Below are 50,011 nucleotides of genomic sequence, written 5' to 3'. Positions count from 1 at the left end.
CCGTGACGGTGACCTTGTTGGCGATGTAGCGGTCGTCCTCGACCGGGACGGGGACCTGGGCGAGCTGCGCCCCGGCGTAGTTCAGGGTCAGCGCCGGGTCCTGGTTGTACAGGGACGCGCGGGTGCGGTAGCCGAGCCCCAGCACCGCCGGGTTCTCGTACAGCAGACCGCCGTCGGCGAGAGCGCACTCCTGTACCAGGGTGAGCAGGTTCGACTTCCCCTGCGCGCCCATGGCCACCGTGTCGTCGAGGTCGCCGATCCAGTCGACAGCCACGCCCTGCTCGCCGCACAGCCGCTGAATCCGGCGGCCCGCGCTCTCGCCGACGGGATTGAGGCGGCCCCCGAGCGCGTCGATCGCCGTGATCTGGTTTTCGACCGTGACGTGGCCGACCGCCACCCCGGGCAGGAACGCCGTCCCGGCCGCGCCGGACACCGCGCGCGACGCCGGCCCGAACTGCACCTTCGTGACCCGGGTCAGCTGGGTGACGAACACCGTGTCGGACACGGTGTAGGTGCGGCTGGTGTTCACGTCCGTCAAGCGGAGAGTGCGGGTGATGTTCGCACCCGACTCCTGCAATTCCACGCTGACGTAGAGCAGGCGGCCGCGGACGTCGAGGCTGTGCTGCATTTCGGCGCCGAGGACGGTGCCGTCGCTCGCGCAGGTTCTGATGGTGAAGGACGTGGTGGCGGTGTCGTAGAACACCTCCCAGAACTGCGACGATCCAGCCGCATAGTCGAGCTGATCGATAGCCACCAGCACCTTGCCCAACGACAAGCCGGCCGCCGGAATGTAGGCGAGGAACCTCACCTGCGTGGCCGTCGGGTCGTCGTACTTGGGGACGCTGCCGGACAGGGCGGCGGAGGTGATGTCGGGCAGAGGATCCGAGGCGCTGAAGCCGCTGTACGAGGCGAGGGTGGGTGTGCCGGTCCAGGTCATGGCCGAGCCCGTTGTGAGCGCTGACGCGAGCCTCGTCGCGCCTGTGGTGTCCTCCATCGGCCAGTACGCCACCACCGACGAGGGCAGCGGATCGGTGACCGCGTTGTAGATGACGGACCGCTCCGGTGTTGGGGCTTGCGCGAGGCGGCGGAGGATGCCAGACGCAGACACATCGGTCCACACGTCATTGCCGGAGGTGTCCCAATTTGCCGCCCACTGCGAGACCTCACCCCACAGGCGGTAGCTCTTGCCGCCCATGCCGTCCGGGACGCTGATACGGATCGGGGTGTTACGGCCGATCGCCCCGTAGTACGGGCCGGACGGGTTCCGGGGGGAGAACCGGCCGTCGGCGTTCTTCAACTCCAGGGTGGCCGTGCCCTGCTCAGTCTGCGAGCCCTCGTCACGGATGCCGCTGGTGATGGAGATGCTGCCGCTGTCATCGCGGACCATCACGGACGAGGTGGCCGTGATGTCCACCCACGTACCGTTGATGAACATCTCCACCTGCACCGGCTGGCCGCTGCCCACCTCGCCCGTGGCCGCGACCGGGCCGGGCAGGTTGGACATGCGGCGCTGCCAGGCCGCGAGCAGAGGGGCAATCGAGGGCACTGGTCAGCCCACCTCGGTGAACACGATGTAGCAGCGCATGTCCGACGCAGTGGTCGGCGTGGTCGCCCGCACCCGGAGGAACTTGCTCACGGCAATGATCGGTCGGGCGTCCGGCATGAACTGGCGCACGTACTGAAGCCCAGACTCACCCGACACCGACGACAGGGACACCGTGTCGAACACGCGGGCCGCCGTGGTCGTGCCCTCCGCCGACGCCGTGTAGCCGGTCGCCGACGTGCCCAGCGTCAGCGATGTGGTGATCCCGTTCGGATCCAGGTTCGGCACCCCGGACGCCACGTGCGCGGTCACCGTGGCGGCGACGTCCGTCTGGAGCAGCTCGACCACGCCGTCCGCGCCGGGCGGGTCGTCCAGGGAGAACCCCCACTCCAGGATCTGGATCTGCCGGGCCGCGGGTGTGGCCAGTTGCAGCATGGTCTTGATGCTGGTGCCGGTCGTCACCGATTGCTGTGCGGCAGTCGTCGGCGCCGGGCCGTTCCATGTGATGAAGGGCAAGGTGCCTCCCCTAGTTGCGTCCGCTGAGGACGACTTGGACATTGCCGCCGCGCGTCTTGATGGCGCGGCGAAGGATCTTCAGAAGGAAGTCGTCGATCTCGTTGCCGCTGGACCGCAGCTCGATGACGACCGGCTCGCGCTGCCCGACCGGAACACTGCCCGCAGCGGCGGCCGGCGCACGGCGGGGTGTGGTGAGCATGGACGCCCACGGCGCCGCGGTGGCGGCGAGCATGCGGCGGGTGTCCGGGTTGGAGTACACGCGGGAGCCGATCGGGAGAGCGGCCAGTTCCGGGCCCTGCTCGCCCACCAGCGTCAGCCCGCCGCGGATGCCACCGGAGGCGGCGGCGCCGACGATGCCGCCCGCCGCCTTCTTCCCGAACGCCTTCTCGATGGCCTTCTCCATGGCCTTGGTCAGCTTGTCCATGGACTTCTGCAGGGCGTGCTGCTGCTTGGTGAGCTTGTCGACGACGCGCGTTTGATCCTTGATCGCCTTCTCATATACGGCGTCAGCAGTCGTCTTGCCAGCGGACCCGGCGGCCTTCTCGATCTGCGCCTGCGTCGCGTTGATCGTCGACACCTCGGACGCCGACGCCTGGAGCAGGGCGCCTGCGGTCTCCAGTCCGCCGCCATCGATGCCGGCTTCGGCGACCTGCTGGATGATGCTCCGGCTGAAGCCCTTGCTCTTGAGCTGCTTGAGCGCGGTGGCGAAGGCGGTGACCTTGTCCCTGCTGACGGTCATCCCGGCCTTGATCGAGGACAGCGTGACCGTGCCCTCACCCGAGGCGCCCTTGGTGATGTTCGCCGAGCTGATCAGGTTGCCCTTCACCGACGACGACAGTTGAGAGGCGGCGTCTTTCAGGGAGTTGAGCTTGTCCTTCGCCTTGTCCAGCGATGCCGTGACCCTGCCGAGGCTCTTCTCGTACGACAAGAGCTTCTTGCCGGTCGAGTCGAGCTGCTTGAGTAGCCTGTTCTCTGTCGCCCCGTGGGTGGCCTTCTGGATGATCGAACGCCACTGATTCAGGGAGTTCACCAGTGAGCTGATGGAGTCCGGCTTCGACAGCGCCGACCCGAACTCGGAGTGCTGGTAGCCGGCATAGTGCCCGAAGTGGGAGATCGTCAGGTCGCCCATCGCATCATGCCGGGCCTGCGCCTCCGCCTTCGACTGCGCGCGGGCCCGCTGCTGTGCCTTCGAGAGGTGCCCGCCGCGCGCGAACCCGGCCAGCTTCACACGGCCTGCGTTGATGGCGTCGAGCATCTTGACGCCGTACTTCCGGACGGCCGCGGCCTGCACCACGTACTCGGAGTCCGAGATCCGGGCCGTCGCCCCGGACGCGAACGATGCCACGATGGAGTCGCTCGTTGGGGTGCCTGGGCCTTGGACGTAGCCGCCGCTGTCGAAGTGCTGCGTGACCGGGCCGCCGGACGCCCTGCGAACGAGGCCGCCGTGTGCGTTCGCGTACTGGTGACCGCCCGCACGGCTGTACGCGACCTGCGCCGCGCCGCTCCCCGTCACCCTGTAATTCGCGGTGAACGTCACCGTCTTGTCATGCAACGCAGCAATTGCGGCAGCAATATTCCTGATGGCACCCAGGGCGCCCCCAGTCTTTGCCGTGACCTTGACGCTGCCGTCCTTCAAATGGGTGACCTTGAAGCCGAACCCCGCCAGCACCTGCTCGGCGGTCTTGGACAGCGTCTTCAGGGTCACGCTCTTAGCGCCCGGCGATTTCTTCACCGCCGCGTTGAAGGCGCTCAGGTCAGCAGTCGCCCGCTTGTCATCAACCTTGAACTGGAACTTCTTCGCATTCGGCGCCTTCAGGATCTCGTCCGCGAGCTTCTCCGCCTGCGTCTTGGTGTCGCCCATCGCCATAGCGGTGTCGATGAGGGTCTTGCGGCCCTTCTGGTAGACCTTGTCGACCTGGTCCCAGGAGGTCTTCTCCTTCATCTTCTTGTCGACGAGGTCCTCGGTCTTGGCCGCCAGCGCGGACAGGACGTCGCGGTTCTTCCGGCCAGCCTCCGAGTTGACGTTCAGGGTCCGGCCGTTTTCCTTGACCGCCTTCTGTGCGTCGCTCATGGCCTGGTAGAAGGCCGTCTCGGCGTCGAACGCCCCGCGGTGTACCGCGTTCAGCGCCATGATCGACTGTTCGAGGCCCTTCGCGGACTGCGCCTCCCCGTCGAGCTGCGCCTGCGTCGAGGCCGCCGCTTGCCCGAACAGGCCCATGCTGTCCGCGGAGGCCTTCTCCTCGTTGCCCAGATCGGCGAGCGCGTTGTGATAGTCGTCCGTGAACTTGCTCAGCCGCCCCATCTGGGCCCCCGGGGCAGCACCCCAGGCTTTCTTGAGGATCTCGTACTGGGCTGCAGCTTCCTTCACATGGCCAGACCGCACGTTCTCGGCCATGACCTTGTCCCACGCGTCCAGGTTCTTCGTGGCATCCGAGACGCTCGGACCATTGGCAATCCCCAGCCACGTACCCATGTCGCTGGTCAGCTTCAGGAACTTGTTGTCCGAAGCGCCCTTCGACATCATCGCGATACTCGCCGAGATCTCGTCGAAGTTCGTTTTGAGAGTTCCCGTCACCTTGCCGGAAGTGGCCAGAGTGTTCAGCGACGTCGACAAAGCATCGACTTCGACCGCCGGCTTGTTGTCCGAGAGTTCGTGCAGGGCGAGGACGAGCGCACCGATAGCGCCTGCGGCCACGCCAATCTTCGCGCCTGTGCTCAGCGTCGAGAACGCTGCGCTGAGCCCCCGCACCCCTCCACCGGCGGTGACGAACGCCTGACGCATGTACATGGCCTTCAGGGCGACCGTCTCGAAAACGCCTGTGAGAGCCGATACGCCCTTCGTGATACCGCCCCACAACAGCTTCGTCGCTGCGACCGCCTTCATGGCGACAGAGACGGCGACAGTCACCGTGAGGAGCCCCGCGAGCGCCCCGGCCAGCGCGACGGTCGCGCCCTTGTGGGCAAGCATCACGCCGACAACGGATTGCAGGGGCGGGATCAGTTTCGTCCCAACTGTGATCATCAGGGCCTTGAACCCCTCGTTCAAGGCCTTCATCTGGAAGGAGAACGTCTTCTGCGTGTCCTCCCACGACTTGCCGAACTTGTTCGCGCCCTCCGCCAGCGCCGGGTACTTCGACTCCAGGCGGTCCATCTGCGACACCAGCACGTTGAGGCCCGCGCCAGCCTTGCGGCCGAACGCCTCAGTGATGATCTGGCCCTGCTCCTTGGAGGAGATGCCGGCCTTCTTCATGCGGCCAACAAGGTCTTCCAGGGCGAGCTTCAGGCCGCCCTTCTGCATGTCCTGGCCAAGGGTTTCCGTCGTGAGGCCCAGCCGTTTGAGCGTGTCTCCAGCAGTCGCCACGGGGTGGGCGAGCGCCATGACGGACATGCGGAGCTGGTTGCCTGCCAGACTGCCGCGAATGTTGTTGTCACCGAAGACGGCGAGGGCGGCGCCGACGTCCTGAATGTTGAGGCCGAAGCCCTTGACGGTGGCGACCATGCCGGACCCGAAAGCGTTGGCGAGATCCTGCATTTTCATGTCACCGACGCCGACGGTGGCGTTGAGGACACCCATCGCCTTGTCGAAGTTCTGCACGCCGGGGATACCGGAGGCGACTGCCGCAGTCAGCGCGTTAGTGACGTCGACCAGGTCGGCGTGGCCGGTCGTAGCCCCTTTTGCCGCGGTCTCGACCAGCGACAGAGCCTTCTTCGAGGAGATGCCCATGCTCTCGAAGTTGGACTCGACGTGGAACAGCGACTCCGCTAGCGAATCCGGGTCCTGGCCGACCTTCCCTGCCAGGTCCAACACGCCTTGCTTCAGGCCTGCCATCTTGCTCTGCGCCACACCCGCCTGCGTGTGCAGCAGCGTCATGCTGGAGTCGAACTTCGCGGCCATCTTCACCGACTCGACGCCGATCGTAGCCAGCCCCGCCCCGGCAATCAGCGCCGTCTTATGGAACGCCCGCATGCCCGACCCGGCCGCGTTGACCTGCGAGTTGACGCTGGCCATCGCCGGGCCGGTGAGATTCTTAGCCGTAACCAGGATCTCCACCACGTTCGTCATCTTCTGGGTTCACCCCCAATCGCTCGATCTCCAGCAGGCGGAAAGTCTCGGCAGGCTCGGCCTCGATCTCGGACGGCGTCTTATGCCAGCGATCACACAGGCCGAGAATCATGCGGGCATACGTCAGCTCGCCAGGCTCGGTGACAACGCTTCCGTCGGAATGGACGCCACCTGGGAAATCTCGCCAGAGGGTGAGGGCGCGTCCAAAGGGGCCGGCACACCGGACACGGCCTCCATCCACCGGTTGATGATGTCGAGGATCAGGTCATCGTCCTCGCCCTTCATCGCCTCGAGAGTGGCCGGCACCGGAGTGCCGTCCTCGTCTTCGAGGTTCCAGTCGAGGATCCGGTCGGCGAGAAGTTCGACCGTTCCTTCGAGGCCGTCCTTCCCGTTGGCGCTCTTGCCGCTCTTGGCCTCCAGGAGCTGCCCCATGTTCAAGGAGCGAATGTTGACTTCGAGTCCGGCGTAGTCGCCGTCCTCCCACTTCAGCCGGTAGATCTTCGGGTTGCGCTTGAAGCCCACGTGGGCCCCCTTCCGAACAGTGTCCGTTATGAGGCTTACGCCCAGGTAGGTACCGTGCCGTCAGCGAGCACGCCAGGCACGGCAAAGGTGAATTCTCCGGAGTCCGACCGGCTGAGCGGGTAGTCCGTGAAGAGCACCTCGTTGGCGAGGGTCTTACCGGACACGGTCAGGGTCACGGTGCGGTTGACGCTGGTCGACGTCACGGTCTTGAACACGTCGTGCGACATGTTCGCCGCCGGGTTGAACACGCCGTTGAGGGTGATCGAGAAGTCGGCGAGCAGCAGCAGCCGCTCGTAAGCCGACTTGTCGATGCCGGTCACGTCCTGGACGCCGCGCGGGGTGGCGAACTGGAGGTTCGTGAAGTCGTTCTTGATGGCCTGCGCGACGCCCGCCGCATCGTCAACCGACGCGGTCGTCCATCCGAGGCCCGAGGTCTTCGCCATGGGTCAGCCCCTTTCGATCTGGTCTGCGATGTTCTGCTGGTGCTCGCCGAAGTCCTCCACCCAGAGGTCTGGGCGCTGGTGCATCCGCGTCCTGGTGCCGCGGGGGTTGCCGCGGTGGTCGCCGTCCCTGACGAGGAACAGCTCCGGCTTGTCGAGGCGCAACCGGTGCTCACCGGCCCGGAAACAGGGCTGGCCGGCCTCGAAGTGCAGCCACGTCTCGCCCGCGGCGACGGGCACCTCGACGCAGCGGCGGCCGGAGTTCTTGGCGGCGTGGACCATCTCGGGCGGCAGGCCCTCGACGCGGACGCGCCAGCCGTGCAGGTAGTCCGGGCAGTCCGTCTCGGCGCACGTGGCCGGCCGGAAGTGCGTGTTGGTCGGGGCGACGATGGAGTACGTCTTGTACGCCTCGGCGCCCATCTGCGGCTGAATACGGTTCACGGCACCTCCTAGAAGCTCGTAGCGACGGTGTTCTTGACGACGACGACGCTGAACGCGAGCGACGAGAAGCCACCCGTTGTGGTCGTTGAGACACGCAGGTAGCGGCGGACCGTCGCCCCGGACGCGGTCGCGATTCGCTCCGCTGTGGGGCCAGCGGTGATCTGGGTGAAAGTCAGCCCGGTGACATCCGCGAACGTGCTGTTGTCGGCGCTGTCTTGGATCTTCACCGTGACGTCGGTACCGGTGAACGAGAAGGCCTGAAGATAGGCCTGCGCCCCGAACGCTGCTGACGCCACAGTGTCGATGCTTGTGCCGTTCGTCGCCGCCGAGTCCGTGCGCTTCCCCGCGGTGAGCTGCTGCCCCCACTCCAGGCCGAACCCGTTGCACTGAGCCTCGACCTGGAAGGTGAACTCGCCGGAGTCTGCGCGGGTGCCGTCGTAGTTGATCTGCTTCGACGTCTGGCAGGCCGCTGGGTTCCCGAGCGTGGTGCCCCGCGCATACGTGCAGATCACATCCGCCGTCGGCAGGGCCGCGAGCTTGTCGTGCGTCAGTCCGGTCGCCGGGTTGAAGAAGGCTTTCCACGACATGCTGCCGGTGCGCACACCGCCGATCCGCTCGTGCGCGGACTTGTCGATGCCGGTCACATCGAGGGTGGCTGGACCACCGGACAGGCTGATGCTGCCGATGTCACCGGACATGTCGTAGCCCGCGATGTAGAACGCGTCGCCGAGGCCGCTGGTTTTTGCCACCTATGCCACCTGCTCCCAGAGGTCAGAGACGATGAGGGGAAGGGTGATCGTGAGCACCCGGTATTCGGCCCCCGACGTCGTCAGGTAGCCAGCGCGCGCGCCGAGGGGCTCGCCGTAGGCGCCGAGGAGGTCGACGTGCCGGACCAGGCCGCCGAGTTCGAAGTCGCCGGAATAGGCGGTCATGAGGGCGTCGAGGGCGGTCATCATGTCCGGGTCGATGGCGTCCTCGGGCTCGGACACCATGGCCGTGTACAGGCGGACGTTCAGGGCCAAGCGTGTACTGGTCGAGGACAGGCCGGATCCGCCGCGTGCGGGGCCGATCTGCTCGACCCACACAGCGCAGGTGATGCCACTCTGCGGCGCGGACTTCGGCTCGTGCCCATTGACAGCAGAGAAGAACCCGCTGGCGAGGGCGTGGGATTCGACCGCGTCGAGGATGGTTCGGATATCGAGGGCCATGTCAGATCAGCCCCATCGCCTTGTAACGGGCCAGCAGCCGGACCGCGATCTCACGGGCCCGCTTGTCAACCAGCGGCTTCGTGCGGCGGAACGTGGCGTAGCCCGGGAAGCGCGTGACCGGCGAATTACGGGAGCCTGTTCCTTCCAGCCACGGCCCGTAAATCACATTGCCGTCACTGACCCGGTAGCCCTGACCAGCCCGGTCGACACTGATCCTGGACTCGTAGTAGCCGGTGGGGTGTTGCAGCACCGTGTGGAGGCGCTGCCGGATGAGCTTCTCGCCTTCCTCCGCGATCCGCAGGCTGATCTCGTCGCTGTAGGCGTGGAGGGCCGCCGCGGTACGTCCGTCAAAGAGCGGGCCGCGCTTGACGAGTCGGACGTCGAACATGGACTCGGGCATGTCACACGCTCCGAATCCTGGCCTTGCGGCCGTGGTCGGTGTACGTCTGGTCCCGCAGCGTCTGTAGCGCGTCCGCCGACACCTTGGCCGCACTGTTGCCGGTCGTGGAAGCCTTGAGGAACCAGCCGGACCGCTCCTGCGTAAGGATCGTGATCGCTTCGGCCTTGGTGAGCTGGTGGACCAGGCCGGGCGGGTCCCAGCGGTTGACGGTGCTGCCGGAGGAGTGGGTGCTGGCGGTGGTACCGAGGGCTCCGCGGGTGACGACGAGGGTCCGCTGTGCGTAGATCGTCGCGCTGGTGTGCGCCGCGAGGACCGTGCCGTCGTAGGCCCGCTCGACGGTGAGAGTGTTCCCGGCGATGTCGTCGATCCGCATTCGCTCGGAGTCGAGGAGCAGTACCTCGTCGACCGCGAACACGCTGCCGTCCGCCACGGTCAGGCTGACGTCTGCCTTCCCGCCGCTGATGCCGCCAGTCTGCCCGGTGGACGCCTGCCGGCGGCTGGTGACGAGGAGACGCTCGGAGTCGACGCGGAGTACCGAGCCCACCCCGACTTCGGCGGAGGTGGCGCCGTCGATGTTGACGGTGGTCTGCGTGGCGTCCATCGTGCCGTTGGTGGCTCCGAGGGTGGTCTCCGTGTTGCGGTAGCCGAACAGGCCGGTGATCTGCACGTCCCGCTGGTAGGTGCTGCCGCCGCCGAACGCTGCCGACGAGGACAGTTTGATCTCGACGCGGGTGAACGGCGGCCCGCTGCGGTTCGGCTCCAGGTTGTACTCGTCCGCTGTGATCGTCTGGCCGCCCGAGGTGAGCGCGGTCACGCTGATCAGTTCGCTGTCGTCCAGCCGCAGCACCCACGGTGTGTAGCCGCCCGTGCGTGCCGGCCAGTCGTAGTACCGCGTTGCGACGACCGGGTAGAACCGGCGGTGGCACAGGCTTTCCACGCTGCGCGAGGCCGCTTCGAGGGCGCTGTCGATCTCCCGCCGGTTGCGGGCCGACTCCTTGACGTCGAGGGCGCGCATGATGTCCTCGCGTGTGGCGTACCAGATGCCGTCTGGGGAGGTGTTGGCGTCCAGTGGGCTACCCATGGAGCGCCTCCCCGGTGAGGCTGCAAGACAGGCGGCGGGGGGAGGGCAGGACGAGGCACCCGCTGGTGCTGGTGTAGTACGCGGTCATCCTGTCTCCTCCCTTCGCCATGTCGGGTTGGGTGCTATTCGTCAGCGGTCGCCGACGTATCGGCCTCCGGGCCGCCATCCGTCCCAGCGGCAGAAGAGTTCGCCGTCCGGGCCTTCGCGGAGCGGCTCCCCGTCGTTCGGGCAGGCGATCGGTCCTGCTTCCCGCTCTGCCCGGGCGAGCTGCCGTCCTTCTCGGAGGATGTCGAGGAGCTGCTGCCAGCTGATACGTCCTCACCCGCTTCCTGCTGCTCGTCGGCGTACGCGTCGGACGCACCGCCGTGCACGGTGACCTTCGCCATCTCGTCCTCCTCCGGCTTCTGGGTGGTCTCGTTGACGCGGACGGTCGACCCGCACTGCGGGCACTTCGGGGCGCCCACCGAGTACAGGGCCGTGCACTCCGCGCACTCCCACAGGGCCATGTCAGGCCCCCGTGGCAGGCAGGCTCGCCGGGGCGCGCATCACGCCGAGGTCCCGCTGAATCGCGGTCACCGTCCCGGCGCCCGTCGACGTGAGCTTCACGTACTTGTAGCCGTCCGACAGGGACGTGCCTTCGACCTCGCAGACCATCGCGTTCTGCGTGGCCGCCGCCGCAGTCACCACGGTTGCCGCCGCGGCCTGCGTCCGCCGGGTCCACGCGTCGGAGGCGTTGCCGGTGTTCGTCCAGTATTCGGTGACGTTGACGAGGTTCTGCGCTCCGGTGCCACCAGAGTCCTTGGCTTCCTGGAGCGTGTACGTGTCGCCGGCCGCGCCGGCGAGGTAGCAACTGAAGGTGACACCGGCGGCGGCGCCCTTGAGGGCGATCCATACGCCGTCGGCGGCCGGGGTGACGTTGATCAGTCGGCCGAGTGCTCGCTGAGACATCGGGGGTCCTTTCGTCTGGTGTCCGGTCCGGGGCGACACTGCCGGCCCGGTCGTGGCCGCCGCCGGGGTGTGAATGCCGACGGCGGCCGGAGGGGGTTAGTTCAGCTCGACGAACGGGCTGAGGGTGGAGCTGGAGCCGTTCTGTGGGGTGATCGCGGACTGGATCCACGGGCGGCCGTCGACACGCTGGATGATCCGGAACGTGGTCTTGTCGTTGCCGAACTGGTAGTCCGTGCTGCTGTCGGCGCTCATCACCTGCCTGTCACCCACCAAGTAGTAGGACAGGTCGACGAACGCGAGGTCGCCGCGGGAGCCGAGCGCGGAGCCCTTCTCCGTGATGATCAGCGGGCGGCCGAAGATACTCATTGGCATCCCAGCAGCAGCATTGACCACGAACACCGAGTTACCGCCGGTGCCGACGGTCAGGGACAGCTGCAGCAGCTGCGGCAGCGCGTCCGGCGCGCACATCCACACGGCGTTGGACAGCGACGAGGGCAGCATGCGGGCGTACATGCCCACGACGTCCGGGTACTGGATCTTGTTGGAGTTGGCGCGGGTCACCGTGACCGCGGCCGGGTTGCCGGCGCCTCGGAAACCGAGGGGCTCACCGGTGCCGCTGCCGGACTGGAACGCATTGTCCTCGCTGAAGGCGAGGGCCTGCGGCCACAGCGTCTCGATCAGCGCGGAGAACGAAACGATGCTGTCCTGGAGCAGCTCGTTCGGGACGGCGCTGAGACCCGTGAGCTTCTTCGCGTCGAGCTCGACACGGCCGAACTTCGGGTTGGAGTCCTGGAGCGCGGCGCCTTCCTCACCCCAGTAGGCGACCATGCCACCGAACACCGACCCGGCATTCGTCGTGGTGTCGATCATCGGGAACGGGACCCGGGCCGACTCCATCGGGACCACGGTCGCGAGGGGCCGAACGACGGCCTTCTCCAGGGCGAGCTGGAGAAGCTGCGACCTCAGCGTCTCGGGGACCAGGAAGCCGCCGTCCGCCGGGCTGATGCTGCCTGCGGCGTTCCGGAGTTCGGCCAGCTTGGTCTGCGCCTCCGGGCTCTTGTTCAGGTGCCAGATGTTCCGGACGTAGTCGATCGCGTTGTCGAAGTGCTTGTCGACGACCGCGCCCGGGGCCGCCTTGTTGTAGGCGGTGCCCTGCCGGTGGGAGGTGAGCATCCCGCCACGCTTGGCCTGCGGGTCGAGGTCGAGACGCTGGATCGCCTGGGCGGCGTCCTTGGCGGTGGCGGCGGCACCCGCGTCGCGGAGCATCGCGGCGAACTGCCGCTGCGTCTCCTCGGCAACCTGCCGGTTCAGATCGGTGCCCTCGCCCTGCTGCCGGTTGGCGTACTCGGTGATGAAGTTCGTCAGCGTCTCGGGGGACTCGACGATGGGCCCGGCCTTGGCCGGGTCGGAGAGCATTTCCGCCAGCTCGGCGTTGTTGCTCGGGATGGTGGGGGTTGCCACTGCTGCCTCCTTCAGGCTGCTTGCGTCGCCGAGCTGTCCGCCGACGTGCTGTGGGTGAAGCGGGCCACGAGCGCGGCCCACGGGTCAGGCTTGGGCTGGGTGAGATGGGCGGTGAGGGCCGCCCACTGGTCTTCGGGTTCGACGGCGGTGGGCTCAGGCGGAGGCTCGTCGGCGACCGTCTCGGGTTCGGGGGCGAGAGCCACCAGTTCGGGACCGTGCTCGCCCTGATGCTCGACTGGGGCCGGCTCGGCGGGCGTGGTCTCCTCGACCGGCGGTGCGACCGCTGCGCGTAGCTGCGCGGCGATCTCCTCGCCGATCAGGGAGCGGATGTCCTCGGTCAGCCCGGTCTCGGCCTTCGGCTCCTCGCGGCGCGGGCCCTGGTAGCCGTAGGCGGCGAGGTCGAACCGGCGCATCTCCGGCTCGTCGCCGTCCGGCTCCGGCTTCTTGCGGGACGGCATCATCTCGTCCGCGAGTCCGGCCTCCACAGCTTCCTCAGCCGTGTACCAGGTCTCAGCCTTCATGACCTGGCGCCACTCGTCGCGCGTCCCGCCCGCTTTCTCGGTGTACGCGTCCGCGATATTGCCGCTGATCTTGTCGAGTAGCGCGGACATGTCTTGCATGTCCTGCGCGTTGCCCATGCATAGGCCACTGGCCTCGTGCACCATCATCATCGCCTGCGGCTGCATCACCACGCGGTCGGCCGCCATGGCGATGACGCTCGCGATGCTGGCCGCGATGCCGTCGACCTGCACGGTGACCTCGGCCGGGTGCGCACGGAGTGCGTTGGCCAGGGCCACGCCCTCGAAGACGCTGCCGCCGGGGCTGGAGACCCTGACCCGGAGCTTCGGCGCGGTGATCGCGTCCAGCTCCGCGATGAAGTCCTCAGCGAGAGTGCCCCAGCCGCCGATCTCGTCGTACAGGAACAGCTCCGCCTCATCGGCAGCAACGTTCCGGAACTGGTACCAGGGCCGGTCGCCACGGGCCTGCGCGCGCAGGCCCGGGATGCGGTCGGGGAGGTCGATGAACGGCATCAGGGCGCCTCCTCGGCGGGCGGGGTCCAGCCGAGCCGGACCAGCAGATCCTTCGTCGCGTCCGGCAGATAGGCGCGGACCTTTGCCTCCGTCGGAAGCTCCTCGGCGATCACGTCCAGCCGAACCTCCGCAACGGGGTTGCCGTCGAGCTTCAGCGACAGGCCGACGAGCGCACGGGCGATGTCGTGGCCGTCGAGTTCGACGATCCACCCACCCCGGTCATCCGGCTTCGCGATCCGCAGTGTGCGGGGCTGACGCTCGCTCATGAGCCCTCTCCCTTGCGGCCTCGCTTGACGACCTTGCACCGGCAGTTGGCACCGCCCTCACACCGCACGTAGCCCGACCCGTCCGGGTAGTCCTCGTAGGCGGCCGCCCGGTTCTTGTAGGTCTGGCCGTCGTTGTCGATGCACGGCTGGCACGAGTTGGCGTCGTCGGCGCACACCGCCACCCACCGCTGCGCCGCCTCGATGTCCTCACCGAGCAGGCCAGCCACCGACTCCTGCCACGCCGCCGTCGGAGCAGCCGGCGCGGGTGCCACGACACGTCGCATCTCGGGGAGGCCGACCGCGGACAGGATGTCGTCCGGGTCCCACACGCCAGCGTCAGCGAGGGCCTTCGCGGCGTTGGCGCGGGCGGTCAGCTGCGTCGACTCGGTCTCCACGTCGTCCGGGACTGGGTTGACGAAGTCGAACTCAAGGCCTTGCCCGGTCGTCCCGTACAGGGGCAGCAGCTGGTGGTTCAGTGCGTCGCGGACGGCTTCGAGGTCGGGGCAGACGAGCCAGCGGGCGAACATGCGCTCTCCGGCGTCGCCGTTGGCCCGGTTGACGTCGTCGACTGCGCCGAGCATGGGCTTGGGGAAGCCGAAAGCTTCGCGGATGACCTCGCGGGACAGGTTGCGGAGCTCGGCGAATTGCATGTCCCGCTGCGTGTACTTGCGGTCCACCCACTTGCCGTGCTCAAGGATGGCGACCCTGTGCGAGTTGGCGATGCCCTTGTGCTGTTCGTTCCACCGGTCCCGCAGCTCGTCGAACTGGCCGTCGGACAGGCTGTTCGGGACCTCGATGATCCCGCCGGGCTCAGCACTGTTGAGGAAGAAGTTCCGGTTCCACTCGGCGGAGTACTGCACCGCGTCCAGGTCGGTGAGCAGCGCCTGGACCGGGCCGATCCCCCGGTACGGATCGGTCGGGTGCGGCGTGCGGATGAAGATGACGTCCTCGCGGCGGAGCGCCACCTGCTGCCCGTCCGGACCGGTGTACATGTACCCGGCGAGGAACGTCTCCGGGTCCGGCACCGGGGTCATGCGGTCCGGGCGTACCGGCCACAGTTCGAGCGGCAGGTTGACCCGCTCGTCTTTGGCGATCACCCACCACTGCTCACCCGTGAGCTTCTTGTGCTGCGCGCCAGCTTCGACGAACACGGACTGGGTGTAGAAGGCGTTGGGCCGGTTCCACAGGTCGAGGGCCGCGTGGCTCGTGACCTGGACGCGGTCTTCCTTCAGCCCGGACTTCGCCTTGCGGTACAGACCCCACTCGACGCCAGCCTCAGCTTTGGCGATGCGGTCAACGATGGCGAAGAGGGTGGACACGGAGCCCATCGCGTCGAGCTGGGCGGTGGTGCCGCGCCGGCTACCGAAAAGGCCTCCGCCGTAGGAGGTGTGGCGGGAAGCGAAGGGGACGGGCGTCGTGGTGGCCGTGGCTGCCCGGTTGATGAGGGCGCCGAGGAGGGTTCTGGCCACCTACCCCTCCCCACTCTATTCGCCGCCGAAGAGCCGCCAGTTCAGGACGAAGCAGCCAACTCCGGCTACGGCCACGCCAGCGGCCAGGTTCCACATCATGGCGGAACCCGACAACAAGATGATCCCAGCCGTGTCAAGCGATCCTGGCGCCAACTTCCGCAACACCTGCACCCACCTGGCGAACTGCGGCTTCCTGCTGGTCATAGCGGTCTCGCTCTCCTGGTGGCGGCTTGTAGGGTTCCGACAGTCTCACAGCCAGCGGACCCGCGGCGTACCGCCGAGATCCTTCGCTGCGACCATGTACCGCAAGGCGTCACAGCCGTGGTCGTTCTGCTTGACCGGCTCTTCCTTGAGCCCCGCACCATTGCCCGGCTTGACGGCCCACACGTAGCCAGGAATCTCTTCCGCTGTTCGGGTCGGCCGGCCTGAGTCGGCGAGCGTCTTGTCTTCCTCGACGAGGCCGCCGCGCATGATGAACAGGCGGGGCTTGCCGTCGCCTTGGGTCTTCAGGCGGGACTGGACGGCTTGGATGCCGTCTACGACGGTCTTGTGCGCGGCCTGCGTGCCCATGCCGAGGTACTTCTCCAGCGTGGCCCGGTCTTCGGCGTCATGGTCGGTGATGATGGCGCGCGGCCGTGGCTCGTCCGGGTTCTGCCGCATGATCTCCAGGATCTGCTTCGCGTGCTCTTCAGCCAGGCGGCGCGTCATGTAGATCTCGCGGACCAAGTACAGGCGGCCGTCGGGGTCTTCCCGCCAGTCCTGCCAGCAGAACGGGTTCGTGTAGCCCAGGTCTATCGACCACCACCTGGTCCAGCTGTTGGGGACGTCGAAGCGGTCGACCATGTGGACGCCGTCGTCCCAGCCTTCGAAAACCACGCCCTCGGACGCCACCCACAGGCCGTCACGCAGTCGCAGCCGCCGCGCCCCTGTGAGGGCATCGAGCTTGGTCATGTACTCGCGGCCTGGCTCGGTGTACGAACCGTCACGGTTGACGTAGTACGGGTTGTCGCGGTGCGTCGAGGTGATCATGCGCATGGATCCGGCGTCCGCCCGACGCTTGATCCAGTGACTCGGGTGGGACGGGTTCGTCGTCAGCAGGATCTGCTTGTACGTCTTCGCGTTACCCCTCAGGCGGCTGATCAGCGTTTCGTACAGGTCGAGGCTGATCTCCACCGCTTCGTCGCAGAAGATTCGGTCCAGCTCAGCGCTGAGGAACTTCTCCGGCTTGTCGCCGCCTGCCACCAGGATCGTGGAGCCGTTGGCGTACCGGAATGCGGCCGGGTCCTTGCTGGACCCGCCGAACCATCGGACGCTGCCGTCGGCCAGCGCCTGCGCAGCGACCTGCCGTTGGAACGTGACGAGCGTGGTCGAGGTCAGGCTGATGTGGGTGGCACGCAGCATGAGGCCGCGCATGTTCGGGACCTGCATCGCAGTGAGGTGCATCTTCCAGCAGGCGGTCAGCGTCTTGCCCGTGCCGGCCCGGCCGACGGCGGCCACCTCGGTGTCCTTGCAGCGGAGAAGGTCGACGTTGGCGCCGCGGGGTTCGAAGCGTACGACTCCTGTGGTCACACGAGATCCTGGGGGTCGACACCCACCAGCTGGTAGGTCACCCCGCCGGAGTGCTCGACCTTCGCCGGCTTCTTCATGCCGGTCAAAGACTGGACCGATTCCAGGCACTGCCGGGCCGAGTTGATCGCGGAGAGCACGGGCGCGTGGTCGCGGAGCGGGTTGCCTTTCGCGTCGCAGACGACCTTGCCGTGGGAGACGACGACGTGGTCCGCTTCGACGACCTCGACGGCCTTGGCGAACAGGTACTCCATGCGGTCGAGGTGGACGCGGAGCGCCTTCTCGCCGGCTTCCTGGACGACTTCGCGGACGGCGCGCTGTACGGCGCTGATGGCGGCCCATTTGCTGATGCCGAAGTGCTTGCCGACTTCGGCGTAGGTGAGGCCGCCTTGGGACCAGTAGTCGGCGATCGCGGCGTCCTCGGCGGCCTTCTCGGGCGTGCGGACGTACTGGCCTTTGCCGTTGCGTGAGTGCTGGTTGGGGTTGCCGATGGGGTTGTCGTTGGCGGTCACGGCTTCCCCCTTCTGGTTGCGTGGGTTACTGGTTGGCGTGCTTTGATGGTAACGATGCGTGCAACCGGGGTGGCGGCTCTACGGAGTGTGCGCAGGGAGAACCCCCTCTCCGTCGGGCGTCGGAGAGGGGGTTCGGCCATGCCAGGGGTCAGGGGCGCCGCTGCGTAGACCGGGCGGTCGTGGGGGCACATCAGTCGGGCATTGGGATGCCCATCTCTCGCAGGATTTCCATGTTGATCTGCCACGGCTCAGGACCCTCGGGGGACGGCACGACATGGGATGCGTCCACGTGGACCAGGTCGGTGCCGCCAACGCGCTCGTAGCTGCCGCTGGACGGTGCCCACCTGACGTGTTCTCCGCGGAGCCGGTAGCGGACGCGGTCTTGCATCTTGCTGGTGCACTGCGCGCAGTCGCACACGCCCTGCACCGAGTATGACTCGGCGAACTCGGAACGGACGTTGCCGAAGTAGATGAGGTGGGTGCCCGGTGGCAGAGGAGCAGTGGTCATGGGGTTCGTCCTGTCGTGTCGGGCGGTCAGGCGGCGGTGGTCAGTCCTCGCAGACGCAGGCCTCATGCGGGAAGCGGCACGGCCGCGGGTGCGCCTTGGCGGCGTCACGGACGGCAATGATGGCGCCGATCTCCTCGTAGGACAGCCCCTTCGCGAGGCGATAGCTCTCCCGCCAGTAGTCGGCTTCCGTGTACTGGGCGTCGTTGTCGGCGAGGAGCTGGGTGGCGATCTCGCGGAGTTCCGTGGCGTTGAGGTCGGGCGAGGTGAGGCGGGTGCGGATCTCGTCGATCTGTTCGTTCGTCATGGGGCTGGTGGTTGCCACGGCGGGATTCCTTTCGGTGGCAGGTTGAGCGTATGGCGGGGTCAAGCGGCGTAGCGGGCGGCGGTCGTTCAGGCGGCAGGCCGGTACGGGCCCCACTCGCCGCGCAGCATCGGGTTGTACGGCCGGTCCTCGACTTCCAGCGGCAGGTCGGACCAGACGAGGTGGGTGATGCCGAGGTCCAAAGCGGCGGCGACGCGGTGGTGGCCGTCGACGAGCCAGGGCTCACCCCGGTAGGTGCGGATCATGATGGGGAGTTCCATGCCGTTCCGGCGGATCTGCTCCAGCAGCTCCGGGTAGTGCTCGGACTGCCGCTTGTGGTCGAGGACGTCCCGCACGGTGATGCTGTCGGGGGTCTCGTCGTCGTCGGGGGTGAGCATGTCGAGGACGTTCGCGGTGGGGATGATGCCGAGCATTCCGGGGCTCCGATCGGTCAGGTAGTGATGGCGTCCAGGGCCATGCGGACCACGGCCTGCTCGCCGGGGCCGTCCGGGCGGGGCGCGCCAGCCAGGTCAGCGGCGGCGTCCATGTCGGCGGTGGTGGCGCCGTCGGAGTCGAGGCCGTGGTCGGCGAGGGCGCGGGCGGTCAGGTAGGCGTCGTAGGCGGTCACTTGAGGGCTCCGTACTCGCGGGCGAAGGTGAGGTGGTCGCGGATCGCGGCCATGGCGTCGTCGGTGGTGAGCCGGCCGGACGTCCAGGAAGCCCAGACCGCGTTGATGTCGGCGAGGGCGAGGCGGGCGGCTTCGTCGGGGGTGGGCTCGTCCTGCGGGGCGGTGGTCATAGCGTTCCTCTCAGGCGGCGAGCAGCATGCGGGCTGCGAGCTGGTGGTAGCAGCGGCTGCCCTTGAGGCCGGCGGGGCAGCTGCACGCGTTGGGGGCGGTCTTGTAGGTCTCGGTGCCGTCGGTGGAGACGGCGATGAAGACCACGCTGCGGAGGGGGATGATCGCGCCGTCCTCGATCAGCTCGCGGGCGGAGGCGATCTGGTGCGGCTTGTAGTCGGTGAGCGCAACCTGGGCGCGGCGGATGTGGCGGGCGCAGGTGGGGCCGTAGCCGGTGGCCTGGCTCTTGGCGGAACGGAGAACGCGACCGCAGCGGAGGCAGTGGGTGTGGGTGGTGGCTGCGGCGTTCATGTGGTCCCCCTCGTTCCTGGTGATGACTACACACTATGCCTACTCAGTTCTCATGTCAATAGAGTTGGCCCATTGAGTCCGCCTACAGAGATGGCATACTGAAGTCATGGCAGACACCGACGAGCAGAAGATCGCAGAGATCCAGCGACTCACCGAACGGATCGCTCAGGACCGGGCCCGCATCTTCGAGTTGATCCCGCAGGTCTTCCCCGAGAAGCGCGGCGAGGAGCCAGTGCGCGGCCGGCTCAACGAGGTCGTGAAGGCGTCCGGCTTCACCCGTGAGTACGTTGCCCGCATCCGGGACGGGAAGGTGAAGCCGTGATGATCGATGCCGTCGCGTGGGTTACCCAGCAACTCGCCGCAGCAGGGTTCACAGCACTCCCGAGCCTGCGGCCGTCCGAGTACTTCGAGACCACCGGGTTCGCCGTCGAAGCCAGCAGCGTCGCAGGCGCGGCCCGCGTGACAGTGACCGCGCGCTTCACCGGGCAGGACAAGTACGAGCAGTGGGGCGAGGCGCAGGCCCTCGCGAACAAGCTGATGGACGTGCTTGAGCCGTTGGGTGTGGGGTTCGAGGAGATTGAAGGCCGCGAGCCGAACTGTGCCTTCGACGCGTACCCGCCGAGCACGGGCCCAGTGCGCCCGGACGAGGAGCCCACGTGAGCGAGACGCCGCCACGCCCCGACTACACCCGCATCGCCGTACTCGAACACGACCTCTTCGGCATCCAGCCCGAGCCCGGCACAGCAGCTGCGCTCGTCATCGGCCTGCGCCGCGCGGGAACCTGCCTCACTCATCAGCCAGTCGACACGACCATGCTCGGCGATCCCGTTCACGTCGGCATCTGCGCGAGATGCGGGACCAGCATGACCCTCAACGAGGACGGCCACTGGGTCACCGTATGACGACGGCCCCGCCCGGACGAGATCCGAAGCGGGGCCGCTGCACGTCTGGGGTCAGTAGTCTCCCGACGCCCGCAACTCGTCCTTCACCGCGGCCAGATTCGCCGGGCAGTACACCTTCACCGCCATCACCAGCACCTCATTCGCCTCCGCCTTGTAGGTGCCCCAGGTCTCCCCGATCGGATACAGGCCCCCGCCGCCCGTCGCATCGAACATCCACTGCACGCTGTGCCCCGCATCGAGTCCGTCGCACCACTGCTGCGGGTACTCCAGCAGCTCCTCGTCGGTCGGTCCCTTGTCCTGCCAGCTGGTGAAGTTGGCGTCGTGGACGGCGCGGAGAAAGCGGTCGGCCTTGCTTGCGGTCTTGCTGGGGCTGGGCTTCGAGTCGGCCTTGCCGCTGCTGCTCCCGCAGCCGGCCAAGGCGAGGCAGGCGGCGGCGAGCAGGGCGGTGACGGCGGCACGGTGATGCATGGATCCCCCCGAGGTGGCGGCGTTCTGTTCCGCCGCATGATGCGCCTGTGTGGAGGCGTGGTGAAGGCTGTGTCACTGATCCGTGACCCGAATCCACTCGAACCGGCAACGGCCGTCTTCCGGTAACGGCACACTCAGATCATGGACGACGTGGTGTACATGGTGCGCGGCAGCACCCGCGAGACCTGCCAGCAGGCATTGGACCGGCTCTGCGAACGGCTCGACGCCCGTCCGACACTGCTCCCCACCGACGGCACCGGCCGCGGCTGGGTCGCCCGCGCCGTACCCGCCAGCCCGGCCGAGTCTGGGGAATGACGGAGGCCCTGCCAAGACGGGGGAGCCTGGCAGGGCCTTCAAGTCCAGTGTGCCACTGTTCCTACATGTTCGTGGTGTTCCTACCGAACCAACGTGCAGTGTTGTGCACCTCCTGATGAATATGCACCTGCCCGCGGCCGCCCGTCGCCCGGGCCAGCACCAACAGCAGCAGCGCGGCCACCGCTGCCGTCGTTCCGCCGATCGCCGCGATGCCGGCTGCGGCTTGCCCGATCCCCCAGCCGACCCCTGCTCCGGCCGCGCCGGCTCCGAGGCCGCCACCGAGCATCCGCTGCGCGAGCGGGTCGAGGACGGGCTGTGGAGTGAGGTCGCGGGGCGCTGGCATAGCCATGGGCTGTACGTACTCCTTCAGCACGGGCACCATCACGCTCGGGTTCTCCGCGGACGGCACCCACGTGACGGCGCCGCGCTCGGTGTACAGCTCGACTTCGGCGGGGTAGACGGGGCGGTGCCCGACTGGGGGCACGTGCTTCTGGTACTGCTCGGGCACCATCACGGCTCCTTGGTGTGGTCGGGGCGGACGGCGTAACGGCCGAAGCGGGGCTTGTGGACGCGCGGGTCAGTGGACAGCCACCGGCCGATCGTCGCCGCGTGCGGGACCTCGACGTCGGGATACAGGCGGCCGATCGCGTCTCGGATCGCCTCGGGGCCGATCCCGTCGGCGCCAGCCTTCGCGACGATCTCGTACACCAGCTCCCGACGCGGGTCGCCGTCTTCGCTCTGCGGGCCCATAGCTGCCGGAGTCTCGGCGGCCGGCGGCTTCCAGGTGACGCCGCCTGCGGCGAGGATGTTGCGGAACTGGGCATCGAGATCGTCGTCGCGGCTGCCGCTCTCGTTCATCGCCTCGTGGAGCTTGCGGCGCGCGGCTTCGGCCTGGTCGATCGCTTCCTGCGCGTCGCCTCCTGCCGGGGCGGTGTCCCAGTCCGCGGTGACGCCACGACCGCGGGGCACGGGAGGCTCTGGGGTGGTCTCGACGACCGGGGTGGGCTCGGGGGTCGGGCCGCCGAAGAGGTGGTCGGTGCCGATCCACCGCTGCTCGTATGCCTCACCGGCCGCCCGGCGTGACAGCTCGTCGAGCTCGGGGTGCCGGTCGGCGGTCGCCTTGACGATGTCGAGGATCTGCGAGGGCCGCATGCGGTACACCTTCAGCGGGTGGACCTGGCTGTCGCCGTCCCGGACGAGCGCGCACCCCGGGTAGGGGGCGTCCTCGGCGGAGGCGTTGTGGTGGTAGCCGAAGAAGTAGTTCAGCTCAGAGTCGTCGGCGACCTTCATTCCGGCCTTGAACGTGGATTGCTTCAGGATCTGCGGGTCAGCCAGCACGTCCTGGGTGGCGCGCAGCCCGGACGTGGTCTCGTTGACCGCTGCTGCGCGGGCGATCTCCAACGTCTGGATCAGGTTGTCGGCGATGCCGCGAAGCGTCTCGTCGCGGCGAGAGCGGGTGGAGAAGACCTCGGCGCCCTCGTCGTTGAACACGCGGATCTCCGGGACCTCGTGGTCGACGGGCAGCTTGTCGTCGTTTGCTGCGATCTCCCGGTCCTGGTAGCCGACCTTCCGGGCCTTCGCGACCCGCACCAGCGCGGCGGCCATGGCGTGCGCCTTCTCCGGGGTGTCAGCCACCCAGTCGATCGGCGGCCGGCCCGGCTTGCCCGCCGCGGCCCAGGCGCGCATCCACTTCAGGGCGAGGCCGCCGCCGTTGAGGTCGATGACCCAGGTGAGGGAGTCGACCGTGCGGCACTGGTTGGCGACCATCACGTTCATCAGGTTGGTTTTGCCGGAGCCGCGCTGACCGACGATCAGCATGGAGGCCTGCCGGTTGACGGGGCCCTCCGGGGTGCCGTCGCGGAGGATGCCCAGCGGGGCAGGCTCGTTGACGGTGAGCGGCGAGTAGTCCTCCGGGTAGTACACGTCCTCGACGAGCCGGTTGACGGTGGACACGTGCAGGAGGACCGCACCGCGGTGCGCGCCCGGCCCGACTTCCACGCCGCACCCCTCGGGGAGCTTGGCGTCCGCGGCGAGCTGGTCCTTGTAGACGGCGATGTCCTTCCAGCGGGTGCCGCCCGCGCCGCACTCGCCGTCGAGGCTGAACCCGCCGCCGGACTCCCAGACTTCGACGCCGACGATCTGCACGACCGCGCCCGCGCAGACGCGGACGATGCGGTCCTCCCACTCGTCCGCGATGGCCTTGCGCTTGCCGTCCAGGGTGGCCCGGCGCGCGGCGGCCTCCTGCTCGACGCGCTGCTCCTCCGCCTTCTCCTCGACGTGGTGCGCGCCAGCCATCGCTGCGCCCAGGCCGAGGACCCCGGCGAGGAGACTGCCAATGCCCCACTGCGACCAGGGACCGCTGGCGATGGCCCACGAGCACCAGCCAGCCGCACCCAGCCACCCGGCGGCACGCAGGGCGAGCGTGGCAGAGGTGACCTTGTGACGGCGGCCGGCGATGTGGCTGCCCACGAGGCCGGCGCCCGCGGTGAGAGCGGCCCATTCCCACGGCATGGCCAGGGTGTGACCGGCGTAGCCGACGGCGAGGGCGGCGAGGCCGGTGTTGATGGGGCCGGTGACGGGGCCGTGCTTGGCGTCCCAGTCGAGCTTCACGACAGTGCTCCCAGTAGCAGTCAGATGTTGGCGGAGACGTCCCACATCCGCTCGCCTGCGGCGCCCTTGCGGGGGTTCTCCAGGCGGCTGATGTCGACGTGGTGGAGCTGACGGAACGCGGGCTGCAATTCGGAGGCGAGTTCGGCAGCCTTCAACTGGAGACCGTGGATCTGCCGCATCAGGTCGACGATGTGGGGGTCGAGGGGCTGGGTGGCGTCGGCGTTCTCCACGGTGATCTTCATGGCTTCGGCGTGGAGGCGCAGTGCCTCTTCCAGCCCGGCGAAGTCGGCGCCGACTTGGAGCATCCCGGTGGGGTGGTAGTTGGCGGCCGCGCGGGCGAGTTCCATTGCAGGGGCGACGAAGTGGTGTCCTCCACCGGACATTGCGGTTCCTCCAGAGGTGGGTACGGGGGCGGGGTTGGTGGGGCGTCGCACGGTCGCGGCGACGGGCGGGCTGGTCTGGGCGGGCGGGGTGTTGCGGTTCTTGCGGTGGCGCGCCCATACGGCTTTGAGCCGGTTGAGGGCGGCGCCTGCGTCGCGGGTGCGGAGCCACGTCCAGGCGGCGGAGCCGAGGGCGCGCACGCCGTCCCACAGTGCGCTGCCGGCTCGCTTGGCCTGGCGGGCGGTGGCTTTCGCGGCGCGGGCGAGGTAGGGGCGGGATGCCTTGGCCGCGCCGCGGGCTGCCCGGGCGGCGGCGGCTTTCACGCCGTGGCTCTTGCCGCTGCTGTTGGTCTTTGCGGCGAGGGTCTTCGCCGCTTTCTGGATGGCTTTCTTCGCTGCCTTCTCCGCGGCGGCGGCCGCCTTGTTCTGCTGCCGAGGGTTCTTAGCGGAGTCGAGGGTGTGGCGGCCCGGCCCGGTGTGGCGGCTGCCGTCCTTACGGAGGAGTCCGCTACGGGAACGGCCGCCTCCGCTACCGGTGCCGCTACGGTGGCCACCACCCAGCGACCCGGTCTTCGACGACCCGCCGCTACGCCACAACCCGCCACGCGAACCGCTACCCGCACCGCTACGGCCCCCCGTAGCGCCACGCTGGGAGCCGCTACCGCCACGCCCCGACCCCGCTCCAGGCCCGCTACGCAGGCCGCTACCGCCACCGCTACGCGGCCCCCGCAACGGCGTAGCGCCACCCGACCGGGTGGCCACGCTACGGCGGACCGAGGCGCGACGGCGGGCCACCGCCACCGTGGCGCCCGCTACGACAACGACTCCGGCGGCGGCCGCGGCGAGCGGTCCCCCGGCGGAGTAGGCGGCGGTCGTGGTGAGCGCGGTGGCGTTGCTGGCGCCGGCCAGGGTGGGGGCCATGGGCAGGCCGCGGGTACGGCGCCGGGTCTCCTTCTCGGGCAGTTCGGGGACGGGCCATTCGGCGGGCCAGGCAAGGACCGGGGAGGGCCGGGCTGTTTCTTGTGTGGGGGGATCGGGCGGGGCCTCGGTGGTGGATCCAGGGGCGGTGTTGGTGCGGGCCATGGGGCGGGTTCCTTCACTGTGACTGTGACTGCAGTCGCACTCTGATCGGGCGGGGTTGGCGCTGGTCAGTGGGCGGACGGGGGGCGGGTTTGACTGCGACTGCGGTCACGGTCACGGCGGGCTTTGTCGTCGGCGTGGGCCATCACGAGGAAGACGATCGTGATCAGCACCATGGCAATGGCGGCGGCGAGCAGCATGTGGGATTCCTTCGAGGTCAGGCGGCGCGGGGGCCGGGCAGGTTCTTGGTCTCGGCTTCGACCTGGCGGCGGATCTTCCCGGCCTGGGCGCGGGAGTTCGGCAACTCGGCCTTGCCGAGGGCGTCGACAATCGCTCCTTCGGTCGGACGGTGACCGAGCCGGAGCCACAGGGAACGGACAACGTGCTGCGGGGTGCCGACGGCGTAGAGCGGCCCATCGATGGCGAGTCCGCTCGTAGCGCTCTCGGCTGCGGAAGGCGTAGCGGGCTTGGCCGGGGCGGTGCTACGGGCGGGCTTCGGCGTAGCGGGCACGGACGCCACAGCGGGCCGCTCGGTAGCGGCCGGTGTAGCGGCAGGCTTCGGGGGCGCTACGGGCTTCGTAGCGGGTAGCGCCACACGGGTAGCGAGGAGGCCGTGGATCTGCCGCATGATCGCCCCGAACGCGAGTAGCGCCGCCACCGGAGGAACGGCCGCTACGACGTAGTCCATGCCGTTGGCGTCTGCTCCGACTCCGGCAACGTTGAGGCCGATGGATCCGCCGGATCCGGCGACCGTCAGGAAGATCGCCCAGCCGTCGGTGCGGCCGGCGAGCGCGGCGCGCAGCATGAGGACCTCACCGATGATCACGAACAGGTCGACGGTGGCCGGCCACGCCCAGGCGCGTGCGGCGTCGGCGAGGCCGTGCGCGCGGGCGACGTCGTGGAGATGCTCGTAGGACAGCCAGAACGCGGCGCCGGTGAGGATGATCGACGCGGTGGCTGCGATCACGGCGAGCGTGAGGTTGGGGTTCTTCACGGTGACGGCTCCGTGGGGTGCGGGTTAGCGGTGGCGCCAGGCCCAGATGGCGAGTCCTGTGGTGATCAGGAACGGCCAGGCTTGGTGCGCAACGAGGGCGAGTAAGGCGAGGGCGGTGAACCCGTAGCGGGCGAGGGGGGCGTGGAGGGTGTCGACGAGGGGTGATCGGTTGCGGGGGCAGCGGCAGCGTTGGTAGCGGCGTATGCGCCGGCGTCGGGGGACTTCGATGTAGCGGGTTTTCACGGTGGCTCCTGGGCGGCTGGTGGATTTCCAGGGCGCACGCGTGGTGTCGTGCGCCGAGGGCTACCGGTCAGCTGCTGGTGCGGGTGACGCCGCGCAGGGCGTCTTGGGTGTTGAGGGCTTGGGTGCGTTCTTGCGCCTGCTCGGGGGTGTTGTAGAGCTGCGGCATGGGGTCGTTCTCGACCTCGTACTTGGTGTTGTTGCCGACCTTGACCGGTGTGATCTTGCGGTTGAACGGCTTCATGAGGTGCTCCTCGGGCTGGCTGGAGTGGTCTTGGGGTGCCGTCCCGCTCGGCCGCAGGGGGTGCGGGTGCGAGCGGGACGGCGGGCCGTGCGGCGGGACGAGGGGTTCGGGTTACCGCCGCGCGGCCGGCTGGTGGGGTCAGGCGGTGGGGCGTGGGAGGGCGCGGCAGCGCTCGGCGTGCCGTTGGGCGTCGCGGTGCGCGGCGTCCTCGCTGGGGAAGACGTCCTTGTAGGGGCAGCCGGTGCACTTGGTGTCGTAGGGCCAGTGGTCGGCGTCCTTGCGGACGAGGACGTCGACGGTGGCTCCGGCTACGGCCCAGTAGCGGGCGGTACAGCCGTCGGGCCAGGGGACTTGCCACGGCGTGGACGCGGGGCTGGGCGCTTGGCTGGGCGTCTGGGTACGCTGCATGCGGTCACTCCTGGTCACGTCAGGGTTGGCTGGCCCGGCAGGAGGGTGAGATCTCCTGCCGGGCCGTTCTCATTGCACGGTCGGAGGTGGGGCCTCCCGGCCGTTGTGTAGTCACACTACACACGTGTAGGCTGACTACACAAGACGGCAGGAAGATCCGCCTCCCCACCCCGGGAAGGAACGGACATGACAGACCGGGCGGAGGAGGTGCGGCGAGTGCTCGATGCTGTGGACGCCGTAGCGGCTGAAGAGCCACCAACCGAACAGGCCAAGCGGATCACGCAGGCATGGGGTGAAGCTGTTGATCGCTTCCGTTGGCGGCGCCAGCAGGCGGTACGCCGGATGCACGAGAGCGGTATGACATACCGGCAGATCGCCGACGAGCTGAGCATCAGCTTCGGCCGTGTCCGGCAGATCCTCGCCGAGGAACTCGAACCGCCGTCTGACGCCGAGGAGGACTGATGAAGATCGACCGGTTGCGGATCGACGGTGAGCCCGTGCGCCGCTTCTATGTGATCGCGGAGGTGACCTTCGCCGACCGGGAAGCCGATCCCCGGGACGAGTACGACCACAACTACTACCAGGACTCCGAGCTGCGCCGTGTCGCCACGGACTGGATGAGTGACGGGTTGACCGACCGGGACGATAGCCCGGCCGTGCGGTTCCGCGAGGTGCCGGAGGAGTGGCGTGAGCAGCTCGCACGGGAGGCATCGGATGGGTGAGCAGCGTCGGGACGATGAAGGAGGGGTCGTGACCGCCAAGCCGGGAATGGCCGCCGGCTTTGAGACCCCCTATGGCTGCCGCCACTGCGGCGTCGACCAGCGCGAACACGCTTGGCGGTGGAAGCCGCCCGTCGGCTGGCACCAGTGGACGCCCGCGACACAGGAGCAGATCAAAGCCCGGATGCGCGCCCGCCGCGCGAGCAAGGAGGCTCAGGATGGATGAGCTGGTGCGGTGGCTCGGCGAGCAGCTCGACGAGGACGAGCGGATCGCGCGGGCGGCTGGCGGCCGCAGCGAGCAGGAGTGGGCGGCCGATCTGAGCGGCAAGGATCCGGCTGGTATGTCGTCGTGGCCGGTGGTGGTGCGGTACGTGACGGACGGTCGACTGCGGGGTGCGGTGGCGAACCTGCCCGTCATGCAGGAGCGGTCGGAAGACCGGATGGTCCACATCGCTGCGCATGATCCGGCTCGGGTGCTGCGCGAGATCGACGCGAGGCGTGCCATTGTGGACGACCTCGCTGAGGAGATCCGCTGGGGTGCACGCAAGGGCCTGGACTACCAGGCTGGCGTAGCCGCGTGTGAGCGGACGCTGAAGCGGCTCGCCCTGCCTTACGCGGACCGGCCTGGTTTCCGCGAGGAGTGGCGGCCGTAGCAGCGCCCGGGCAGACGAGAGCCCCCGAGACCTGGACTCGGGGGCTTCGTCGTGAGTAGCGCCGGTCCGTCGGCAGCAGCATTGCGGCGGGCGGCACGACCAGGATCACACGCCCGTCAAGCCGGGCCCGGCTTCTCGTTGCGGTGCTTCCGAAGGTCGGCTTCGAGGCGGGTGCCGTACTCGCGGATGAGGTCTTCGTCGGTCATGGCGTCCGTCTCGGGGTCGCGTCGGATGCTCATGATGATTCGCGCGCCTTCGTCGTTCTCGTACTTAACGATGCGGTGCGTGTCGTCGCTTTCGGCCATGGCTTGTTCCCTCCCCTGGGGCGTGAAGATCTCAGGGTGCGCCCGGTGCTGGCGAGGGTCAAGGGTGCATACATCTATCGCTTCGAGGGGCGTGGGCGTACCGTCGTAGATCCACAATGGGGGGCGCCCATTGACGGCCCGCCAGCCTCCGTACCCCTGAGACCGGCGGGCCGCGGCATGTCCGGGGACGCGCGAGCGCCCGCCCTGTCTGGTGCTCACGGGGCAGGCGCTCGGGGTTTGGTGACCGCGCCCCACGGGGGCCGTCGCCTCTGGCCGCCCCTCGATCAGGGCGGTACAGCTGGTGCGCCAGCTCGCGAGGCTGGCGCGGGGCCCGGTGCCGCGCGAGGTGGCCGGGGCCACCCACACCGGGCGGAAGCGGCCTACACCGCCAACCATGGGGCGGGTCAGCCGCTGCGCCCAGGATGCCACGGGCGTCAAGCCGGGCGCTCGGGTTTCCAGTTGGGTCCGCGGAGTGTGGGCGGGACCGTGGCCAGCGAGATGCGGATCATCTGCTCGGCAAGCGCATCTGGCATACCGCCGAACCCAGGCTTGCGCGGCGGCCGTTCCTTCTCGGGGCGGTCCAGAGCGGCGCGCTGCTCCTCGGTCAGCCCGTAGCCCTCGGCGAGTGCGAGCAGCGTGGGGCAGTCGTTGACGTGCCCGGTGTTGGGTTCGGTGCAGTAGTCGGCACCGTCGTAGCCGCAGCCGTCGCAGGCGTAGTAGTCGGACCAGTGGGCGGCGAGCGGCTTGTGGATGTCGAGGATGCGCCGGTCAGCTTTGCAGCGGCGGAGGACCGCGGTCGGGTCGTGGATGGCGAGGAGTCCGGCGGCACCGGGCAGGAGGCTGCGGGCGACGAGGATGCCGTGGTTGTCGAGGAGTTCGAAGTCGTCGGTGGACGCGGTCCAGGTGGCGGCCCAGTCGCGGCCGTGTTCCTTGTCGGCGCTGCGGCAGAGTGCTTCGAGGTGGGTGATCTGCTGGGTGATCCAGCCGTGCAGGTCAGGCATGGGCTGTTCCTTTCGGATTCGTCGTGCTGCGCGCTGTTGGGCGCGTCGGGTGGCCCGGTTGGGGGTGGGGTCGGGTGCGGTGTCGGCTATCAGCTGCTCGGTGCGGACGACGGTGGTCTGCCAGTGGGCGCCCAGGGCCGGCGTGTGCTCACCGCGCGGGGCGCTGGACGGGTCGGTCATGGCTGCTCACCGCCTGCGTTGATGGTGCGGGCCACGGCGAGAGCCTGTTCGCTGACGCTGCCGTGCCCAGCGGCAAGCCACTCGCTGGCCTCTTTGTGGCTCTCGTCACCCCAGACCTGTTGGACGACACTCAAGATGCCTATGTGGGCGGTGAGTTGAGGGCATTCTGTGTGCCGACGGGGTCGGCGAGTCCAGCCAGGCGTCCGGTGATATTCGGTGCGACGGCGCGGAGTTGTTCGGCTGCGGCCCGTAGTTCGTCAGCGGGGGTCATGGTTCTCCGTTCGGGTCTGGATTGGCTGTGCGGGCGCCTGAGGCCCTGTGAGGCGCCGGGTGGACCAGGGCGACCCGGATGCGTTCCGGACCGTTCTGGCGCCCGTACAGGGCCGTGGCGGGGCTATGCGGGCGGTACGGCGGGCGTGTAGTCGTGGCGTGCGTCGTCGACGTTGCCCTCCGCCTCGCACTGGAGGCAGAGGCCGGGCGTCACCGGGTCATCGCCGTCGCGGTGGACGGCGTGCGGGTGGGGGCACTCGGCGCAGGGGGGCGCCTCCTGCCCGTCGTCGGTTGCCGCGGGCTGCTGCACCACAGGGGCGGGCCGGTCCGGGTTCTTCAGGCAGGAGTCGGGGTCGATGCCCTCGCAGTTGCCGCAGGCGTGAGGCAGCCGGTAGCCGCCTGCCACGAGGTCGTCGAGGAGGACGTCCCGGCCTTCGCTGCTCGCGGCCCACACGGCAACGCGGCGGAGCAGCTCGTCGAGGTCGTGGGTGGCGGCGTTGGCGCGCATGCGGGTGAGCATCTGCTGGACGTCGGCGGCCGTCGCCTCCTCGTCCGTGTCGGGCTGGCCGGGCCGCGCCACGGTCGGCGGCTCCAGGCACTCGCAGTCCCCGACCGCCTGTCCCTCGCAGACGTGATCGGACAGTGGGGTGCCGGTGTCGGCGTGCAGCCGGTACATGTCCAGCAGCCCGTCGGCCGCCTGGTATGCCTCGGGGTAGTCCGCGGCGGCGTCCCGCTGCTTCTTCAGCCACTGCTCGAACTGGTCGCCGCGCTGGGGACGCGCCTCGGTGGCGGGCTGCTCCTCGTCGGCCACGCGGCTCCCGTCCGCCTCAACGGCCAGACGGCGCAGCTCGGCCTCCAGGCTCGTCGTCGTGACCAATGTGCGGGTGAGTGGCAGCCTCCGCACGAAGTCGGCGGCGTGCAGCAGGCCCTGCGCGTAGGCGGCCCGGTCTGTCTGCTCGGGGAGCACGGCCAGCACCGCGTCGGCGCGCCTCAGGTACGTGTCCCGCTCATCCTGGTCGAGGTCGGTGTAGCCGATGGCCCAACCGGGGTGGTTGTGGGCGTACAGCGCTTCGGCGATGCGGTCGCGGAGTTCGGCCCGGTCCGTCGGCGGGGACACCACGGCGGTCGGCTCCTCGATGACCGTGGTGGTTCGCGTCATCAGCCGATGCTCCCAAGTCGGCTGCATCTCGCGGCGGCTGGCGAGCCTCTCCAGTCCCTTGTCCTTGGACGCCCACGAGGCGCGAAGGCCGTGAGGCTGCCACGGCGCGTCTGCGGTGGGACGGGACTGGATGAAGTAGCTCACCCGGGTCTCGGCGGTCGGGTCGGTGTGGTTCACGGGGTCTCCAGGGGTGAGAGGATTCGGTGGCCGGCCGCCCACATAGCCCGCGGGCGGCCGGTCCTGGTCAGGTGAAGCAGTAGCCCGAGTCACAGGCGCCGTCGGCCTCGTCGAACATCGGCAGCAGGTCGACCCCGTCCGGGATCGCCTCCCGCAGCGGCCGGTTGAACCGCGTCAGGTAGACGTGGTCCTTGCCGAGCTCGTCGCGGCGCTCGTTCAGCAGGTCTTCGAGCTGGCACGCCTTCTCGAACTCCTCCGGCTCCTCGCGGCGCATGTCGTGCCAGGTCTCCGGCCGGTGGAACGGGCAGAAGTAGCAGCTGCTCTTGGGCGGTACCGGCAGGCCGGCGTCGCGGATGATGCGCTGGCAGTCGATGCGGCGCAGGCCGAGGTCGAGGAGCGGGTACACGATCCGCTCGTGCGGCTCGGTGATCCGGTTGTTCGCGCGGTGGATCTCGTCGACCGAGATGCCTATGCCGATCGTGGCCGGGTTGTCCTTGCTGGCGCCGCGCCGCTTCATCTCCTTCCCAACCACCTTGATCTTGAAGTCGGCGGTGCAGGAGCGGGTGCCGGGCGCCCCGTTGGACATACGCACCGGGATAGGCAGCGAGCGGGAGCCGGGCCGCGTGAGGCGCCCGTGCAGCGTCTCCACGGTCCCGTCCCGGCGTCGGCGCTGGACCTCGGCCAGTTCGATGCCGTGGTCGGCGGCGTAGGGCTTGGCGTAGTCCTCGACGTACCGCAGGGTGGCCTTGCGCTCGCTGTCGTCGCCGACGTTGGCGAAGACGAACAGCGGGAAGTCGATGCGGCCCGTCGCGGCAAGGACGAGGAGCGCGGTGGACTGGACGCCCCCCCCGTAGCTGATGGACCGGAGGCTGGGCGGTCGGTCGGTCATTCGGTTCTCCTTGGTGGTGGGGTGTGGGTGCGGGCCGCAGCCAGCACTCACGCGGGCTCGTCCGTGGGCCGCAGCTGCAGCGGTGGCGTGGTCGGCTTCTTCCGGGCGCCGGGGCAGGGATAGCCGAGCGAGTCCCGGTGCATCGGCAGGCGGCCGCTAGCCAACGGCGTGAAGACCGAGAGCCCAGCCGGGCACTTCTCGCGCGCCGGGCAGAGGACCTTGCCGACGAAGGGCGGGTAGTCCGTGAAGCCGGTTTCCGCGTCGGCGCGCATCTGCCGTTCCTGGTCGGTGCTGCCCCACTGCGGCGCGTTCACTGGTCGCCGTCCTCGTTCGCGGCGGGCACCACAGCCGGGACAGCGGCGGCCCGGCGGGCAGCCTCGGCTTCCAGAGCCTCGCGCAGCGGCAACTGTGGCTTGGCCGCGCGCTCGGCTTCCTCGGCCGCCATGAGCGCGTCCTGCTGCTGGACCTCGCGGAGCGTGGCGGCCCGGTAGATGGTGGTCTCCGAGACCTGCACGAGGGTGTTCTTGCCGTGGTCCAGCAGGTGCCAGGAGCCGTGCTCCCAGACCCAGGAGAAGTCGGGCTTAGAGCGGGGCTCGTCGGTTTCGCCTTCGTCGTCGAAGTGGCCGTACTCGTCGCCCTCGTAGTCGTAGGCGGCGCGGGTCTTGGCGGTGTCGAGGTCGAGGTAGAGGGCGTTGCCGTCCCACCAGTCGCTGTCTTCCATCCAGGCGTGGAAGACGGTGAGGGCTCGGGCGAGTCGGGGCTGGTTCACGGGTGCTCCTTGGGTGGTTGGGCGGGCTTAGACGGAGGGCAGGGGGGCGGGTTCGTCCCAGACGGCGGCACCGGCCTGACGGCCGTCGAGGATGAGCGTCCCGGCATGCGAGTCGACGTCGCGGCGGTAGTGGCTGGCAGGCTCGGTGCACACGGTCTCCGGGTAGCGGTGGTGCCGGGCTCCGCACTGCCCGGTGCCGGTCTCGGTCTCGCAGCCGGGGCAGTCGTCGATGTGCTCGGGGTCGTCGCTGTCGTCGGCGACCACATGCGACTCCTCGGCGGGCTCCTGGATCGCCTGTCGGACGGCGGTGACCCACTCGGGGACGGGGAGCGGGTGCTCCCAGCGCGTGGCCTGCTTCTCGGCGGCGTCGCACAAGGCCGTGACGGCGGCCACCTGGGCGCGGAGGCGGTGGACTTCGGCGAGCAGCGCGGCAACGTCCTCCCGGGCGTGCTTCACGAACTCCCGGTCAGCTTCGGCGTCCTCCCCGTCACCGAAGTTGAGGGTGCCGACGCCCCGCAGGTACGGGCCGGAGACGTTGGCGTAGAAGTCCGGGCCGTAGGCGGCGTGCTCTTCCCACGGTCCGGGTGTGGCGGCCTGGGCGCGGGCGGCGATCTCGTCGAGCTGCTGTTGGGTGAGGGGTTCGGTCATGGCGGGCTCCTGGGTGGGCGGGTGTGATGGTTTGCGGTGTTGTGGGGCTCAGGCGGCAAGGTTGGCGAGGGCCAGCAGGACGTCGGCGTGGCAGGGCTGGTCTGTCGGGCACCAGCACATGAGGTCTCGGCCGGCGAGTTCGGCGCGCGCCGCCTGTGCCAGGTCCGGTCGCTGGTCGAGCCAGTCGCGGAACATGGCCACGGCCTGCTCGCGGGTGGCGTCCTGGACGAGGTGCCAGGTGATGGTCTTGTCGGGGTGGACGAAGGCGTGGCGCTGGCCGGAGGTCTTGCCGAGGCGGCCTTCGCGCTCCCACTCGGAGCCGTCGAGGGCGGGCATGCGGATCTGGGTGCAGGGGTTGCCCCAGCGGGTGCCGCGGCCGACGTAGACGATGCCGAGCGGGTTGGTGGTGTGGTCCTGTGCGCGCCAGCCTTTGGTGCGGCGGCGTTGGATGCGGGTGGGCATGGCGGGTCCTTTCAGGCGGCGTTCTGGCGGGCGGCGGGGGTCTTGCGGGGGCGTTGGGCGTCTGGGGTGCCGACGGCGGCGCAGAGTTCCTGCCAGTGCTGGTCTTGTTCGGCGCGGGTCCACATCGAGGTGTAGGGGCGGGGCCGGGAGGGTGCGGGCTCGGGGCGGGTGGGGATGTCCTCGGCGTAGAGGTCGTTGATCGCGGTCACGGGGTCTCTCCCGTCTGACAGTTGGTGCACGGCGGCGGGGTGGGGCCGGAGGGGGCGGTGCCGCAGGGCCAGGCACCCTTGCGGGGGATGTGGTAGCCGGGGGTCTTGCTCTCCGGCCCGTCGGCAGGTGGCGCTGAGGTCTTGCCGGCGAGGCTCAGGAGATAGGCCTTGAGGTCGCCTTGCTCCCGCATCGCGACGATGTCGGAGGAGTCGATGTCCATCAGGCTTCCTCCATGTCGACGATCCGGGCGTAGTGGCCTTGCCATGCGGCGGTGACGGTGGCGTTGTGGCCCATGCGGTTCTTGGCGACGATGAAGTCGAATTCGCCGGCGCGGGGGGATGCGCGGTCGTAGTAGTCCTCGCGGTGCAGGAGGATCACGATGTTGGCGTTGTTCTCGATGCCACCCGACTCACGGAGGTCCGAGAGCGTGGGGGTCTTGTCGGTGCGGTGTTCGCTGACCCGGTTGAGCTGGGCAGCGGCAATGACGACGATCTTGAACTCTTGGGCGAGGGCCTTCAGGCCGACCGCGATGGAGTCGACCTCGATCACCCGGTTCTGTGCCTTCGTCTCGGCCTTCGCGATCTGGAGGTAGTCCACGATCAGCGCGGCCGGGAGCTCGCCGTTCGACTGCAACTGGCGCAGCCTGCGCCGCCACTTGGAGACGGGCACGGCCGGGGTGTCGTCGATACGGAGCGGGGAGCGGCGGATCGCGTCGCGGGCCTGGCGCACCTTGGCGTACTGCTCCCGGTCCAACGTCCGTGCTCGAAGCGCGTGGAGTGGCACTTTGGCTTCGGCGGCGACGAGCCGTTGTCCCATCTGGACGTGGGACATCTCCATCGAGGAGATGAGGCAGCCGCGGCGGTGCTTGATGGAGACGTGCCGGCCGATGCCGAGGAGGACGAGGCTCTTGCCCATGGCGGGGCGTCCGGCGATGACGACGAGATCGCCGGGTTCCATGGGGGCTACGGACTGGAGGTCTGCCCACGGCAGGGGGAGGACGTCGTCGCGGGGGTTGTCGTACTCGTCGAGGACTGCGTCGACGACGCGGTCGAGCATCCACTCGCGGGACTCGTTACCGCCCTTGGCGGCGGCGGTGAGTTCCTGGAGGTTGGCGGCGGCGGTGTCGACGATCTGTGCGGCGGTGTCGTGGTTGGCGCGGGCTTTGTAGCCCATCTGGACGAGGTCGGTGCCGGTGGAGATGACGGCCCGGAGGAGGGCCATGTCGCGGAGGATCTCGGCGTAGTGGGCGGCGTGGGCGGCGGTGGGGACTGAGTTGACGAGGTCGTGGATGTAGGCGGGGCCGCCGATGCGGTCGAGGTCGCCTTGCTGGTGGAGGCGGTTGGTGAGGGTGATGGGGTCGAGGGGCTGCCCGCTGGCGTAGAGGGCGAGCATGGTGTTGAAGATCGTTTCGTGGTGGGGGTCGTAGAACGGCTGCTTGATTCCGTCGATGACTTCGACGACGTCGAGGACGGCGGTTCGGGCCAGGGCCATGCTGCCGAGGGCGGCGCGTTCGGCGTCGCGGTCGGCGGGCGGGGTGCGGTCGAAGGTGGCCGGGGTGTCGTCGTAGGTGGTCACGGTGGTCCTCGGTCAGGCCGCGTCGGCGGCGTGGGTGGTGGGGTGGCAGTCGGGGCACGGCTTGCTGCCGGGGCCGGTGCGGAACTTGGCGTTGAATTCGGCGGCGGGGTTGCCGTCTCCGCAGTGGCCGCACCAGCGGGGCAGGGAGGGGCCGCGGTTCGCGGCGGCCGCCTGGGGGGCCTTGGGGAGGTCGTTGATGCGGAGGCGGAGCACGGAGGAGTGCCGTTTGATGCCGTCCGGGTTCTCGGTGAGCTTGGCGGCGAGCTGCTCGTCGAGGTGCCATCCCTGTTCGGTGATGGCTTCGATGAGTTGGGGGGCCATGGCTGTGGCGGTGACGCGGCCGACGGCCCAGGGCTGGGGGAGGTTGCGGAGGAACTCGGCGGCGGCGGTGAGCGCGTCGTCTTCGCGCTTGCTTCCGGCCGGCCCGGGAGGGGTGGTGCTGTTGGGGTCCGCGGTGGGAGGGAGGTAGGTGGTTGTGGTTAGGGGGATAGGGTCTCCCGCCTGGGTGACCTTTGACTCCCTAGCGGGTGACCTTTCTGCCTTATTGGTCTCCCGGCCGGGGGACCTTTCAGGGGTAAAGGTCTCCCTAGCGGGTGGCCTTTCGCCGTCGTGCCAGGCATTGGGATCCCTGTCGGGGGACCTTTCGTGTTCGTCGTCCCAGTACGGGGCCGGCCGACCGGGGAACTCGGACGCCAGCGGCACGCGGAACGTGCGCTGATGGCCCCGGTGGGCGTAGACGTACTGGCCGCGCTTGTTGGTGAGGGGCTTACCGTCTGGGCCGCTGATGGGCACGCGCAGTTCGATGCCGCGGGCCGCGAGCTTGCCGAGCACCTTGCCGAGCTGAGCCTCGTTCTCGAAGCCGGTCTTGTGGAGCAGCTTGGCCATGAACTTTTGGCCGTAGCCGATCCGGCTGTCGTCCCAGACGAGGTCAGCGATGGCCAGGGCGACGACGCGTTCGCCGGATGAGATCTCCTGCGGAAGCCGGTCCTCGAACCAGCGGCGCAGTCGGTAGCCCATGGGTTCTCTCTTCGTGTTCGTGCTGATCAGGGCATGAAGGTGGAACCCCTTGTTCAGGGAGGCTTTCGATCAACCCTGTAATGAGAATACCGTTCGCGATCGCGCTTCGCGACCCCGATCGGCGAACGCGTAGCGCGACCGTGACGAGGTGTGCCACCATGAGCGGCATGGACGCCCTCGACATGGAGATTCAGGCCGCAGCCAAGAAGCGCGCGCGGGCCGAGCAGGCCTTCAACGACGCCGACACCGAGCTGCGACAACTCCTTGTCCGGGGTCGAGCGGAGGGCAAGGGGCCGTCGCACATGGCGAAGCTGACCGGCTTCACCCGCGAATGGGTTGCGAAGATCGCCCCCGACCCGAAGCGCGCCCGCGACATCCAGGCCGCCCGTAACATCGCCGAGTCCTGACACCGTTCCCCTCCCCTTCTCTCCGGGCCCCGCACCGTGTGGTGCGGGGCTTTACTGCGTGCGCTGGCCGGTCAGTCGTGGCTGTAGAACTCGACCTCGATGCCGTTACGGCGGACGGTCACCTGGGCGTGGTCGCCGAACGCGTCGAGCAGAACGTTTTCGAAGTGGCCGCCCTCGACGGCGCTCTCCAGCGCTTTGCAGCACAGGTAGCGGGCCTCGTCCGGTCCCTCGTACGGATCGGTCACCCAAGTGCCGGTGGCCTCGTCGCGGTGGCCGGGGATCTTGCCCAGACTGCGGTGGCCCCACATCTCCAGGTCGTCCTCGTCGGCGTCCTCATCGGCGGTGGTCCGCACCCACGTGCCGTGAACGCCGAAGGTGCAGGGATCACCGTCGTTGAAGTACGGCGTGTACTGCCGCCACCCGAACTCGACGATCGTCGGGTCGTCGAGGACGGCCTGGAGGATCGGCTGGAGTTCCTCGATGGGCTTCTGCTCGACGCGGGTGTCGCCGCGGGTGATGTCGCCCTGGACGGGGATGCCGAGGAAGTTGCGGGCGTCGGTCACTGGGTGCCTCCAGAAGGCTGGTTGAGGAGCAGGTGGGAGAGCGGGACGGTCTTGCGCTGGGAGCCGGACATCCACGGGGCGATGGGCATGCCGTCGATGTAGTCCGCGGGGCTGGGCAGCCAGCCGAGGTCCTCGAGGACGTGCTGTTCGGCGATGAGCCGGACCGGGACTTGCACGGTCGAGCGGGCCTTGGGGACGTCGAGGGTGACGCCGAAGATGCGCTGGCAGAGCCAGACGCCCTCGGTGTGGTGGTAGAGGGAGCGGTGCCGGACGTCGCCGATGATCCGCTTTGAGCTGTCGATGAACTCGTGGATGGGCAGGTACAGGTCGGGGCTGCCGCCCCACTTGCGGGCGCTGCTCTGGGCGTGGTGCCAGGAGTTCACGCGTGTTCTCCTTGGGGTAGGTGGCCCCGCTGGATACGCCCCGGCGGGGCTGCGGGTCAGGTGGTCGACTGGTCGGGCGTGAACTGGCGGACCCACTGGCCGCGCTTCCCGCCCTTGCCGCGCTCGTGGCGAGACGGGTTCGACAGGTGCCAGCACTGGCAGGCGCGGGCCCGGTACCAGATCAGGTGGGGTTTGCCGCGCATCGCGGCCTGGACGCAGGCGAGCTGGGCGACGGCTTCGGAGCCGTACCGGTGCTTGCCGCACGGCTGGGGGCAGCGGGCCATCAGGCGACCCGTCCGGCTTGTGCGGCGCGGGTGCCGCGCCAGACGGCGACCGCGGACTTCTCACCGGTCGGCCGGCTGGACCGGTCAAACCCGCAGTGCTCGATCACCCGGCCGCGGACGAGGGCCTGCGTGAGGTTCCCCCAGTCCGCGCGCGGGTTGCCGGGCTCCGGCAGGTCGTTGTCCGCGGCCACCTCGTACGTCGTGAACCGGCGGCCCGAGCGCGCGGCTGCGACGAACGCGGGCCGGACGAGGTCGCACCACGAGTGGAAGTCCAGGCCCGGTGCGGGCACGGTGCCGTCGAGGGCGGGCTGTATCGAGGCGGGCATGGGTCGCTCCCCTCAGGAGTAGTAGTGGATCGTTGCGATGCTGACGCCGTACTCGGCGGCCAGGACGCGGAGCGTTTCCCCGTCGTCACGGCGGCGCCGGATTTCGTCGCGTTGCGCGGGGGTGAGCTTCGGCGGCTTGTGCCCGGGCGGCCCGAAGCCGGAGCTGTTCCAGCGACGTTGCGTCTCGTTGGCCTGGAGCGGGCGGCCCTGCCGGATGGTCACGCCCGCTTCCACGAGGAGCTTCCGGGTGGCGTACGACGTCCGCCCGATCTCGGCGGCGACCTGGTCGATGGTCAAGTTCTGCCTGTACAGGCGGGCGGCCTGCTCGCTCACGGTGGCGGGGGTCTCGGCGGTCATCACTCCTCCTCGGGGTTCTTCACGGCGGCCAGTGGCCGTTTGTCGCGGGCGGTCGGGGTGCGCAGCGGGGTGGGGGCAGCCCAGTCGCGGGGCATGCCCGGGCCGGGCGGCGGCTCCGGCTTCCCGGCGAGCGCGTTCGGGGTGTGGGCCTGGCAGCGGTGGCCGGGGAGGTAGTGGCGGACCTGGTCGGCGCTGCCGCAATGCCTGCGCTCAGCGCCGATCCAGTGACCACACAGGTGGCCGGTCATCAGGCGGCGAGTTGCTTCGTCGTGCCGGTCCTGCGGAGACGGTTATCCGCGTCCGTGTTCGCCTGCCGGCACGGCGCGCAGATCTCCGTCTTCTCCCGGAGGTGCTTCTGGTAGCCCGGGCGGGTCCCGCACCGCGACCGCTCCGTGGCGTCCGCGAGATGCTGCGGCAGTACACAGTCCGTGACGCCACACTCCGACGTCACTCGCCCATCGGGGTGTTGGCCACGGTCGATCAGGAAGGCAAGCTGCCTCGGGGTGTACACCCGCCCGCGAAAGTGGATCTGCGCGCTACCAGTCCACGCGAGGTGTCCGGTGTACGTGCGGGTGGTGTTGGCGTCATAGATGCCTTGGAGCGTGGTCGGCTTCCGGGGCTTGGACGCCTTGCCAGCGGCGTCCGGGTCGACGGGCTTTGTCTGGTTCTTCGCCCGGTCGCGGAGCTTCTCATACAGCCGCTGCCGCTGCCGCGGCGACATTCCCGCATAGATCCCATGCCGGGCCCCGAGGGACTTGCCGCCCTCATTGGTCATGCAGTCGATCAGGCACGCTTGGGCGACCGGGCAGCCCTTGCAGATCTGACGGGCCTTCGCGATCCCGGCGACGTTGTTCTCCGAGAAGAACACGTCAGGGTCGACGTCTTTGGCGCGGCATGCGGCCTGCTTCTGCCAGGTCTGGTCTGCGGGCTGGGGAAGGAAGCTGATGTTCATGCTGCTGCTCCTGTGGGGATGTTGTGCGCGACCCGGGCGCGCAGGACGGTCCGCGCTGATACCTCAAGGCGGCGGCCGATCTGCTCGTCGTTCAGACCCTGTGCGGCCAGCTCGGCGACGTCCTCGGCGTGCAGGTGCTGCGGCGCGACCGGCTCGTCCGGTTCCGGTTCACAGGCCGGATCGTCGATGTCCGCCCACGCCATCGGCCCGAACCAGCCGTTCTCCAACGCCCAGTTCCTCGCCTGTTCCGCAGTCCGCGACGCGGCAGCCGGCACCAGCCCCGTCCGCCGGTACAGCGCAGCGACCTTCTCCGCAGTCGATCGGCGGACGCACGTCCACACTCCGGTCGCGGTCTGCTGAAGGCTGAAGTAGCTGACCCCGACCTGCCCGGCGATACCGGGCAGCGTGTAGCCGAGGACCATCAGGGCTTGCAGCCGGCGGCGGGTGCCGGTGGCGTCGACTAGTCCGCGCGGGATTGGGGGTGTCTGGTCGAGGCGGACGGCGAGGATCGTGGTGGCGGTGTGCCGGGCGACTTTGGTGTAGCGGCCGGAGAGGATGACGCTGAAGGTGGTGGAGTCGAGGCCGGTTGCGGCAGCGATCTGCCGGTAGGTCCAGCCGCGGGCGACGAGTCGTTCGAGGTGGGCGCGGGTTTGGGTTGCGTCGACTCGCCGGGTGAGGCCGTTGGAGCGGTCGTAGGCGCGGAGCATCTTCTGGGAGGCGGTCATGCCGCCACCCCCATCGCGGCGAGCGGGTCCTCGCCGACGGCGAGTCCGCGGATGACGAGGACGAGCTGGCCGCCCTTCACCTTCTCGCCGAGCCGCATGTCCGGGCCGACGAGCCGGGTGTGGTCGTCGTCGTCCAGCAGGCCGGCATCCACCAGACCGTCTACGGCGGCTTTGAAGCTGGGGTACCAGTTCGCAGGGTCGGCGCGGCGCGCGGACGGCGGGCGGAGGATGCCGAGGACGTGGGCCCGCTGGAACAGCGGTCCCGGCTTCGCCGCGGCGAGCGCCTGCATGAGCGTGGCGTGCTCGGTGACGGCTTCGTGCGCAGCGGCCCGCAGCTCCTTCGTAACCTCGTGCCGGATCCGGTGGTGCGGGCGCTGGTTGGCGTTCAGCAGCCGCAGCCCTGTCGGGAGGGCAATCGTGTAGGTGGTCACGGCTGCTCTCCCTTCTGTTCGTCGCGGATCGCGGCCCGGAGTCGGGCGAAGCCGGCTTCCAACTCGGGGTTGGCGGCCACGTAGTCGCTGAGGTGGGCGGCGAGCTCCTCGAACACGTCGGGGCTGGCGTCGTGGCGGCGGCTCTTCCGCCAGCGGGCGACCTTGCAAGCCGTGACCCAGACGAGCCCGGTGACGAACCCGGCGGCCAGGACGGCCAGGAGCCCAACGGCCAGGAGGACAGCGCCGCCCACCGTGCTCTCGTTGATCGGGATGCCGAGCATCAGGACGCCACCTCCTGCCCCTGCTCTTGGGCGGTCTGGAGTTCGGCGAGCTGCTCGCGGAGCGTGAGGATCTCCCGCTCCAGGTTCACGTTCGTCCAGTGCAGTTGCAGGCACTGCGCGTCCAGCGACTGGCGGGCCCGCTCCGACAGGTTCAGCTGCTCCTTGAGGCGGGCGTCGCCGGTGGCGGGCGTCGGTGTCGGGACGGGGCTGTCGGGGTGCTCGTCGTCGCGGTGGGCGAGCTGCGACTGAAGGCGGACGATCGTGCCCTCACGCCGTGCGGCGATCTGCTCGGCTTCCTCACGGAGGGCGGTCTGGTGGTCGTACTGGCGGCGGAGCTGGTCGTACCGGGTGCGAGCGATGAACATCACTGCCCCTCCGTTCGCTGAGCAGGGATGAGGGGCCATTCGGTGCGGACGCTGTCGGCGCGGTTCTCCTTGCCGGGCGTGCGGCGGAAGTAGTCGGCGAGGGACTCGGCCTGCTCGCGCGCCCACACGATCTGCATGTCGTGGAGTTCGTCGAGCGTGACCTTGCCGATCTCGGCATGGGTGGAGGCGATCCGCCACGCCACCCGGCATGCGGCGATAGCGTCCGCGTCCGCGGAGTGCGCGCCGTCGAGGGGTACCTGGTAGTGGCGGCAGAGGTCGGTCAGCGTTCGCTTGCCGCGCCGGTACGGATCGATCCGCTTATCGAGGACGAACGGGTCCACGACCCGCATGTCGCCGCCGACGATGTCGGCGAGCGGCTGGACGCCGTGGCGGCGGGCCTCCCGGTCGAGGATCGTGAAGTCGAAGCTCGCGTTCATCGCGACGACCGGGATGTCCGACAGGACGACCGCGGCCAGGGCGGCGACGACCTGCTCGACGACCTCGCCCGCGGGCCGGCCTTCCTTCCGGGCACGTTCCGTCGTGATGCCGTGCACGCGGGCGGCGGCCTCGGGGATGTCGACGCCCGGGTCGGCGAGCCAGTTGGCCGCGGCCACGGGCTGGTTGCCGCCGACCTGGACGACGCACGCGGTGACGATCCGGTCCCGCTCGACGTTGATCCCCGTTGTCTCCGTGTCGAAGCCGGCCAATCGGCCGAGATGCCAGCTCATGCCTTGTTCTCCGTTCGGTGGTTCGTGTGGTCTGCTGGGTGCCGGCCGCCCCGCACTGCCCGCGGGGCGGCCGATCTGCGTGCGGGCTACGCGGGCGGCTGAGCGACGGCCGGCCACGACGGCGGCCCCGACTCCTCGACGACCTCGGCCGGGTACGCGCCGTCCTCGTCCGGACCCGGCTCGGTGTCCTGCTTGGCGTTCTCGGCGTCCTTCTCCGCAGCGATGGCCATGAGCTGCTTGGAGAGCGGGTCTGCTCCCTTCGGGTGGACTGCGCCCTCGCTCTGCGCCTCCATCCACAGGTCGCGGACGTCGTCCGACGTCAGCGCAGCTTTTGCTTCGGCGATCCAGTCGCGGCCCTTGGGCGCCTCGATCGCGGCTACGGCCTGGCTGCTGCCGGTCGGGTCGAGCGCCACCGCAGTAGGCAGCGGGCCGGTGAGGGCCTGCCTCGTGGTGACCCCGCGGATCTCGACGACGACCACCGGGAAGTGCTTCGTCTGTCCGCCAGCCACCCGGGTGCGCGGCTCGATTCGCAGCGTCACCGGGACCAGGCCCTTGCCTCCGGTGCCCGACAGGACCATGTCGACGGTGCCCGCGAGCTCGTTCGCGGCGTACCAGGAGTGCGTCTCGACCCGCCACACGCCGACGTCCGGCATGTCCGGCAGGATGACGTTCAGCCGGGAAGTGGCGGCACACACCTTGTCCTTGGTGTAGAGGTCCTGCCGCAGCAGGTGCCACTCCGGGCCGTGCTCGGCGAGGCACAGGCAGGGATGCCGGCTGATCTGCTCGGTCTCGCCGTCACAGCGGCGGACGCATCCGCCCTTGTTCCACATCTCGTTGGCCTGGGACAGCGGGTCACCGGGCGGCAGGATCGCGTCGAGCTGCTCCGCCTCGGTGATCACACGGAACTGCGGGGCACCGTTGCCCTGCGGCTGCCAGCGTTCGACCTTCCCACCCAACGCTTCGGCGGCGGCGGTCACGTAGTGCTCGGAGTGGCTGCTGAGCACCCACGTCTTCGACTTCACCGGGCGCGGGCGCTTGTTCGGGTCCTGGTTGGGGACGCTGTAACCGGTGCGCAGACGGCCGAGCTCGCGGGCCTGCTTCTGCGCGGTGCGGATTCGGGAGCCCATCAGGCTGCCTTTCGAGTTGAGGGCCGCCGCCGCGGCGCCGGCTCATGGCCGGGCGCGAACAGGGCCGGGTACGAGTAGGGGGCGGCGTGCAGCCACTTGGTGGTCTCCAGGGCGCCGCGGAACGCCCGGTGGGCGACCCGGTCGGCAGGCATGGGGACGAGTGCGTGGCTGTTGGCACGGAGGTTGAGGACCCCGGTCCGTTCGATCCGCGGCATCGACTGCTCGGTGTCGTCGGGGAGGAGGACGGTCTCCGCATAGCGGAGCGCGGCCAACTGGAGCGTGTTCTCCGGGTAGACGGAGCGGGCGGACCGGGTGGCGGACGACTTGTAGTCGATGAGCCACAGCTCCAGCCGATGGCCGGGCCCGGTCGGCAGCCAGATCATGAGGTCCGCGGTCCCGGCGTAGCCGAGACGCCGGTGAAGGACCGTGATCTCTGTAGCCTCGACGTGCTCGTCTGGGTCGACGTTCCAGGAGGCGAGCCACGCGTCGAACTGGGCCAGATAGGGGGCTACGACGGGGTCGTCCTCGATGGGTGCTCCGAGGAGCCGGTGTTCTGCGGCTTTGTGGACGCGGTCGCCGAGGTCGGCGGCCTGCTCGCGGACGTCCCGGTGGACGGCCTTGAGTTCCTTCGTGAGCGTCGTCCGGTCGTCGGTGACGCGGTCGGTGAGGAGCGGCCACCTGTCGAGGGCGTACTCCAGGGTGACCTTCACGCCCCAGGGGACGAGGGCCATGGACTTGTTGACGGCGGTGTCGATGACGTTGGTGACGCTCACGAGGTCGGGGCCCCCGGCGGGGTCGCTGTAGTAGCGGCCCCGCTCGGTGTCCCGCGCGTGCTTGGGAGAGGTCACAGCCATCCCTTCCTGTCGGCGAGGTGGCAGACACCGACCGCGACGGCGACAGCGACAACAGCCCCTACGGCGGTGTTGGTGATGCCGCGGACGAGGACTCCGGCGAGGGTGCCGAGGCCTCCGCCAAGGACGGGGATGGCGAAGGCGGTGAGTGCGCGGCGGACGTTCACCGGGCCACCCCCGCGGTCTCACGGCCGGGCTGCTCGCCGAGGACGTCGGCCACGGCGCGCAGCACGTCGACGATGTCCCGGCGGACCCCGCAGCCGGCGCACCCCTCACGCTGGCAGTGGGCGTGGATGGCGGCGGCAGCCTCCGCGGCACCGTGCAGCAGGTCGGCGTCGTGCCCGATCAGACCTGCGGTGACGGCTTCGGTGACCCGGTCGGTGAGGGTCTGAAGGGTGACCGGTGCGAGGTGGTGGTGGCCGCCCTGCACCGAGCTGAGCGCGGTGTGAACGACCGCCCGAACGTCGAGGGCGCTCACGCGGTGGCCTCGCCCTCACGCTGCGCCGGGATGGCCACCGACGGGGCCGCAGCCCGCAGCCGATCCGCCAGCGCGGCCAACGACTTGTCGCGCAGCGGCACCTCGTAGCCGACACCCGTCGCCAGCCGCTCCATCAGCAGCCGCTCTGGCTCCCAGCCGTCGTGCTCGCGGGCGAGCCCGCGGTCCTCGACGACCTCCAGGAACAGAGCCAGCAGCTCCTCGTCGTCGGCGATCGTCTCGATCACGTAGGTGAAGTACTCCTCGAAGTCGAGGAGCAGCCCGTCGGAGATGCGGCGGGTGTAGATCCGCATCGGCTCCGTGATGGCGGGGCGCCGGAACAGGCGGTGCAGGTACAGGCGGATGCGGTTCATCGGAGTGCCCCCTTCGGGGTGGTGGTGAGGAGGATGAGGAGGGCGGCCGCATCGAGGGCGGCATCGCGCACAGCGGCCTTCGCGTTGAACACGGCGATCAGCAGCGGGTCCACGCGGCCGGACTCCACCAGCTGGGACACAGCCGGCCGCGGGTCGAAGTCCGACCGGTCGGCGTCGACCAGCAGGAAGAACGGAACGCTCATGGCCGCGTAGCCGCCGACACCGAGCGATAGGAACGCCACCCAGTCGGCCAGGGTCAGGGGCTGGCTCATCGCGCACCGTCCAGCGGAGGCAGGTCCCGGCCCGTGCGGTAGGTGTGATGAGTCGCCGCATAGTGCTCGCCGTCCAACACCTCACGCAGGGCCTGCGTCGGCGCCAGCATCCGCGTCAGCTTGTCCGCCGACCGCTCGACCGACCTGTCGTCGCGGCGGGTGCGGAGCTCCTGCACCGCGTCGTCCAGCGCCTCGTTCGTCGAGTGCCGCTCCGCCTCCAACTCGGCGATACGGGCTCGCAGCCGCTCGTTCTCGGCGTGCTCCCGCTTCAACTCGTCGACCGCCTGCGCCGCCGTCGCGACCGCAGCCTCCGACACCTCGGTCACCAACTCCGGCGACTGCAACAGCTGCGCCGACTCCAACGCGAACGCCGCCTGCGACGCCAGGTCATACGACGGACCGTGCAGCCACGCCGCCTCGATCACCTTCTTCGCCTGCAAGGCCAGGGGCGAAATACTCATGCCGCCACCCCCAGCGGGCCGAACTCCTCGTGCGCGCGGGTGATCGCGTCCAGGTACGTGTCGACCTGCCACTGCTTCCACGCCTGCTGATTCGTCCCGTAGAGCTCCAGGAACTCGGTGTCCACCTCGGCCAGACGGGACTCCTCCAGGTCCGCCCGCGCCGTCAGCGGACCGAACGCCCGCTCAACCTGCCCGAGCGTCCACGGGAACGACGAGCCCTCCCCGCGGTCCTCCTCGTTCAGCGGCTCCGGGCAGCTGAGGATCAGCTCGCCCCCGCTGGTGTGGCCGGCGGGCACCCAGGTCTCGCCGTTGCGGTCGACGAAGACCGTCTGCGGCAGCGGCGCCTCATGCAGCGGGTATACCGGGGTGATCCCGGTGAGGCTGGTCTGGAATGATGTGGCCATCGGTGGCCTCTCCTTCTTTGGTTCGTAGGGGCGCCGGTTGTCGTGGGGTCGCCGGGCCGGGAAGTCGGGCGGCCCTTCGGCGCGTTCAGGGGTGAGTCAGGCTGCGGCCGTGGCCCGCGTGCGGGCGTTGGGGCGGCGGCGCTGGCGCGGCAGGGTGCGGCCCGTGCGGGGGTCTCCTCCGCTGCGGATGGCGTGAATGGCGGCGCGCTGCTCGCGGTCCGTGACGATCCGTCCGCGGGCCCCGTTGCGTCCGCAGAGCTGCGGGTTGGCCCGCAGTAGCTCGCGCAGCCACTTCATGCCGCACTTGAGGACGAAGGCCGTCTCCTGGACGGTCATGTACTCCTGGTCCGGGTTGGCCGGCGGCTGCGGCTGGTGGTACTGGCTCTTGTCCGTGGACACGGGTCATTCCCTTTCGTGGGGTGGGGGGTTGTCCTCGGTGGGGCGAGGAGTCGTTCGCCGGAGGCGCTCGTCAGTCGCGTTGAGGGCGGTGCGGAGGCGCTTGTACGGCTTCGGGCTCATGTGTCTGCGGGTGCCGTTTTCGAGGTGGCAGACGTAGCGGTGGCTGATTCCCACTGCGTCTGCGAGGTCGGATCGGCTCAGCCCCGCTTGCATGCGCTCCTCGCGGATCGCGTCCCCGTCGACCTCGAAGGTCGTCGGTTGGTGCATGGGTAGAAGCTAACCCTAGTTGACCCTGGTTGTCTACCCCTTGATGGATGTTACTGACCCGTTTTGACCCTCAGGGGTGAGCTTTGCTGGTTGTAGATGCACTGTTACTCACGGGAACCAGCCGATCACATGGTTGGAACTAGCTGGAACTGGTTGGTACTGCGAGACTGTCGACATGACCACTCGCGATCTCGACCGCCTTGCGAAGCACGTGAAGCGGCACCGCATGGAGCAGTACTCATCCCGGGATGCGGCTGCTGACGCAGTGGGCATCACCCGCAACACATGGAAGCGCGTCGAAGAGGGCCAGAACGTCCGCGAGTCCACCTACTCCAAAATCGACAAAGCCCTCGGCTGGGCGTCCGGAAGCTGTATCGCCATCGCCGAAGGCGGCGACCCGGTGTTCGCCGGCGGTGCGACGGTCTCGCCATCGGGCGCGCCGAAGGTGCTCACCGCTGACGAGGCGACACAGATGGCGTGGGATACGGCGAGGGCAACCTTGCCGACCGCCCCGATCGGTGAGCTTGAAGCCTTCGTTGTGGAGCTCGTGGAGAAGTTGCGAAGGGTTGGGATCGTGACGGACGGTGCTTGAACTGGGGGTCTTCGGTCTACAACCTTTTCGCCGTAACCGAATCGTTACCTCCGGAGGCTGATGAAACCTCAACAACCCCCTGCCGTTCAGACGTTCGCCATGTAAGTCTGGCAATCCACCCGGGGAGGTCCCACAGGCGACAAAGGGGGACCGGTGAGTAATGTCATCTATCTCGATCTTGGGCCGACCGGCTTCGGCTACCCGACCCAAGTAGCAGGCGAGAAGGTGTGTGTCCTGTCCTCCAGGACCGTCGAAGACCGCGCCGTGCAGGGGCGCGTGAGGCGGTTCATGAAGGCGCAGGGCCGGGACTGCAAAACCTGCGGCGGCTGTCCGATAGGACGGGCATCGTAGGCAAGCAAGCCCAGCGGGGGCGTGGGCGGCAGGGGTGCCCGCCACGCTTCCCAACTCACAACCAACATCGGGGAAGCGCCCATGCCCTATGTCGAAGTCCGCGGCAACAACATCCGTGTGAAGTGGTGGTCGGGCGAGCACAAGCTCGACTCCGACGGCAGGCCGACGAAGACGAAGCGGTATGAATCCGCAAGCGGGCCAGAGCCTGGCGTTCCGTTTCAAGATGAGGATGAGGCCTACAACTACGGTCTCGACCGAGAGTCCGACGTCCGGAACAAGCGGCACCGGCCGAAGAGCCAGAAGCTCTCGATGGTCGAATACTGCGACGTATGGTTTGCAGCGACCGACCTGCGGGTGCGGTCGACACTGAAATACCGCAGCGTCCTTGACGCCGTCATCAAGCCGTACTGGACTCAATGGACTGTCGACCAGGTCACGCCCGTCGACTACGACCAGTTCAAACGGCACGTCGCCGGCAAGTACTCCGAGAGCTACCGCAACAGCATCCTCAGCGTGTTCCGCATGCTGATGGACGACGCCGTCCTGAAGTACCGGCTGCGGCCCGAGTCGCCGATCATCGAGCAGCGCCGCCGTGGCCGCTACCAGAAGCGCAAGGTCCGGCGTGTGAAGCGTGAACTGCCCATCGAGGCCGTCCACCAGCTCGCCGTCAACGCCTACCGCTTGTGGGGCTACGCGGGCTGGGCGTACATCTGGACCATCCCGTTCACGGGTATGCGACCGCCCGGCGAAATGATGGGCCTACAGCGCGGATTCACCTCCCCGAACTGGCCGGCCTCGGACCCCGATAAGGACCGGCGGCAAGAGACCGAGAAGCGTTACGCGGGAATGCACGTCCTGCGGGTGCAGCATCAGCTGTACTACGGGGATAGCGGGCCGACGTTGGCGGGCCCGAAGTATGACAGCTACAGAACTCTCGTGATTCCGCCATTCCTTCACCAGATGCACAGCGCTCTGCTGGCGTCGCATGACAAGCCGTGGCTGTTCCTGTCGAAGACAGGCAAAGGGCATCTCCTGAGCGCCGGCTTCACCAAGAACTACTGGTACCCGATCCGTGACGGCTGCGAGGAACGCAAAGCCGAAGACGGTCGTGAGAGGTACGCGCGGCCGAAGCTGGACGGGGTGGAGGCGATGGCCGGGCAGGACATCTACCGGCTGCGGCATCTGGCGAAGGAGATCCTCGATGAGGCTGGGGATATCCCGCGGGTGGCGGTGGAGGCGCGGATGGGGCATGAGCTGCCGGGCATGGAGGGCGTGTACTCCAACGTGACGCTCGCGATGGAGAAGCGGATCGTGGAGTACCTTCAGACGGTGTGGGAGAAGCAGGTGGTGGCGGCCGGGTTGTGGGTGCCGTCTTTTCCCACTGCTCTCCCAGATGATCTTTTGGGTGGGGTGTCTCCCCTGTTCAGCGACCTCCCTGTCTTGGGACTTCACTGACACAGGATGTCAGGCGTGGCTCTACTGTTTGTGCTGGTGGTGGCGTGACCTGCGTGCACGGCCGGAGATTGGTTGACCTTGAT

At 68.9% G+C, this 50,011-nt stretch carries 78 protein-coding genes (1 of these 78 cut by a window edge); 11 read left to right on the top strand and 67 right to left on the bottom strand.

All coding sequences use genetic code 11. The features are described from left to right. The 24 genes from ACH45E_RS44545 to ACH45E_RS44430 form a co-directional block, all read right to left on the bottom strand. On the bottom strand, positions 1-1,546 hold the 5' portion of the coding sequence (locus tag ACH45E_RS44545; protein ID WP_361449010.1) for a hypothetical protein. Its footprint begins 713 nt before the window's first position; only the first 1,546 of its 2,259 coding nucleotides appear in the window; its start codon is at positions 1,544-1,546; the stop codon falls past the left edge of the window. 3 nt (positions 1,547-1,549) lie between these two features. After that, a complete protein-coding gene (locus ACH45E_RS44540; RefSeq protein WP_361449013.1) occupies positions 1,550-2,059 on the bottom strand; it encodes a hypothetical protein in 510 nt (169 codons plus the stop codon). A 10-nt stretch (positions 2,060-2,069) separates the two neighbouring features. Next, entirely contained in the window at positions 2,070-6,122 is a 4,053-nt protein-coding gene (locus ACH45E_RS44535; protein WP_361449016.1) for a phage tail tape measure protein, read from the bottom strand. 123 nt (positions 6,123-6,245) lie between these two features. Further along, positions 6,246-6,644 (bottom strand): hypothetical protein, encoded by a 399-nt coding sequence (locus tag ACH45E_RS44530; RefSeq protein WP_361449019.1) that lies wholly within the window; start codon positions 6,642-6,644, stop codon positions 6,246-6,248. A 35-nt stretch (positions 6,645-6,679) separates the two neighbouring features. Next, positions 6,680-7,087, bottom strand: a complete 408-nt coding sequence (locus tag ACH45E_RS44525) for a hypothetical protein (protein WP_361449022.1) — start codon at positions 7,085-7,087, stop codon at positions 6,680-6,682. Positions 7,088-7,090: 3 nt separating this feature from the next. After that, complete coding sequence (locus ACH45E_RS44520; RefSeq protein ID WP_361449024.1) at positions 7,091-7,525, bottom strand: hypothetical protein; 435 nt, start codon at positions 7,523-7,525, stop codon at positions 7,091-7,093. An 8-nt stretch (positions 7,526-7,533) separates the two neighbouring features. Then, positions 7,534-8,223, bottom strand: coding sequence for a hypothetical protein (locus tag ACH45E_RS44515; RefSeq protein WP_361449027.1), 690 nt, complete (start codon positions 8,221-8,223; stop codon positions 7,534-7,536). A gap of 51 nt (positions 8,224-8,274) precedes the next feature. Then, positions 8,275-8,733 (bottom strand): hypothetical protein, encoded by a 459-nt coding sequence (locus tag ACH45E_RS44510; RefSeq protein ID WP_361449030.1) that lies wholly within the window; start codon positions 8,731-8,733, stop codon positions 8,275-8,277. Between the two features lies 1 nt (position 8,734). Then, entirely contained in the window at positions 8,735-9,133 is a 399-nt protein-coding gene (locus ACH45E_RS44505; protein ID WP_361449033.1) for a hypothetical protein, read from the bottom strand. A gap of 1 nt (position 9,134) precedes the next feature. Beyond that, a complete protein-coding gene (locus tag ACH45E_RS44500; RefSeq protein WP_361449036.1) occupies positions 9,135-10,214 on the bottom strand; it encodes a hypothetical protein in 1,080 nt (359 codons plus the stop codon). Between the two features lie 122 nt (positions 10,215-10,336). Further along, a complete protein-coding gene (locus ACH45E_RS44495; RefSeq protein WP_361449039.1) occupies positions 10,337-10,720 on the bottom strand; it encodes a hypothetical protein in 384 nt (127 codons plus the stop codon). Between the two features lies 1 nt (position 10,721). Next, positions 10,722-11,162 (bottom strand): hypothetical protein, encoded by a 441-nt coding sequence (locus ACH45E_RS44490; RefSeq protein ID WP_361449042.1) that lies wholly within the window; start codon positions 11,160-11,162, stop codon positions 10,722-10,724. Between the two features lie 96 nt (positions 11,163-11,258). Then, positions 11,259-12,623 carry a phage major capsid protein gene (locus ACH45E_RS44485; protein ID WP_361449045.1) on the bottom strand — a complete coding sequence of 455 codons (1,365 nt, stop codon included), beginning with the start codon at positions 12,621-12,623 and terminating at the stop codon, positions 11,259-11,261. An 11-nt stretch (positions 12,624-12,634) separates the two neighbouring features. Further along, the gene (locus ACH45E_RS44480; protein WP_361449048.1) at positions 12,635-13,654 is read right to left on the bottom strand and encodes a head maturation protease, ClpP-related; all 1,020 of its coding nucleotides are present in this window, start codon (positions 13,652-13,654) and stop codon (positions 12,635-12,637) included. Beyond that, entirely contained in the window at positions 13,654-13,920 is a 267-nt protein-coding gene (locus ACH45E_RS44475) for a hypothetical protein (protein WP_361449051.1), read from the bottom strand. Before ACH45E_RS44475 ends, ACH45E_RS44480 begins: the two co-directional genes overlap by 1 nt. Beyond that, positions 13,917-15,389: a phage portal protein gene (locus ACH45E_RS44470; protein WP_361449054.1), complete on the bottom strand. Its 1,473-nt coding sequence runs from the start codon at positions 15,387-15,389 to the stop codon at positions 13,917-13,919. Before ACH45E_RS44470 ends, ACH45E_RS44475 begins: the two co-directional genes overlap by 4 nt. Before the next feature lie 249 nt (positions 15,390-15,638). After that, complete coding sequence (locus ACH45E_RS44465; protein ID WP_361449057.1) at positions 15,639-16,958, bottom strand: phage terminase large subunit; 1,320 nt, start codon at positions 16,956-16,958, stop codon at positions 15,639-15,641. Further along, positions 16,955-17,467, bottom strand: coding sequence for a hypothetical protein (locus ACH45E_RS44460; protein WP_361449060.1), 513 nt, complete (start codon positions 17,465-17,467; stop codon positions 16,955-16,957). The genes ACH45E_RS44465 and ACH45E_RS44460 overlap by 4 nt, the downstream gene beginning before the upstream one ends. Before the next feature lie 190 nt (positions 17,468-17,657). Continuing rightward, complete coding sequence (locus ACH45E_RS44455) at positions 17,658-17,975, bottom strand: hypothetical protein (protein WP_361449063.1); 318 nt, start codon at positions 17,973-17,975, stop codon at positions 17,658-17,660. Positions 17,976-18,015: 40 nt separating this feature from the next. Beyond that, a complete protein-coding gene (locus tag ACH45E_RS44450) occupies positions 18,016-18,297 on the bottom strand; it encodes a hypothetical protein (RefSeq protein ID WP_361449066.1) in 282 nt (93 codons plus the stop codon). A gap of 68 nt (positions 18,298-18,365) precedes the next feature. Continuing rightward, a complete protein-coding gene (locus ACH45E_RS44445; protein WP_361449069.1) occupies positions 18,366-18,710 on the bottom strand; it encodes a ParB N-terminal domain-containing protein in 345 nt (114 codons plus the stop codon). A 17-nt stretch (positions 18,711-18,727) separates the two neighbouring features. Continuing rightward, the gene (locus ACH45E_RS44440) at positions 18,728-18,904 is read right to left on the bottom strand and encodes a hypothetical protein (protein WP_361449072.1); all 177 of its coding nucleotides are present in this window, start codon (positions 18,902-18,904) and stop codon (positions 18,728-18,730) included. Beyond that, a complete protein-coding gene (locus tag ACH45E_RS44435; protein ID WP_361449075.1) occupies positions 18,901-19,074 on the bottom strand; it encodes a hypothetical protein in 174 nt (57 codons plus the stop codon). The genes ACH45E_RS44440 and ACH45E_RS44435 overlap by 4 nt, the downstream gene beginning before the upstream one ends. A gap of 10 nt (positions 19,075-19,084) precedes the next feature. Continuing rightward, complete coding sequence (locus tag ACH45E_RS44430; protein ID WP_361449078.1) at positions 19,085-19,423, bottom strand: DUF6011 domain-containing protein; 339 nt, start codon at positions 19,421-19,423, stop codon at positions 19,085-19,087. Between the two features lie 106 nt (positions 19,424-19,529). Between ACH45E_RS44430 and ACH45E_RS44425 the strand changes: the two genes are divergently transcribed. From ACH45E_RS44425 to ACH45E_RS44415, 3 genes are read left to right on the top strand one after another with little or no spacing between them, the layout of a single operon-like run. Beyond that, positions 19,530-19,745 (top strand): hypothetical protein, encoded by a 216-nt coding sequence (locus ACH45E_RS44425; protein WP_361449081.1) that lies wholly within the window; start codon positions 19,530-19,532, stop codon positions 19,743-19,745. Beyond that, positions 19,742-20,083, top strand: coding sequence for a hypothetical protein (locus ACH45E_RS44420; RefSeq protein WP_361449083.1), 342 nt, complete (start codon positions 19,742-19,744; stop codon positions 20,081-20,083). The genes ACH45E_RS44425 and ACH45E_RS44420 overlap by 4 nt, the downstream gene beginning before the upstream one ends. Further along, a complete protein-coding gene (locus ACH45E_RS44415; RefSeq protein WP_361449086.1) occupies positions 20,080-20,325 on the top strand; it encodes a hypothetical protein in 246 nt (81 codons plus the stop codon). Before ACH45E_RS44420 ends, ACH45E_RS44415 begins: the two co-directional genes overlap by 4 nt. Before the next feature lie 51 nt (positions 20,326-20,376). On the opposite strand, the gene ACH45E_RS44410 is transcribed toward ACH45E_RS44415, so the two are convergent. After that, the gene (locus ACH45E_RS44410; RefSeq protein ID WP_361449089.1) at positions 20,377-20,793 is read right to left on the bottom strand and encodes a DUF732 domain-containing protein; all 417 of its coding nucleotides are present in this window, start codon (positions 20,791-20,793) and stop codon (positions 20,377-20,379) included. A 141-nt stretch (positions 20,794-20,934) separates the two neighbouring features. Between ACH45E_RS44410 and ACH45E_RS44405 the strand changes: the two genes are divergently transcribed. After that, complete coding sequence (locus ACH45E_RS44405; RefSeq protein WP_361449092.1) at positions 20,935-21,108, top strand: hypothetical protein; 174 nt, start codon at positions 20,935-20,937, stop codon at positions 21,106-21,108. A gap of 61 nt (positions 21,109-21,169) precedes the next feature. Here ACH45E_RS44405 and ACH45E_RS44400 read toward each other — a convergent pair whose 3' ends face one another. The 8 genes from ACH45E_RS44400 to ACH45E_RS44365 all read right to left on the bottom strand — a co-directional run bounded on the left by ACH45E_RS44400 (position 21,170) and on the right by ACH45E_RS44365 (position 27,064). After that, entirely contained in the window at positions 21,170-21,619 is a 450-nt protein-coding gene (locus ACH45E_RS44400) for a hypothetical protein (protein WP_361449094.1), read from the bottom strand. After that, positions 21,619-23,718, bottom strand: coding sequence for a hypothetical protein (locus ACH45E_RS44395; protein ID WP_361449097.1), 2,100 nt, complete (start codon positions 23,716-23,718; stop codon positions 21,619-21,621). Before ACH45E_RS44395 ends, ACH45E_RS44400 begins: the two co-directional genes overlap by 1 nt. Positions 23,719-23,738: 20 nt before the next feature. Next, the gene (locus ACH45E_RS44390) at positions 23,739-25,181 is read right to left on the bottom strand and encodes a hypothetical protein (protein ID WP_361449100.1); all 1,443 of its coding nucleotides are present in this window, start codon (positions 25,179-25,181) and stop codon (positions 23,739-23,741) included. Positions 25,182-25,246: 65 nt separating this feature from the next. Further along, a complete protein-coding gene (locus tag ACH45E_RS44385; RefSeq protein WP_361449103.1) occupies positions 25,247-25,378 on the bottom strand; it encodes a hypothetical protein in 132 nt (43 codons plus the stop codon). A gap of 17 nt (positions 25,379-25,395) precedes the next feature. Further along, the gene (locus ACH45E_RS44380; RefSeq protein ID WP_361449106.1) at positions 25,396-26,172 is read right to left on the bottom strand and encodes a DUF2637 domain-containing protein; all 777 of its coding nucleotides are present in this window, start codon (positions 26,170-26,172) and stop codon (positions 25,396-25,398) included. Positions 26,173-26,196: 24 nt separating this feature from the next. Beyond that, complete coding sequence (locus ACH45E_RS44375) at positions 26,197-26,415, bottom strand: hypothetical protein (RefSeq protein WP_361449109.1); 219 nt, start codon at positions 26,413-26,415, stop codon at positions 26,197-26,199. 67 nt (positions 26,416-26,482) lie between these two features. Beyond that, entirely contained in the window at positions 26,483-26,656 is a 174-nt protein-coding gene (locus ACH45E_RS44370; RefSeq protein ID WP_361449112.1) for a hypothetical protein, read from the bottom strand. 138 nt (positions 26,657-26,794) lie between these two features. Further along, positions 26,795-27,064, bottom strand: a complete 270-nt coding sequence (locus ACH45E_RS44365) for a hypothetical protein (RefSeq protein ID WP_361449115.1) — start codon at positions 27,062-27,064, stop codon at positions 26,795-26,797. Between the two features lie 186 nt (positions 27,065-27,250). On the opposite strand from ACH45E_RS44365, the gene ACH45E_RS44360 reads away from it, so the two are divergent. Genes ACH45E_RS44360 through ACH45E_RS44345 form a run of 4 tightly spaced genes read left to right on the top strand, consistent with a single transcriptional unit; the run spans position 27,251 to position 28,436 of the window. After that, on the top strand, positions 27,251-27,526 hold the full coding sequence (locus ACH45E_RS44360; RefSeq protein WP_361449118.1) for a helix-turn-helix domain-containing protein: 276 nt from the start codon (positions 27,251-27,253) through the stop codon (positions 27,524-27,526). Next, the gene (locus ACH45E_RS44355; RefSeq protein WP_361449121.1) at positions 27,526-27,786 is read left to right on the top strand and encodes a hypothetical protein; all 261 of its coding nucleotides are present in this window, start codon (positions 27,526-27,528) and stop codon (positions 27,784-27,786) included. The genes ACH45E_RS44360 and ACH45E_RS44355 overlap by 1 nt, the downstream gene beginning before the upstream one ends. Before the next feature lie 28 nt (positions 27,787-27,814). Further along, positions 27,815-28,009, top strand: a complete 195-nt coding sequence (locus tag ACH45E_RS44350; RefSeq protein ID WP_361449124.1) for a hypothetical protein — start codon at positions 27,815-27,817, stop codon at positions 28,007-28,009. Next, positions 28,002-28,436, top strand: a complete 435-nt coding sequence (locus ACH45E_RS44345; RefSeq protein ID WP_361449127.1) for a DUF6221 family protein — start codon at positions 28,002-28,004, stop codon at positions 28,434-28,436. Before ACH45E_RS44350 ends, ACH45E_RS44345 begins: the two co-directional genes overlap by 8 nt. Before the next feature lie 116 nt (positions 28,437-28,552). Here the strand turns inward: ACH45E_RS44345 and ACH45E_RS44340 are convergent, their stop codons facing one another. From ACH45E_RS44340 to ACH45E_RS44285, 12 genes are all read right to left on the bottom strand, one after another. After that, positions 28,553-28,741: a hypothetical protein gene (locus tag ACH45E_RS44340; RefSeq protein ID WP_361449130.1), complete on the bottom strand. Its 189-nt coding sequence runs from the start codon at positions 28,739-28,741 to the stop codon at positions 28,553-28,555. Between the two features lie 434 nt (positions 28,742-29,175). Continuing rightward, a complete protein-coding gene (locus tag ACH45E_RS44335; protein WP_361449133.1) occupies positions 29,176-29,922 on the bottom strand; it encodes a DUF6221 family protein in 747 nt (248 codons plus the stop codon). 394 nt (positions 29,923-30,316) lie between these two features. Continuing rightward, positions 30,317-31,528 (bottom strand): hypothetical protein, encoded by a 1,212-nt coding sequence (locus ACH45E_RS44330; RefSeq protein WP_361449136.1) that lies wholly within the window; start codon positions 31,526-31,528, stop codon positions 30,317-30,319. A 67-nt stretch (positions 31,529-31,595) separates the two neighbouring features. Beyond that, positions 31,596-32,417 (bottom strand): phosphoadenosine phosphosulfate reductase, encoded by an 822-nt coding sequence (locus ACH45E_RS44325; RefSeq protein WP_361449139.1) that lies wholly within the window; start codon positions 32,415-32,417, stop codon positions 31,596-31,598. 47 nt (positions 32,418-32,464) lie between these two features. After that, entirely contained in the window at positions 32,465-32,731 is a 267-nt protein-coding gene (locus ACH45E_RS44320) for a hypothetical protein (protein ID WP_361449142.1), read from the bottom strand. Further along, positions 32,728-33,186, bottom strand: a complete 459-nt coding sequence (locus ACH45E_RS44315) for a hypothetical protein (RefSeq protein ID WP_361449145.1) — start codon at positions 33,184-33,186, stop codon at positions 32,728-32,730. Before ACH45E_RS44315 ends, ACH45E_RS44320 begins: the two co-directional genes overlap by 4 nt. A 27-nt stretch (positions 33,187-33,213) precedes the next feature. Beyond that, positions 33,214-33,834 (bottom strand): hypothetical protein, encoded by a 621-nt coding sequence (locus ACH45E_RS44310; RefSeq protein ID WP_361449148.1) that lies wholly within the window; start codon positions 33,832-33,834, stop codon positions 33,214-33,216. A gap of 48 nt (positions 33,835-33,882) precedes the next feature. After that, positions 33,883-34,296 carry a DUF4326 domain-containing protein gene (locus ACH45E_RS44305; RefSeq protein WP_361449151.1) on the bottom strand — a complete coding sequence of 138 codons (414 nt, stop codon included), beginning with the start codon at positions 34,294-34,296 and terminating at the stop codon, positions 33,883-33,885. 11 nt (positions 34,297-34,307) lie between these two features. Continuing rightward, positions 34,308-34,505, bottom strand: a complete 198-nt coding sequence (locus ACH45E_RS44300) for a hypothetical protein (RefSeq protein WP_361449154.1) — start codon at positions 34,503-34,505, stop codon at positions 34,308-34,310. Continuing rightward, positions 34,502-34,726, bottom strand: a complete 225-nt coding sequence (locus ACH45E_RS44295) for a hypothetical protein (RefSeq protein WP_361449157.1) — start codon at positions 34,724-34,726, stop codon at positions 34,502-34,504. Before ACH45E_RS44295 ends, ACH45E_RS44300 begins: the two co-directional genes overlap by 4 nt. After that, the gene (locus ACH45E_RS44290; RefSeq protein WP_361449160.1) at positions 34,726-36,081 is read right to left on the bottom strand and encodes a replicative DNA helicase; all 1,356 of its coding nucleotides are present in this window, start codon (positions 36,079-36,081) and stop codon (positions 34,726-34,728) included. Before ACH45E_RS44290 ends, ACH45E_RS44295 begins: the two co-directional genes overlap by 1 nt. A 12-nt stretch (positions 36,082-36,093) precedes the next feature. Beyond that, positions 36,094-37,098 (bottom strand): hypothetical protein, encoded by a 1,005-nt coding sequence (locus ACH45E_RS44285; RefSeq protein ID WP_361449163.1) that lies wholly within the window; start codon positions 37,096-37,098, stop codon positions 36,094-36,096. 158 nt (positions 37,099-37,256) lie between these two features. Between ACH45E_RS44285 and ACH45E_RS44280 the strand changes: the two genes are divergently transcribed. Then, complete coding sequence (locus tag ACH45E_RS44280; RefSeq protein WP_361449166.1) at positions 37,257-37,505, top strand: hypothetical protein; 249 nt, start codon at positions 37,257-37,259, stop codon at positions 37,503-37,505. Positions 37,506-37,576: 71 nt separating this feature from the next. On the opposite strand, the gene ACH45E_RS44275 is transcribed toward ACH45E_RS44280, so the two are convergent. From ACH45E_RS44275 to ACH45E_RS44170, 22 genes are all read right to left on the bottom strand, one after another. Further along, positions 37,577-38,068, bottom strand: coding sequence for a hypothetical protein (locus ACH45E_RS44275; protein ID WP_399042801.1), 492 nt, complete (start codon positions 38,066-38,068; stop codon positions 37,577-37,579). Further along, positions 38,065-38,451, bottom strand: a complete 387-nt coding sequence (locus tag ACH45E_RS44270) for a DUF6915 family protein (protein WP_361439176.1) — start codon at positions 38,449-38,451, stop codon at positions 38,065-38,067. Before ACH45E_RS44270 ends, ACH45E_RS44275 begins: the two co-directional genes overlap by 4 nt. A gap of 56 nt (positions 38,452-38,507) precedes the next feature. Then, entirely contained in the window at positions 38,508-38,735 is a 228-nt protein-coding gene (locus tag ACH45E_RS44265; protein ID WP_361439178.1) for a hypothetical protein, read from the bottom strand. Beyond that, a complete protein-coding gene (locus tag ACH45E_RS44260; protein ID WP_361439180.1) occupies positions 38,735-39,061 on the bottom strand; it encodes a hypothetical protein in 327 nt (108 codons plus the stop codon). Before ACH45E_RS44260 ends, ACH45E_RS44265 begins: the two co-directional genes overlap by 1 nt. Positions 39,062-39,073: 12 nt before the next feature. Further along, positions 39,074-39,418 carry a hypothetical protein gene (locus tag ACH45E_RS44255; RefSeq protein ID WP_361439182.1) on the bottom strand — a complete coding sequence of 115 codons (345 nt, stop codon included), beginning with the start codon at positions 39,416-39,418 and terminating at the stop codon, positions 39,074-39,076. Further along, entirely contained in the window at positions 39,418-39,666 is a 249-nt protein-coding gene (locus tag ACH45E_RS44250) for a hypothetical protein (RefSeq protein ID WP_361439184.1), read from the bottom strand. The genes ACH45E_RS44255 and ACH45E_RS44250 overlap by 1 nt, the downstream gene beginning before the upstream one ends. Then, positions 39,666-40,370: a WhiB family transcriptional regulator gene (locus ACH45E_RS44245; protein ID WP_361439186.1), complete on the bottom strand. Its 705-nt coding sequence runs from the start codon at positions 40,368-40,370 to the stop codon at positions 39,666-39,668. The genes ACH45E_RS44250 and ACH45E_RS44245 overlap by 1 nt, the downstream gene beginning before the upstream one ends. Further along, positions 40,367-41,095: a hypothetical protein gene (locus ACH45E_RS44240; protein ID WP_361439188.1), complete on the bottom strand. Its 729-nt coding sequence runs from the start codon at positions 41,093-41,095 to the stop codon at positions 40,367-40,369. The genes ACH45E_RS44245 and ACH45E_RS44240 overlap by 4 nt, the downstream gene beginning before the upstream one ends. Beyond that, on the bottom strand, positions 41,092-41,526 hold the full coding sequence (locus tag ACH45E_RS44235; RefSeq protein ID WP_361439190.1) for a hypothetical protein: 435 nt from the start codon (positions 41,524-41,526) through the stop codon (positions 41,092-41,094). Before ACH45E_RS44235 ends, ACH45E_RS44240 begins: the two co-directional genes overlap by 4 nt. Continuing rightward, positions 41,523-41,807, bottom strand: coding sequence for a hypothetical protein (locus ACH45E_RS44230; protein WP_361439192.1), 285 nt, complete (start codon positions 41,805-41,807; stop codon positions 41,523-41,525). Before ACH45E_RS44230 ends, ACH45E_RS44235 begins: the two co-directional genes overlap by 4 nt. Next, positions 41,807-42,172: a hypothetical protein gene (locus tag ACH45E_RS44225; protein ID WP_361439194.1), complete on the bottom strand. Its 366-nt coding sequence runs from the start codon at positions 42,170-42,172 to the stop codon at positions 41,807-41,809. The genes ACH45E_RS44230 and ACH45E_RS44225 overlap by 1 nt, the downstream gene beginning before the upstream one ends. Next, positions 42,172-42,900 carry a 3'-5' exonuclease gene (locus tag ACH45E_RS44220; protein WP_361439196.1) on the bottom strand — a complete coding sequence of 243 codons (729 nt, stop codon included), beginning with the start codon at positions 42,898-42,900 and terminating at the stop codon, positions 42,172-42,174. The genes ACH45E_RS44225 and ACH45E_RS44220 overlap by 1 nt, the downstream gene beginning before the upstream one ends. Before the next feature lie 86 nt (positions 42,901-42,986). Continuing rightward, complete coding sequence (locus tag ACH45E_RS44215) at positions 42,987-44,027, bottom strand: hypothetical protein (protein ID WP_361439198.1); 1,041 nt, start codon at positions 44,025-44,027, stop codon at positions 42,987-42,989. Then, the gene (locus ACH45E_RS44210) at positions 44,027-44,881 is read right to left on the bottom strand and encodes a hypothetical protein (protein WP_399042796.1); all 855 of its coding nucleotides are present in this window, start codon (positions 44,879-44,881) and stop codon (positions 44,027-44,029) included. The genes ACH45E_RS44215 and ACH45E_RS44210 overlap by 1 nt, the downstream gene beginning before the upstream one ends. Further along, positions 44,872-45,045, bottom strand: a complete 174-nt coding sequence (locus ACH45E_RS44205; RefSeq protein ID WP_361439202.1) for a hypothetical protein — start codon at positions 45,043-45,045, stop codon at positions 44,872-44,874. Before ACH45E_RS44205 ends, ACH45E_RS44210 begins: the two co-directional genes overlap by 10 nt. Then, positions 45,042-45,356: a hypothetical protein gene (locus ACH45E_RS44200; protein ID WP_361439204.1), complete on the bottom strand. Its 315-nt coding sequence runs from the start codon at positions 45,354-45,356 to the stop codon at positions 45,042-45,044. Before ACH45E_RS44200 ends, ACH45E_RS44205 begins: the two co-directional genes overlap by 4 nt. Then, positions 45,353-45,727, bottom strand: coding sequence for a hypothetical protein (locus ACH45E_RS44195; protein WP_361439206.1), 375 nt, complete (start codon positions 45,725-45,727; stop codon positions 45,353-45,355). The genes ACH45E_RS44200 and ACH45E_RS44195 overlap by 4 nt, the downstream gene beginning before the upstream one ends. Further along, positions 45,724-45,999 carry a hypothetical protein gene (locus ACH45E_RS44190; RefSeq protein WP_361439208.1) on the bottom strand — a complete coding sequence of 92 codons (276 nt, stop codon included), beginning with the start codon at positions 45,997-45,999 and terminating at the stop codon, positions 45,724-45,726. Before ACH45E_RS44190 ends, ACH45E_RS44195 begins: the two co-directional genes overlap by 4 nt. Further along, entirely contained in the window at positions 45,996-46,460 is a 465-nt protein-coding gene (locus ACH45E_RS44185) for a hypothetical protein (RefSeq protein ID WP_361439210.1), read from the bottom strand. The genes ACH45E_RS44190 and ACH45E_RS44185 overlap by 4 nt, the downstream gene beginning before the upstream one ends. Next, positions 46,457-46,864, bottom strand: a complete 408-nt coding sequence (locus ACH45E_RS44180; protein WP_361439212.1) for a hypothetical protein — start codon at positions 46,862-46,864, stop codon at positions 46,457-46,459. The genes ACH45E_RS44185 and ACH45E_RS44180 overlap by 4 nt, the downstream gene beginning before the upstream one ends. A 96-nt stretch (positions 46,865-46,960) precedes the next feature. After that, on the bottom strand, positions 46,961-47,263 hold the full coding sequence (locus tag ACH45E_RS44175; RefSeq protein WP_361439214.1) for a DNA-binding protein: 303 nt from the start codon (positions 47,261-47,263) through the stop codon (positions 46,961-46,963). A 3-nt stretch (positions 47,264-47,266) separates the two neighbouring features. Further along, on the bottom strand, positions 47,267-47,530 hold the full coding sequence (locus tag ACH45E_RS44170; protein WP_361439216.1) for a helix-turn-helix transcriptional regulator: 264 nt from the start codon (positions 47,528-47,530) through the stop codon (positions 47,267-47,269). Positions 47,531-47,705: 175 nt separating this feature from the next. On the opposite strand from ACH45E_RS44170, the gene ACH45E_RS44165 reads away from it, so the two are divergent. Both ACH45E_RS44165 and ACH45E_RS44160 read left to right on the top strand, forming a co-directional pair. Beyond that, the gene (locus tag ACH45E_RS44165) at positions 47,706-48,122 is read left to right on the top strand and encodes a helix-turn-helix transcriptional regulator (protein ID WP_361439218.1); all 417 of its coding nucleotides are present in this window, start codon (positions 47,706-47,708) and stop codon (positions 48,120-48,122) included. A gap of 432 nt (positions 48,123-48,554) precedes the next feature. After that, positions 48,555-49,928 (top strand): integrase, encoded by a 1,374-nt coding sequence (locus tag ACH45E_RS44160; protein WP_361439220.1) that lies wholly within the window; start codon positions 48,555-48,557, stop codon positions 49,926-49,928. The last annotated feature ends 83 nt before the right edge of the window (positions 49,929-50,011 follow it).

The organism is Streptomyces sp. NPDC020299 (assembly GCF_044387825.1).
GTDB lineage: Bacteria > Actinomycetota > Actinomycetes > Streptomycetales > Streptomycetaceae > Streptomyces.
Note: the sequence above shows the minus strand (reverse complement) of the source record. Positions and strands in the feature narration are given on the sequence as shown.

Excerpts from the sequence above, each read along its gene's own strand:
- ACH45E_RS44435 (WP_361449075.1), bottom strand. The coding sequence starts at position 19,074 with ATGACCACCGCCCCGCAGGACGAGCCCACCCCCGACGAAGCCGCCCGC.
- ACH45E_RS44325 (WP_361449139.1), bottom strand. The coding sequence starts at position 32,417 with ATGACCGACCGACCGCCCAGCCTCCGGTCCATCAGCTACGGGGGGGGC.
- ACH45E_RS44340 (WP_361449130.1), bottom strand. The coding sequence starts at position 28,741 with ATGGCCGAAAGCGACGACACGCACCGCATCGTTAAGTACGAGAACGAC.
- ACH45E_RS44250 (WP_361439184.1), bottom strand. The coding sequence starts at position 39,666 with ATGACCGGCCACCTGTGTGGTCACTGGATCGGCGCTGAGCGCAGGCAT.
- ACH45E_RS44335 (WP_361449133.1), bottom strand. The coding sequence starts at position 29,922 with ATGACCGACCCGTCCAGCGCCCCGCGCGGTGAGCACACGCCGGCCCTG.
- ACH45E_RS44180 (WP_361439212.1), bottom strand. The coding sequence starts at position 46,864 with ATGGCCACATCATTCCAGACCAGCCTCACCGGGATCACCCCGGTATAC.
- ACH45E_RS44360 (WP_361449118.1), top strand. The coding sequence starts at position 27,251 with ATGACAGACCGGGCGGAGGAGGTGCGGCGAGTGCTCGATGCTGTGGAC.
- ACH45E_RS44490 (WP_361449042.1), bottom strand. The coding sequence starts at position 11,162 with ATGTCTCAGCGAGCACTCGGCCGACTGATCAACGTCACCCCGGCCGCC.
- ACH45E_RS44195 (WP_361439206.1), bottom strand. The coding sequence starts at position 45,727 with ATGAACCGCATCCGCCTGTACCTGCACCGCCTGTTCCGGCGCCCCGCC.
- ACH45E_RS44240 (WP_361439188.1), bottom strand. The coding sequence starts at position 41,095 with ATGACCGCCTCCCAGAAGATGCTCCGCGCCTACGACCGCTCCAACGGC.
- ACH45E_RS44220 (WP_361439196.1), bottom strand. The coding sequence starts at position 42,900 with ATGAGCTGGCATCTCGGCCGATTGGCCGGCTTCGACACGGAGACAACG.
- ACH45E_RS44305 (WP_361449151.1), bottom strand. The coding sequence starts at position 34,296 with ATGCCCACCCGCATCCAACGCCGCCGCACCAAAGGCTGGCGCGCACAG.
- ACH45E_RS44190 (WP_361439208.1), bottom strand. The coding sequence starts at position 45,999 with ATGAGCCAGCCCCTGACCCTGGCCGACTGGGTGGCGTTCCTATCGCTC.
- ACH45E_RS44385 (WP_361449103.1), bottom strand. The coding sequence starts at position 25,378 with ATGCTGCTCGCCGCCGCCATTGCCATGGTGCTGATCACGATCGTCTTC.
- ACH45E_RS44225 (WP_361439194.1), bottom strand. The coding sequence starts at position 42,172 with ATGTTCATCGCTCGCACCCGGTACGACCAGCTCCGCCGCCAGTACGAC.
- ACH45E_RS44445 (WP_361449069.1), bottom strand. The coding sequence starts at position 18,710 with ATGCTCGGCATCATCCCCACCGCGAACGTCCTCGACATGCTCACCCCC.
- ACH45E_RS44280 (WP_361449166.1), top strand. The coding sequence starts at position 37,257 with ATGAGCGGCATGGACGCCCTCGACATGGAGATTCAGGCCGCAGCCAAG.
- ACH45E_RS44265 (WP_361439178.1), bottom strand. The coding sequence starts at position 38,735 with ATGGCCCGCTGCCCCCAGCCGTGCGGCAAGCACCGGTACGGCTCCGAA.
- ACH45E_RS44475 (WP_361449051.1), bottom strand. The coding sequence starts at position 13,920 with ATGAGCGAGCGTCAGCCCCGCACACTGCGGATCGCGAAGCCGGATGAC.
- ACH45E_RS44510 (WP_361449030.1), bottom strand. The coding sequence starts at position 8,733 with ATGGCCCTCGATATCCGAACCATCCTCGACGCGGTCGAATCCCACGCC.
- ACH45E_RS44230 (WP_361439192.1), bottom strand. The coding sequence starts at position 41,807 with ATGCTCGGCATCCCGATCAACGAGAGCACGGTGGGCGGCGCTGTCCTC.
- ACH45E_RS44405 (WP_361449092.1), top strand. The coding sequence starts at position 20,935 with ATGGACGACGTGGTGTACATGGTGCGCGGCAGCACCCGCGAGACCTGC.
- ACH45E_RS44185 (WP_361439210.1), bottom strand. The coding sequence starts at position 46,460 with ATGAGTATTTCGCCCCTGGCCTTGCAGGCGAAGAAGGTGATCGAGGCG.
- ACH45E_RS44515 (WP_361449027.1), bottom strand. The coding sequence starts at position 8,223 with ATGTCCGGTGACATCGGCAGCATCAGCCTGTCCGGTGGTCCAGCCACC.
- ACH45E_RS44430 (WP_361449078.1), bottom strand. The coding sequence starts at position 19,423 with ATGAACGCCGCAGCCACCACCCACACCCACTGCCTCCGCTGCGGTCGC.
- ACH45E_RS44535 (WP_361449016.1), bottom strand. The coding sequence starts at position 6,122 with ATGACGAACGTGGTGGAGATCCTGGTTACGGCTAAGAATCTCACCGGC.
- ACH45E_RS44500 (WP_361449036.1), bottom strand. The coding sequence starts at position 10,214 with ATGGGTAGCCCACTGGACGCCAACACCTCCCCAGACGGCATCTGGTAC.
- ACH45E_RS44505 (WP_361449033.1), bottom strand. The coding sequence starts at position 9,133 with ATGCCCGAGTCCATGTTCGACGTCCGACTCGTCAAGCGCGGCCCGCTC.
- ACH45E_RS44355 (WP_361449121.1), top strand. The coding sequence starts at position 27,526 with ATGAAGATCGACCGGTTGCGGATCGACGGTGAGCCCGTGCGCCGCTTC.
- ACH45E_RS44370 (WP_361449112.1), bottom strand. The coding sequence starts at position 26,656 with ATGAAGCCGTTCAACCGCAAGATCACACCGGTCAAGGTCGGCAACAAC.
- ACH45E_RS44160 (WP_361439220.1), top strand. The coding sequence starts at position 48,555 with ATGCCCTATGTCGAAGTCCGCGGCAACAACATCCGTGTGAAGTGGTGG.
- ACH45E_RS44365 (WP_361449115.1), bottom strand. The coding sequence starts at position 27,064 with ATGCAGCGTACCCAGACGCCCAGCCAAGCGCCCAGCCCCGCGTCCACG.
- ACH45E_RS44455 (WP_361449063.1), bottom strand. The coding sequence starts at position 17,975 with ATGACCACTGCTCCTCTGCCACCGGGCACCCACCTCATCTACTTCGGC.
- ACH45E_RS44400 (WP_361449094.1), bottom strand. The coding sequence starts at position 21,619 with ATGGTGCCCGAGCAGTACCAGAAGCACGTGCCCCCAGTCGGGCACCGC.
- ACH45E_RS44245 (WP_361439186.1), bottom strand. The coding sequence starts at position 40,370 with ATGAACATCAGCTTCCTTCCCCAGCCCGCAGACCAGACCTGGCAGAAG.
- ACH45E_RS44480 (WP_361449048.1), bottom strand. The coding sequence starts at position 13,654 with ATGCCGTTCATCGACCTCCCCGACCGCATCCCGGGCCTGCGCGCGCAG.
- ACH45E_RS44495 (WP_361449039.1), bottom strand. The coding sequence starts at position 10,720 with ATGGCCCTGTGGGAGTGCGCGGAGTGCACGGCCCTGTACTCGGTGGGC.
- ACH45E_RS44310 (WP_361449148.1), bottom strand. The coding sequence starts at position 33,834 with ATGACCGAACCCCTCACCCAACAGCAGCTCGACGAGATCGCCGCCCGC.
- ACH45E_RS44295 (WP_361449157.1), bottom strand. The coding sequence starts at position 34,726 with ATGGACATCGACTCCTCCGACATCGTCGCGATGCGGGAGCAAGGCGAC.
- ACH45E_RS44390 (WP_361449100.1), bottom strand. The coding sequence starts at position 25,181 with ATGGCCCGCACCAACACCGCCCCTGGATCCACCACCGAGGCCCCGCCC.
- ACH45E_RS44170 (WP_361439216.1), bottom strand. The coding sequence starts at position 47,530 with ATGCACCAACCGACGACCTTCGAGGTCGACGGGGACGCGATCCGCGAG.
- ACH45E_RS44215 (WP_361439198.1), bottom strand. The coding sequence starts at position 44,027 with ATGGGCTCCCGAATCCGCACCGCGCAGAAGCAGGCCCGCGAGCTCGGC.
- ACH45E_RS44345 (WP_361449127.1), top strand. The coding sequence starts at position 28,002 with ATGGATGAGCTGGTGCGGTGGCTCGGCGAGCAGCTCGACGAGGACGAG.
- ACH45E_RS44255 (WP_361439182.1), bottom strand. The coding sequence starts at position 39,418 with ATGACCGCCGAGACCCCCGCCACCGTGAGCGAGCAGGCCGCCCGCCTG.
- ACH45E_RS44210 (WP_399042796.1), bottom strand. The coding sequence starts at position 44,881 with ATGGCTGTGACCTCTCCCAAGCACGCGCGGGACACCGAGCGGGGCCGC.
- ACH45E_RS44260 (WP_361439180.1), bottom strand. The coding sequence starts at position 39,061 with ATGCCCGCCTCGATACAGCCCGCCCTCGACGGCACCGTGCCCGCACCG.
- ACH45E_RS44525 (WP_361449022.1), bottom strand. The coding sequence starts at position 7,087 with ATGGCGAAGACCTCGGGCCTCGGATGGACGACCGCGTCGGTTGACGAT.
- ACH45E_RS44425 (WP_361449081.1), top strand. The coding sequence starts at position 19,530 with ATGGCAGACACCGACGAGCAGAAGATCGCAGAGATCCAGCGACTCACC.
- ACH45E_RS44285 (WP_361449163.1), bottom strand. The coding sequence starts at position 37,098 with ATGGGCTACCGACTGCGCCGCTGGTTCGAGGACCGGCTTCCGCAGGAG.
- ACH45E_RS44410 (WP_361449089.1), bottom strand. The coding sequence starts at position 20,793 with ATGCATCACCGTGCCGCCGTCACCGCCCTGCTCGCCGCCGCCTGCCTC.
- ACH45E_RS44165 (WP_361439218.1), top strand. The coding sequence starts at position 47,706 with ATGACCACTCGCGATCTCGACCGCCTTGCGAAGCACGTGAAGCGGCAC.